General features: G+C 53.3%; 50 protein-coding genes. 16 read left to right on the top strand and 34 right to left on the bottom strand.

The features are described from left to right. From J7M22_15285 to J7M22_15275, 3 genes are all read left to right on the top strand, one after another. The coding region (locus tag J7M22_15285) for a CehA/McbA family metallohydrolase (protein ID MCD6507970.1) at positions 1 to 1172 on the top strand (1172 nt) is incomplete at its 5' end. Next, positions 1150 to 1572, top strand: a complete 423-nt coding sequence (locus J7M22_15280; protein MCD6507969.1) for a type II secretion system protein GspG — start codon at positions 1150 to 1152, stop codon at positions 1570 to 1572. The genes J7M22_15285 and J7M22_15280, both read left to right, overlap by 23 nt. Further along, positions 1563 to 2345 carry a prepilin peptidase gene (locus J7M22_15275; GenBank protein MCD6507968.1) on the top strand — a complete coding sequence of 261 codons (783 nt, stop codon included), beginning with the start codon at positions 1563 to 1565 and terminating at the stop codon, positions 2343 to 2345. Before J7M22_15280 ends, J7M22_15275 begins: the two co-directional genes overlap by 10 nt. Before the next feature lie 51 nt (positions 2346 to 2396). Here the strand turns inward: J7M22_15275 and J7M22_15270 are convergent, their stop codons facing one another. Then, positions 2397 to 3296, bottom strand: coding sequence for a hypothetical protein (locus J7M22_15270; GenBank protein ID MCD6507967.1), 900 nt, complete (start codon positions 3294 to 3296; stop codon positions 2397 to 2399). A 459-nt stretch (positions 3297 to 3755) separates the two neighbouring features. Here J7M22_15270 and J7M22_15265 point away from each other — a divergent pair, with 459 nt between their 5' ends. Genes J7M22_15265 through J7M22_15220 form a run of 10 tightly spaced genes read left to right on the top strand, consistent with a single transcriptional unit; the run spans position 3756 to position 14639 of the window. Continuing rightward, on the top strand, positions 3756 to 4685 hold the full coding sequence (locus J7M22_15265) for a fumarylacetoacetate hydrolase family protein (protein MCD6507966.1): 930 nt from the start codon (positions 3756 to 3758) through the stop codon (positions 4683 to 4685). 17 nt (positions 4686 to 4702) lie between these two features. Continuing rightward, positions 4703 to 5704, top strand: a complete 1002-nt coding sequence (locus J7M22_15260; protein ID MCD6507965.1) for a C-terminal binding protein — start codon at positions 4703 to 4705, stop codon at positions 5702 to 5704. Next, a complete protein-coding gene (locus J7M22_15255; protein ID MCD6507964.1) occupies positions 5686 to 7125 on the top strand; it encodes an adenylosuccinate lyase in 1440 nt (479 codons plus the stop codon). Before J7M22_15260 ends, J7M22_15255 begins: the two co-directional genes overlap by 19 nt. A gap of 9 nt (positions 7126 to 7134) precedes the next feature. Beyond that, positions 7135 to 8229: a diguanylate cyclase gene (locus tag J7M22_15250; protein MCD6507963.1), complete on the top strand. Its 1095-nt coding sequence runs from the start codon at positions 7135 to 7137 to the stop codon at positions 8227 to 8229. Continuing rightward, positions 8226 to 9014: a slipin family protein gene (locus J7M22_15245; protein ID MCD6507962.1), complete on the top strand. Its 789-nt coding sequence runs from the start codon at positions 8226 to 8228 to the stop codon at positions 9012 to 9014. Before J7M22_15250 ends, J7M22_15245 begins: the two co-directional genes overlap by 4 nt. Further along, a complete protein-coding gene (locus tag J7M22_15240) occupies positions 8995 to 9798 on the top strand; it encodes a cold-shock protein (GenBank protein MCD6507961.1) in 804 nt (267 codons plus the stop codon). Before J7M22_15245 ends, J7M22_15240 begins: the two co-directional genes overlap by 20 nt. Positions 9799 to 9806: 8 nt before the next feature. Then, positions 9807 to 10832, top strand: a complete 1026-nt coding sequence (locus J7M22_15235) for an NAD(P)-dependent glycerol-3-phosphate dehydrogenase (protein MCD6507960.1) — start codon at positions 9807 to 9809, stop codon at positions 10830 to 10832. Between the two features lie 13 nt (positions 10833 to 10845). Beyond that, positions 10846 to 11739, top strand: a complete 894-nt coding sequence (locus J7M22_15230) for a hypothetical protein (GenBank protein ID MCD6507959.1) — start codon at positions 10846 to 10848, stop codon at positions 11737 to 11739. A 6-nt stretch (positions 11740 to 11745) separates the two neighbouring features. Next, positions 11746 to 13593, top strand: coding sequence for a gamma-glutamylcyclotransferase (locus J7M22_15225; protein MCD6507958.1), 1848 nt, complete (start codon positions 11746 to 11748; stop codon positions 13591 to 13593). Continuing rightward, positions 13593 to 14639 carry an N-acetyl-gamma-glutamyl-phosphate reductase gene (locus tag J7M22_15220; GenBank protein MCD6507957.1) on the top strand — a complete coding sequence of 349 codons (1047 nt, stop codon included), beginning with the start codon at positions 13593 to 13595 and terminating at the stop codon, positions 14637 to 14639. The genes J7M22_15225 and J7M22_15220 overlap by 1 nt, the downstream gene beginning before the upstream one ends. Here the strand turns inward: J7M22_15220 and J7M22_15215 are convergent. The 4 genes from J7M22_15215 to J7M22_15200 all read right to left on the bottom strand — a co-directional run bounded on the left by J7M22_15215 (position 14614) and on the right by J7M22_15200 (position 17522). After that, positions 14614 to 15216, bottom strand: coding sequence for a 5-formyltetrahydrofolate cyclo-ligase (locus J7M22_15215; protein MCD6507956.1), 603 nt, complete (start codon positions 15214 to 15216; stop codon positions 14614 to 14616). The genes J7M22_15220 and J7M22_15215 overlap by 26 nt on opposite strands. Beyond that, on the bottom strand, positions 15191 to 15757 hold the full coding sequence (locus J7M22_15210; GenBank protein ID MCD6507955.1) for a flavin reductase family protein: 567 nt from the start codon (positions 15755 to 15757) through the stop codon (positions 15191 to 15193). Before J7M22_15210 ends, J7M22_15215 begins: the two co-directional genes overlap by 26 nt. 10 nt (positions 15758 to 15767) lie before the next feature. Then, complete coding sequence (locus J7M22_15205; protein ID MCD6507954.1) at positions 15768 to 17006, bottom strand: DegT/DnrJ/EryC1/StrS family aminotransferase; 1239 nt, start codon at positions 17004 to 17006, stop codon at positions 15768 to 15770. Positions 17007 to 17093: 87 nt separating this feature from the next. Next, the gene (locus J7M22_15200; protein MCD6507953.1) at positions 17094 to 17522 is read right to left on the bottom strand and encodes a hypothetical protein; all 429 of its coding nucleotides are present in this window, start codon (positions 17520 to 17522) and stop codon (positions 17094 to 17096) included. Positions 17523 to 17781: 259 nt separating this feature from the next. Here J7M22_15200 and J7M22_15195 point away from each other — a divergent pair, with 259 nt between their 5' ends. Next, a complete protein-coding gene (locus J7M22_15195) occupies positions 17782 to 18081 on the top strand; it encodes a EutN/CcmL family microcompartment protein (GenBank protein MCD6507952.1) in 300 nt (99 codons plus the stop codon). A 3-nt stretch (positions 18082 to 18084) separates the two neighbouring features. Here the strand turns inward: J7M22_15195 and J7M22_15190 are convergent, their stop codons facing one another. From J7M22_15190 to J7M22_15125, 14 genes are all read right to left on the bottom strand, one after another. Beyond that, entirely contained in the window at positions 18085 to 21987 is a 3903-nt protein-coding gene (locus J7M22_15190) for a S8 family serine peptidase (GenBank protein MCD6507951.1), read from the bottom strand. Beyond that, the gene (locus J7M22_15185; GenBank protein MCD6507950.1) at positions 21978 to 26621 is read right to left on the bottom strand and encodes a hypothetical protein; all 4644 of its coding nucleotides are present in this window, start codon (positions 26619 to 26621) and stop codon (positions 21978 to 21980) included. The genes J7M22_15190 and J7M22_15185 overlap by 10 nt, the downstream gene beginning before the upstream one ends. Before the next feature lie 61 nt (positions 26622 to 26682). Beyond that, positions 26683 to 27345: a zf-HC2 domain-containing protein gene (locus J7M22_15180; protein MCD6507949.1), complete on the bottom strand. Its 663-nt coding sequence runs from the start codon at positions 27343 to 27345 to the stop codon at positions 26683 to 26685. A gap of 75 nt (positions 27346 to 27420) precedes the next feature. Then, positions 27421 to 28014, bottom strand: coding sequence for a sigma-70 family RNA polymerase sigma factor (locus J7M22_15175; protein MCD6507948.1), 594 nt, complete (start codon positions 28012 to 28014; stop codon positions 27421 to 27423). 47 nt (positions 28015 to 28061) lie between these two features. Then, the gene (locus J7M22_15170) at positions 28062 to 28835 is read right to left on the bottom strand and encodes an undecaprenyl-diphosphate phosphatase (GenBank protein ID MCD6507947.1); all 774 of its coding nucleotides are present in this window, start codon (positions 28833 to 28835) and stop codon (positions 28062 to 28064) included. A gap of 1 nt (position 28836) precedes the next feature. Next, positions 28837 to 30489, bottom strand: a complete 1653-nt coding sequence (locus J7M22_15165) for a ribonuclease J (protein MCD6507946.1) — start codon at positions 30487 to 30489, stop codon at positions 28837 to 28839. Beyond that, positions 30479 to 30889: a HEPN domain-containing protein gene (locus J7M22_15160; protein ID MCD6507945.1), complete on the bottom strand. Its 411-nt coding sequence runs from the start codon at positions 30887 to 30889 to the stop codon at positions 30479 to 30481. The genes J7M22_15165 and J7M22_15160 overlap by 11 nt, the downstream gene beginning before the upstream one ends. Next, on the bottom strand, positions 30886 to 31206 hold the full coding sequence (locus tag J7M22_15155; GenBank protein MCD6507944.1) for a nucleotidyltransferase domain-containing protein: 321 nt from the start codon (positions 31204 to 31206) through the stop codon (positions 30886 to 30888). Before J7M22_15155 ends, J7M22_15160 begins: the two co-directional genes overlap by 4 nt. Before the next feature lie 10 nt (positions 31207 to 31216). Further along, positions 31217 to 33697: a leucine--tRNA ligase gene (locus J7M22_15150; protein MCD6507943.1), complete on the bottom strand. Its 2481-nt coding sequence runs from the start codon at positions 33695 to 33697 to the stop codon at positions 31217 to 31219. Between the two features lie 87 nt (positions 33698 to 33784). Continuing rightward, positions 33785 to 34768: a DUF362 domain-containing protein gene (locus J7M22_15145; GenBank protein MCD6507942.1), complete on the bottom strand. Its 984-nt coding sequence runs from the start codon at positions 34766 to 34768 to the stop codon at positions 33785 to 33787. 51 nt (positions 34769 to 34819) lie between these two features. Beyond that, positions 34820 to 35689 (bottom strand): bifunctional 5,10-methylenetetrahydrofolate dehydrogenase/5,10-methenyltetrahydrofolate cyclohydrolase, encoded by an 870-nt coding sequence (locus tag J7M22_15140; GenBank protein MCD6507941.1) that lies wholly within the window; start codon positions 35687 to 35689, stop codon positions 34820 to 34822. After that, positions 35679 to 36410: a hypothetical protein gene (locus J7M22_15135; GenBank protein ID MCD6507940.1), complete on the bottom strand. Its 732-nt coding sequence runs from the start codon at positions 36408 to 36410 to the stop codon at positions 35679 to 35681. Before J7M22_15135 ends, J7M22_15140 begins: the two co-directional genes overlap by 11 nt. Continuing rightward, complete coding sequence (locus J7M22_15130) at positions 36410 to 37369, bottom strand: hypothetical protein (protein ID MCD6507939.1); 960 nt, start codon at positions 37367 to 37369, stop codon at positions 36410 to 36412. The genes J7M22_15135 and J7M22_15130 overlap by 1 nt, the downstream gene beginning before the upstream one ends. A gap of 11 nt (positions 37370 to 37380) precedes the next feature. After that, a complete protein-coding gene (locus J7M22_15125) occupies positions 37381 to 37686 on the bottom strand; it encodes a Rubrerythrin (GenBank protein MCD6507938.1) in 306 nt (101 codons plus the stop codon). 144 nt (positions 37687 to 37830) lie between these two features. Here J7M22_15125 and J7M22_15120 point away from each other — a divergent pair, with 144 nt between their 5' ends. Then, complete coding sequence (locus J7M22_15120) at positions 37831 to 37971, top strand: hypothetical protein (protein ID MCD6507937.1); 141 nt, start codon at positions 37831 to 37833, stop codon at positions 37969 to 37971. Positions 37972 to 38224: 253 nt separating this feature from the next. Here J7M22_15120 and J7M22_15115 read toward each other — a convergent pair whose 3' ends face one another. The 12 genes from J7M22_15115 to J7M22_15060 form a co-directional block, all read right to left on the bottom strand. Continuing rightward, positions 38225 to 39646, bottom strand: a complete 1422-nt coding sequence (locus J7M22_15115) for a hypothetical protein (GenBank protein MCD6507936.1) — start codon at positions 39644 to 39646, stop codon at positions 38225 to 38227. Positions 39647 to 39649: 3 nt separating this feature from the next. After that, entirely contained in the window at positions 39650 to 40405 is a 756-nt protein-coding gene (locus J7M22_15110) for an outer membrane lipoprotein-sorting protein (GenBank protein ID MCD6507935.1), read from the bottom strand. Positions 40406 to 40426: 21 nt separating this feature from the next. Beyond that, positions 40427 to 43273, bottom strand: coding sequence for an MMPL family transporter (locus tag J7M22_15105; protein MCD6507934.1), 2847 nt, complete (start codon positions 43271 to 43273; stop codon positions 40427 to 40429). Positions 43274 to 43303: 30 nt separating this feature from the next. Further along, positions 43304 to 44323 carry a radical SAM protein gene (locus tag J7M22_15100; protein ID MCD6507933.1) on the bottom strand — a complete coding sequence of 340 codons (1020 nt, stop codon included), beginning with the start codon at positions 44321 to 44323 and terminating at the stop codon, positions 43304 to 43306. Beyond that, positions 44320 to 45315 carry a flippase-like domain-containing protein gene (locus J7M22_15095; GenBank protein MCD6507932.1) on the bottom strand — a complete coding sequence of 332 codons (996 nt, stop codon included), beginning with the start codon at positions 45313 to 45315 and terminating at the stop codon, positions 44320 to 44322. Before J7M22_15095 ends, J7M22_15100 begins: the two co-directional genes overlap by 4 nt. Next, a complete protein-coding gene (locus J7M22_15090; protein MCD6507931.1) occupies positions 45315 to 46943 on the bottom strand; it encodes an AarF/ABC1/UbiB kinase family protein in 1629 nt (542 codons plus the stop codon). Before J7M22_15090 ends, J7M22_15095 begins: the two co-directional genes overlap by 1 nt. After that, entirely contained in the window at positions 46927 to 47094 is a 168-nt protein-coding gene (locus tag J7M22_15085; GenBank protein MCD6507930.1) for a hypothetical protein, read from the bottom strand. The genes J7M22_15090 and J7M22_15085 overlap by 17 nt, the downstream gene beginning before the upstream one ends. Next, entirely contained in the window at positions 47073 to 48521 is a 1449-nt protein-coding gene (locus J7M22_15080; GenBank protein ID MCD6507929.1) for a radical SAM protein, read from the bottom strand. The genes J7M22_15085 and J7M22_15080 overlap by 22 nt, the downstream gene beginning before the upstream one ends. Before the next feature lie 12 nt (positions 48522 to 48533). Next, positions 48534 to 49169 carry a hypothetical protein gene (locus J7M22_15075; GenBank protein ID MCD6507928.1) on the bottom strand — a complete coding sequence of 212 codons (636 nt, stop codon included), beginning with the start codon at positions 49167 to 49169 and terminating at the stop codon, positions 48534 to 48536. Beyond that, positions 49136 to 50545, bottom strand: a complete 1410-nt coding sequence (locus J7M22_15070; protein MCD6507927.1) for a radical SAM protein — start codon at positions 50543 to 50545, stop codon at positions 49136 to 49138. Before J7M22_15070 ends, J7M22_15075 begins: the two co-directional genes overlap by 34 nt. A 134-nt stretch (positions 50546 to 50679) precedes the next feature. After that, positions 50680 to 51258 carry a TetR/AcrR family transcriptional regulator gene (locus J7M22_15065; protein MCD6507926.1) on the bottom strand — a complete coding sequence of 193 codons (579 nt, stop codon included), beginning with the start codon at positions 51256 to 51258 and terminating at the stop codon, positions 50680 to 50682. 315 nt (positions 51259 to 51573) lie between these two features. After that, entirely contained in the window at positions 51574 to 52674 is a 1101-nt protein-coding gene (locus J7M22_15060; GenBank protein MCD6507925.1) for a glycosyltransferase family 9 protein, read from the bottom strand. 192 nt (positions 52675 to 52866) lie between these two features. Between J7M22_15060 and J7M22_15055 the strand changes: the two genes are divergently transcribed. After that, on the top strand, positions 52867 to 53892 hold the full coding sequence (locus J7M22_15055; protein MCD6507924.1) for an NAD(P)-dependent oxidoreductase: 1026 nt from the start codon (positions 52867 to 52869) through the stop codon (positions 53890 to 53892). A 276-nt stretch (positions 53893 to 54168) separates the two neighbouring features. Here the strand turns inward: J7M22_15055 and J7M22_15050 are convergent, their stop codons facing one another. From J7M22_15050 to J7M22_15040, 3 genes are all read right to left on the bottom strand, one after another. Continuing rightward, positions 54169 to 54414, bottom strand: coding sequence for a hypothetical protein (locus J7M22_15050; protein MCD6507923.1), 246 nt, complete (start codon positions 54412 to 54414; stop codon positions 54169 to 54171). A gap of 123 nt (positions 54415 to 54537) precedes the next feature. Then, positions 54538 to 55245 carry a PIG-L family deacetylase gene (locus tag J7M22_15045; GenBank protein ID MCD6507922.1) on the bottom strand — a complete coding sequence of 236 codons (708 nt, stop codon included), beginning with the start codon at positions 55243 to 55245 and terminating at the stop codon, positions 54538 to 54540. Between the two features lie 277 nt (positions 55246 to 55522). Then, positions 55523 to 56367, bottom strand: an 845-nt coding sequence (locus J7M22_15040) for a hypothetical protein (protein MCD6507921.1), incomplete at its 5' end; no start/stop codon positions are given.

The following is a 56367-nucleotide window of genomic DNA, read 5'->3' as shown; positions in this document are numbered from 1 at the left end:
GGTTTGATCCTGAAAAGACCTATACGATAAGGCTTTTCTCAAAAGTCGACAAATCGGAGGAAGCAGAGTTTCAGGTTAAACCGAACGATGAAGGGATCTTAACCTTTTCGCCCGAATTTAAAACAGCGGGCGAGTATCAATTTGACCTTTTCTCGCCCGATTCATCCCGATCGATTCTCTCCGAACACATCTTCGCCCTTAGAAAGGACCTATGGGGGTTAAAACCGTTCAAGGGTGACATGCATATCCATACCTTCTACTCTGACGGCAGACAATCCCCCATCTATATGGCTGTCAGGGGGAAGAGATTGGGATTGGATTTCATAGCGATAACCGATCACGATAAATACGAACCCTCCTTGGAGGCGATCAGGGAGGCGGAAAGGATAGGACTGGACATGCTGCTCATCCCAGGTGAGGAGGTATCAGCAAGGGAATCATGTGGCCATTACCTCTCCATCAACGCCTCCGGATGGGTGGCGAAATGCAGAGATGATCTCGAATCCTACGATCGCGAGGTCAATGCCATAATCGGAAAGCTGAAGGAGCGAGAGCTGGTGGAGGGACTTTCGCCCCAACGATACGCCCACGCGATATGGGTTGTAAATAAGATCAGGGAGCTGGGTGGATTCGCCGTCATTGCTCATCCATATTGGGTCGCATCGAGGAGATTCCACCTGGATAGACTCGTGTATGAGCAATTGCTAAGAGATAGGTTATATGACGCTATCGAGCTACTTGGTGATGTCAACTTCGAGGATAACCTCCTTTCGGTGGCCAGATACCAGGATGAGCTCTCACGCGGGGTATCACCTCCCATTATAGGGAACTCCGACACCCATAGGGCTGAAAACCACACATATGGGCGATACTGGAGTGTGGTTTTCGCCGAGGAACTCTCGATAGAATCGGTGCTCGAAGCCATCTCCGAGCGCAGATCCGTTGCTTGTCAACGATATTCCAACGGCCAGGTGGAAGTGATCGGGCCGTTTCACCTGGTGGAGTATACCTATTTTCTCGAAAGGGAACTCTTCCCGATACACGACCGTATATGCGAGCTGGAGGGGATGTTGTTCATGCGCATGCTGGAAGGCAAAGAGGTGTCACAGGACGAGCTCAACGGATTGAAGGCTGAGCTGAGGGGGATGTATGATAGATTCTGGGTTTCATGACATAAAGGGGATGACACTGCTGGAGCTTATAGCTCTGGTGGTGATCGCCGCCGTGATCGCTGCTTTGACCGCTCCTAAGCTCATCGAGGAGAGAAAGGTCAAGCATGCCATTCACGATGTTCAGGTGATAGCCGGAGCATGTGAGAGATTTCACAGAAAATTCGGTAGGTTTCCCAAATCGCTGAATGAGTTGATTAAGACCAAACAGAGCGAAGAATGGAACCTGCCATTTCTGAAGGCCGTATCGCACAACCCATGGGGCGGCCGATACGTGTTAGATCTGAAGAGATCTAAGGTGGGAATACCGGAGGATGATGAAACTGTTCCCCGAAAATATAGGTTCGGTGGGATAGCCGAGATAAGTGAACTCATAAGGGAGGATGCTAACCCGTGGCAATAGAGGTGATCATCTTCATCTTCGGCCTTATTGTGGGCAGCTTTCTCAACGTCTGCATCTATCGAATTCCAAACGGGCTATCCGTGCTCAAGCCGCTTCGCTCCTTCTGTCCTAGCTGTAACCAAACGATTCGCTGGTATGATAACATCCCTCTTCTCAGCTTCCTGATCCTGCGCGGTCGATGCAGATATTGCAAAGGGCCCATATCGATCAGATACCCTCTGGTGGAGCTTCTAACAGGTGTTATCTTTTCGCTTTTGCTGAGGAGATATGGACTCACGGTGGAGTTCATCGGGTATTGTTTGCTTTCTGCCATGCTGATCGCCATCTCCTTCATAGATCTATCGCATTACATCATCCCGAACAGGATAACCCTGCCGGGGATGGGATTAGGCCTCGCTTTCGCCGCCGCTTTAATGTTGCTTCATCATCGTCCATCGATATTGGTTAATCGTGCTGTTGGCCTTATCGTCGGAGGAGGCGTCATACTGTTCATGAGCTTGATTGGATCGTTGATATTCAGGCGCGAGGCCATGGGGATGGGAGATGTAAAGCTCACGGCGATGATAGGGGCTTACATGGGGTTTTACCCGCATGTGATTCTCGTGATCCTCCTCTCGGCCGTGATGGGATCGGTAGTGGGTGGGGGGTACATGTTGATCCGGAGGGTCGGGTTAAAGAGTGCCATACCATACGGTCCTTTTCTATCGGCGGCCGCTATCATCTCCATGCTTTATGGAGAGGAGTTATGGAGGTGGTATGTTAATCTGCTTTGATCACCTGGATGGAGTGCAATGACGAAGTCATCGCACTCCAAAGGGCAGGTTTCAGAAACTCGGCACGATGATCGGCCGCATGTGGGGATTTATCCCCCTCGTGGCGAATGAATCAGCCCAGACCTCGAAGACGATCTTGTCGCCCATAACGTCGTTTTCCAGATCGGGTCCTCTGGCTATTCTGAGATGGTAGTTCCTGAGGACTCTTCTGACGGCTCTCAGCTCCGCTATATCGCTTTGCCGCTCCTCCTGTTCGGTTGCCTTAACCTCCGCCGTGGCGGTGGGATTGGGCTGCTCGGCAGGCGCTGGTGGGGCCTGAGGGGTTTGAGCTGACTGCTGAGGCGCCTGAGATGGAGGCTGAGAGGGTTGTGTCCCGGGTCCCGTCAGCGTTCTCTCCTCTACCGATGCGATCTGATCCGTTGCTGTTTCCTGGATCTTCTCTTCGACCTTCTGAGCGGCTTCTGCGGCCATCTCCGCCTGTTGCTGTAGCTGTTGCGCTTCGGCCAGATCACGTCGTTTCTGTCCTTCCAGCAGATTCTTTTGCATCTGAGTCATGCCCTGTTGTGGGTTAACCGTCTCCATCTGAGCTTCCTGGGCGGTTGCCTCTGCAAGGCGGGCCATCGCTTCTGCCTCCTGTTTTAACGCTTCCTTCGCCTCGATGGCCTGAACGTATGAGCTCGCCCCCATGTATCCTCCGTATGAAGGCCCTGATATGAACGTTTGGGTTATCAGATCCGTCACGGATGTTCCCAGCTGCAGCGTGACGAGATAGGTCCGATACTCCCTCCTGTAGTGCGTCTTCAGGGCGGGGTTTACCTCGATGGTGAGCGACTTAGGAGGGGGATTGATCTCACGTCGGATATCCTGCCAGAACCTCTGAGCAAATTCACGCAGCCTCATTCGCCTCTGGGTGTAAAACGATGATGATAGATGCAGGATGGAGATCAACATTACCTAACACCTCCGTTAAGTGTTTTTTCGACGCACGCGCGCCGATCCGCTGAGGATGATTAAAATCATTCGAAAAATCAGCGATGGCGATCTATATCACTTACGTTTAGCGCTCTAAAAAGCTTAGGCTAAACGTCCTAAATCTCACCCAGAGTTCATACATCGTCTCCCAGATATGATCCGTCTTGAAGACCCTCATGGAAGGGAACATTATTAGTATACATTTCCGTCCGACCGAACGCAAGTACTTTACGAAGGGGTTTTCAACGCTTTTCGACAGCGCTGTAGTGATAAGCCCCCGTGCCTGCCGGACTCGAGGATACGCGCAGGAACGTGCCCTCTATCATGCCTGATTATACCAAATCATTGAAAAGCCCTGTACTTTACGCATCACGCTTGACAGGCAGGCTAAAATCAGTTAGAATTATCCAGTCTAAATTCCCAGGGAAGGGACGGGAGATGCGCATTATCCAGTTTTTCTTACCTGGAGAGGGGAAAAGGGTAGGTGTTCTGGCCACGGACGGTAGGGTTATCGATATCACCACCGATGAGATCTCCAGCACCCTACAGCTTCTACAGATAGCGGAATCGGAAGGCGTAAGCCTAAACGTGATAGCGGCGGAGATGGAGGAGGAGATCTCGCTCAAACATCCGGATAAGGAGGAACTCGCCCGGGTTATGTTTCCCGAGCTCGACGTTCAACCTCGTGACGATACACCTCATCTTCTCATTCCGATAGATCCGCCTGAGGTTTGGGGATGTGGCGTTACATACTTCAGAAGCGCTGAGATGAGGGACGTTGAAACCGAGGGGGATATCTACTCCAGAGCCTACAGGGCTGAAAGGCCTGAGATATTCTTCAAGGCCACCTCGTCCAGATGCGTCGGGCCAAATGAGCCGGTGTGCATACGCAGCGATTCGATCCACACCGTCCCTGAGCCTGAACTCGCCTATATTCTCGACGGCAAAGGGAGAGTTATCGGATACACGATAGCTAATGACATGTCGGCCTGGGATATAGAGAGGGAAAACCCGCTTTATCTGCCCCAATCGAAGATTTACAGAGGATGCTGTGCCCTTGGACCGATGATCGTTACCACCTCTGAGATACCAGATCCGATGGATCTGAGCATAACATGTAGGATTATAAGGGAGGGCGAGATAATCTTCGAGGGTGAGGCCAACACATCCCAGATGAAACGATCGATAGATGAGATCAACGAATATCTGCTTCGGGATAACCCGATCCCAACAGGAACGGTCGTGATGACGGGGACAGGAATCGTCGCCCCCGAGGATCTCCCTTTGAGAGATAGAGATGTGGTGGAGATCGAAATCGAAGAGATAGGGATTTTAAGCAATCCAGTTCATAAGCTTGAACCCATTTGAAATCGAGAGGTTTTGAGGTGGAGGGGGAATTTAAGGTCGTAGCAACGGACGCGGGGAGGTTTGCTCCGAAAGTTGAGAGTGAGATACTCGCGAGGTTCGGCGCGGAGGTGATCCCGGCGAGGTTTAAGGATGAGAATGAGCTTATCCAAAGCGTTCAGGATGCTGATGCTATCATCAACGCCGTGACCAAAATTACAAGACGCGTGATAGAATCGCTTCAGAAATGCAGGGTTATAGTTCGATACGGTATAGGAGTCGACACGATAGACATACCGGCGGCAACTGAGCATGGGATATGTGTGGCGAACGTACCTGATTTCTGTTGGGAAGAGGTATCAGATACGGCGATGAGCCTGATCCTGGCCGTATCCCGCAAGGTGGTTTACATGAACAATCTCGTCAAGGAGGGCATATGGAGCAGGTCTAAAGCCGCCCCCATTCACAAATATCAGCTTCAGACCCTTGGGCTGCTCGCCTTCGGAAACATACCAAGAACCCTGGTAAAAAAGGCCAGACCTTTCGGGTTCAAAAGAATTATATCTCACGATCCGTATGTGCCCGAGGAGATCTTCGAGCGATACGGCGTGGAGCCGGTGGATTTCGAGACGCTTCTGAAAGAATCGGACATACTCTCGATCCATACCCCGCTGACGGAGGAGACATATCACATGATCGGCGAGAGCGAGTTGAGAATGATGAAGCCCACAGCCTATCTGATAAACACCAGCCGCGGTCCGGTCATAGATGAGAAAGCCCTTTGCAGGGCCCTCTCCGAGGGATGGATCGCCGGAGCGGGATTGGATGTGATGGAGAAGGAACCTCCCGACAGGGATAATCCGCTTCTGAAACTTGATAACGTCGTCATAACGCCTCATTATGGCTCATACACCGAGGAGGCATATCATGAGCTGAAGGTCAAGGTGGCGGAGAACGCTGCCGCCTGCCTGAGGGGAGAGCTTCCGAAATATCTGGTCAATCCTGAGGTGGTGCCTAAGCTGAAATGGCTCAAGAAGGGATAAACGTCTATCAGAATCCTCTCGTTCAGAGATACTCCAGCGAGGAGATGCTCCGCAACTTCTCGCCACAGAGAAGGGGGGAGATTTATAGGGAACTCTGGATAGCGTTAGCTGAGGCTGAGAGGGAGCTGGGGCTTCCTATAAGCGAGGAGCAGATAGAGGAGATGCGGAGACACAAGAGCGATATAGACTTCGATGAGGTGGCTCGGGAGGAACGCAGGATAAGACACGACGTGATGGCGCATATACGAATTTTCGGCTCACAATGTCCGAGGGCCAAACCGATAATACATTTAGGAGCTACCAGCGCTTTCGTCACCGATAATGCCGATCTCATTCAGATACGGGATGGGTTGAAGATATTGAAGGCGAGATTGGTGAGCTTGATAGCTGCTCTGCGCGATTTCGCTCTGAGATATCGCGATCTACCGACTTTAGGTTTCACACATTTTCAACCCGCTCAGCCGACGACCGTCGGCAAAAGGGCGACGTTATGGCTTCAGGATTTCGTGATGGATTATCACGAGATCGTGGGCAGAATCGAATCACTCAAGTTCCGCGGCGTCAAGGGCACAACGGGAACGCAGGCCAGTTTCATGAGGTTGTTTGAGGGGGATGAGGAGAAGGTCAAGAGGCTCGACCGGATGATCACTCGTAAGATGGGTTTCAGTGAAAGCTTTATCGTAACCGGACAGACGTATACTCGGAAGGTGGATGCCCAGATCGCCTCTACCCTTTCCGGCATAGCGCAATCGGCACATAAGTTCAGCAACGATATCAGGCTGCTGCAGCATCTGGGAGAGATCGAGGAGCCTTTCGGGGAAAGTCAGGTCGGCTCATCCGCGATGGCTTACAAACGGAATCCGATGCGATGCGAGAGGATAGGGGCGCTCTCCAGATATGTGATCACGTTAGCTCAAAGCCCATACTTCACCGCAGCGAGCCAGTGGTTGGAGAGGACATTGGATGACTCGGCTAATAAACGGCTTTCGATACCGGAGCTCTTTCTGGCGACCGACGCCGTGCTGTTGATTTGCATAAACGTCGCCCAGGGGTTGAAGGTATATCCTGAGGTGATAAGACGACATCTCGAGGAGAGGCTGCCCTTTATAGCGACGGAGGATATCCTTATGGAGTCGGTCAGAAGGGGTGGGGATAGGCAGGAGCTGCATGAAAGGATAAGAAAATACGCCATGGAGGTCACCCTGCAGATGAGATCGGGAGGGGAGAACGACCTCCTGGAGAGGATCGCCGCTGATAGCTCCTTCGGGCTCTCCGTCGTGGAGCTCAGGAAAATGATGATCCCCGGCAGATTCGTCGGTCGGGCGCCGTCACAGGTCGTCGAATTTATAGAAAGGGAGGTCGACCCTATAATTCAGCGAGACAGAGAACTGATAGGCGCCGGGGTAGAACTAAAGGTGTGAGGTAACGCCATGTTTTTCAGAAAAAAAGATGAGATGGAGATAAAACTGGTGTCGGGTAAGAACGACATATCGCCTGAAGCCTGCCTCAAGAGCATCATCGCCTCCCTGCTGCAGATAATAGGGATCTACGCCAAGGAGGGGGAAGGGCTCGAGACCTCCAAATACAAGCAGCAGCTCAGGGACATATCCATGAAACTGAAGGAGATCGAGGATATATTCGAGTTGAACCAGCTTAAGAACGATCTCACACGGCTTATCCTGAGACAGAAGGAGGCCGAGAGGATCTACGATGAAAAGAGGATATCGGAGCTGAAGGAGATAATAAGGCTTTTGATGAAAGCCCTCAACAAGTTCCTCTCCGATGACAAGGAGTTCAGCCAGGGGGTGGAGAAGGACATATTAAGATTGGAAGGAGCTTCGAGGCTGGAGGATATAAGGCTTATCAAGCAGGAACTCTTCCAGGTTGTGGGACAACTGCAGGAAAGGCTTAGGGAAAGACAAAGTAAACTGGAGAAGACGGCGGATGAGCTGGCCGTTAGAGTGGTGGAATTGCAGGAGAAGCTCTCTCAGATGACGGAGGAGGCCTTGATAGATGAGACGACGAGGCTCTTCAACAGAAGGGCGCTCATGCGAAGGCTGGATGAGGAGATAGCAAGGTTCAATGTGACTAATATCCCCTTCTCCTTGGTCATATTCGATGTCGATCATTTTAAACGCGTCAACGATGAACATAACCATTTGATAGGCGATAAGGTGCTCTATATGGTGGGCCGGATAGCCAAGGAGACCTTCAGAGCGGACGACTTCGTAGCCAGAATGGCCGGAGATGAGTTCGCAGCGATGCTCTTCGGCAGCATCGGCACCGATAGCTGGCACGCCGTTGAGAGGCTGAGGAGCAATATAGCTAAGAAGGTCTTTAAATATGAACGAGACGGCAAACCGGTGGGCATAAAGATAAGCATAAGCGCGGGGGTGGCGTGGGTGAGAAGCGATGATACGCCGGAGACCATCTTGGAACGGGCGGATAAGGCGATGTATCTGGCCAAACAGAGGGGGAGAGATCAGGTCGTCCCGGAATCCGAACTCAAGGAGGAGGGGGAATGATAGTATATGAGATCGGTGTGGCTCTCATCGCCGTTATCGTCCTGGCATACATGTCCATGAAGATACTTCGCGAGTATGAGCGTGGAGTGGTTTTCAGGCTTGGTAAGCTCCATAAGGTGAAAGGGCCGGGGTTGGTCTTCATCATCCCTTTCATAGACAAAATGGTGAAGGTATCATTGAGGGTCACTGCCGTGGATGTAGAGGAGCAAGACGTCATAACTTCGGATAACGTCTCCGTTAAGGTAAACGCCGTCCTTTACTATAAGGTCGATGATCCGGCCAACTCCGTCGTTGAGGTGGAGGATTACCGGTTCGCCACCACTCAAGTTGCCCTCACAGCCCTCAGGAGCGTCATAGGGAAGTTCGAGCTGGATGATCTCCTTTCTAAAAGGGAGATGATAAATGAGGAGCTGAGCAGGACCGTTGAGGAGCATGTCGATCCCTGGGGGATAAAAATTTTGGCCGTGGAGGTCAAAGACGTGGATCTACCGGATGAGATGAAAAGGGCGATGGCGAAACAGGCTGAGGCGGAGAGGGAGAGAAGAGCTAAGGTTTTAAACGCCCAAGGCGAATACGAAGCTGCGGAAACATTGCTCAAAGCCGCCCAGACCATACAACGGAGCCCCACGGCCGTGCAACTGAGATTCCTTCAAACACTGATCGAGGTGGCGTCGGAGAACAACTCCACCATAGTATTCCCTTTACCCATAGACCTATTGAAGCCATATCTCGCAAAAGAGGGGATAAAGGAGGTCGGTGCCGAAAATGCCAACGGGCAGAATTAAATACTATAACAGTCAAAAAGGTTTCGGTTTTATCGCCCAGGATAGTGGGGAGCAAGATTTGTTCATGCACATCTCCTCCGTCAAAAAACACGAAGGCGAGATACAACCGGGACACTTCGTCTATTATGAGATAGGACAGGGCCGCAAAGGCTTGGAGGCCAAAAACATCATCGTCTCCTCGCGGAGGATAGATGAGAGTAAACTTCAGGAGATCCTGAAACCCAAACGTCGAGTCCCTCGTCCTAAAGGCAAGGGAGGACCGAAGCAGCCTCAAAGACAGGCCCAGCCGACTCAACCTCAGGTGAAGAAGAAAAAATTGATCCCGGATGACGCCTATATGATCAAGCAGGCCAAAAACCAGACGCCGATGGTCTTCGAGACCTACGACCATCCTCACCTCAAATGCCTGGTCAAAAAGAAATACAAATACGATATCGATCTCCTCATAGACGGAGAGGTCAAGCGATTCTTCATGCATGACATCAAATTCTGCTATAAGGTGCGGGATGAGGAGAAGGTCAAACGGGCGATCAGTTACGACGAAGAGGTGAGATCACAGAATCTCAAGGCGATCATACCCCGCAAGGAGAGATACAAGATCCCGGATGAAGAGCTGAAGAAAGCGTACAAGGAGGAGAAACCGATAATGCTGGTCATGCGAGGCGGTGAAGTGATAATCGGTACGATCGAATGGTATTCGAAATACGCCATCAAGGTCAACCTCCCGATAGGAGGCTCCGTGTTGGCATTCAGGCATGCCGTCTATAAATTTCAGAGCCTATGAGATTTGAGATGAAGGTTGTCGTCTACGGGTCAGGGGCCTTCGGCTTCGCATTGGCGAAATACCTCGGTGATAAGTTCCGAATGGATAAGGCGGTGGAGATCTGCCTCTATGATAGGAATGAGGATCTGATCTCTCACATCAAAACCACCCGAACCCACCCTATCTATTATCCGGATATACCTCTTCCTATAAAGGTGGAATCTACTTCCGATATCAGATGTGTCCGAAGAGCAGACCTGATACTGCTGGTCGTTCCAAGCCAGGCGCTTAGAGATGCTTCGAGAGAGCTGGCCGGATACATCTCACCTGAAGCTACGGTTCTCAACGCCGCTAAAGGACTGGAGCTGGGAAGCTGTAAAAGGCCATCACAGGTCATAGGCGAGGAATTAAGCAAGGTCGGCTTTAAGGGTGAGATAGCGACCTTCTCCGGAGGAACGATAGCATCGGAAATGATCATGGGAGCGGCACTGGGGGCGGAGATCGCATGTCCGAACAGGGAGGTGGCGAGATGGCTTCAGGAGTTTATGGCCAGCGACAGGCTCAGGATATACGCCAATACGGATATCATAGGCGTGGAGTATGCGGGGGCATTTAAAAACGTCATCTCCATCGGAGCGGGGATCTCCGACGGGCTCAACAACCCTTGGGGCACCAAGACGCTTCTCATATCACGGGCGTCAGCCGAGGTCAAGAGACTGGCGTTAAAGTTAGGCGCTCAGCCGCATACCTTCTCCGCCGAAAGCCAGGCTTGGTGCAACGACTTATGGATGAGCTGCATGGGCAATACCAGAAACAGATATTTCGGGGAGCTTATCGGCAGAGGATTATCGGTCGAGGAGGCCTTCAAGGTGATGAGCCATGAGAGGAAGTTGGTCGAGGGGTATTACACCACGAAATCGGCCTATCACCTCGCACGGGAACACAAGGTGGACGCGCCGATCATCAAGGCCGTCCACGATGTCCTCTATCTCGGAAGAGACCCGCGGGAGATGATGAGTGAGCTCATGTCACGCTCGCTCAAATTCCTCGATTGAGGGGGAGATCGAGGTGAACGACCTGAACGAGATCAGAGAGATTATAGATAAGCTCAAATCCCTTCTTCAAGAGGGTAAGATCGATTCGGAAACCCTTCTGGCTGAGATAAGCGAAGCGGAAAGCGAAGTGAGGGAGATAAATCTGGAGGAGATAGCAGCCGAGGAGAGCGAGTTACAATCTTACTTCTTCGGAGAGGAGATCCGGTTCGCTGCCGAAGACTTCGAGCCTTATTCGGAGGAAATCCGCCGTTGTATGCCCTTCGGGCTCGAACCACACATACTGCTGCCCAGAAGCTTCACACCCCAATCGCAATACCCCGGCTGGCGCGTCAGGATGGAGAAATGGGTCTACACGCGGATCGAGAACGAGGAAATGCCGCCGGAGACGATAAACCTCTCCCCATACTTCGATACGGCGGCTCTCGTGCTGGTGGACACCCGGATGAAGCCGGACTATCAAAACGGTAGACAGATGTACCGGAACGATTCCGACTTTTTGGGAAAGATCATAGGCCAGATGAGGGAAAACGGCGTCATACCGAGGCGGGGATATATAGAGAAAGGGTCCAGATACGCCATTTCGTGGACCGAGATACATAGGTTCATTCTGCCTGAATTGGCGAGGCTGCTAGGGCTGAAGAGGGATCAGATTCGGCTGCCGAGGCTCGTGGAGTTCTGCTTCTTAAGCGACTGTTTCTATCCGCAATGGTATCAAGGTAACACATGGGAGTGGTTCGAGGACAATGTGAGGTTCGGCAGTAGGGAGGAGAAGCTCTTCGGAGGCAAGTTCAGCTTCGCCACCATGTCGACATCCGTCTACACCAACTGGCCGGAGGCGAGAAGTGATAGGATCGGCTTTCGCCCTCTTATCCTCCTCGGCAAACTCGATCGATGGAAGCTGAGGTGATGGCCGATGCCCAGCCTCTTCGCATACGGGATGCTCATGAACGACTCCATAACCAGACGCGTCACGGGAAAGGTTTTCCCGAAAAGGAAGGCCATACTTGAGAATTACGAGAAGATAATGCCCGGAACGGGATATTCCTATATCCTTCCGAAAGCAGGCTCCACCGTGGAGGGATGCATACTGTATGGGATCGACGAGGAGACCATGGCGAAGATAGATCGATACGAAGCGGAAGGGGATCTCTATGACCGTAAGGAGGTGGAGGTAATCGTCCAGGGGCGGCGTGAGAGGGCCTATGCCTATGTGGGAAACCTGCACGGACTGAAGAAGTTCTTCGGGCCTGAGGTATACACGGATGTGAGGATCAAGGAGTATCTTGAGAGAAAACTGAAGGATCTGACCGACTTGGAGGATCAGGAGAGCACGGATCTCGTCCACAGGGCTAAAGCGGAGCTATTGAGCGATAAGATAGAGGCTCTTATCTCAGCCCATTTCCGCAGATCCGCCGATCTGAGATATCTGATAGATAAGATCCTCTATAAGCCCTCTCTCCCGACCTTGGAAGGCGTCAAATCCGATCCGGAGGCATTGAGATACGCCAACGCCTATATCAAATTGATGGTCAAGCACGTGATCTTCAACCAGATCGAACGTATGATCGGCAACGCCTTCGCCGGCGAGATCACCGTAAATCCTAAATTCCACGAGAGAACCCTCTCTAACCTCGTCGCTCTCATATTCGTGAATAGAAAGAGCACCGCCATCGAGAAGATCATGGACGCGATCGGGGCTAACAGGCTGAGCATGGATAAGGATTATCTGGAATACACGGTGATGGGGATCAGGATAGCCGATATGATCTTCGACCCGATGGAGATCAAGGAGATCATCGAATGGGTGAGAGGACATAGGCATCCGGGCAGGGTCCCGCTTGGCGCCGAGATCGAGATGAGCGATATCGGCGCGAGGGCCGTCGACGCATTGCCGGGAGAGGATAGCAGATACGATAGCTTCTACTACTTCAATGATTTCGATCTGCTACACAGATGCTGGAAGCTCGGAGGTCATGTGGACGATCACTCAGGTATGGAGGAACCCGAAGGGCGAACGAGGGGATTTTTCGAATACTCGCTGGGAAAGATCAGCACGATGGGCGATTTCTCCAAACCGGTCACGGATGACCCGTGGGTGTTGAATCAGTTGATAAACCAGGCCGTTCTCTTCGCCGATATCCTGCCACATAGTTTCCATATCACCCTCGACGCTCAAGGCGAACCGGATATGTCACGTTCCAGCGACCCGGAACTCCTGATATGTCTGCTGCTTCTGTGTGGCGATATAGAGCCGGATAAAGGCGGATGTCTCCACGAAAATAGGATCTGTAACTGCGAGATAGTCGATAAATACGGCAGATTACACTTCAGCGATGAAAACATCCATTTCGCCTCGGAGGAAGACAAAGAGGAGGGGCTCATAGGGCGGTCAAGGGGAGCGAACCTGATCGAATACAAGTTCATGAGGCTCAAAAGCAATCATAATTACGAGCCCTTCATCCTAGCCTTAAAGGGGTTCCAACTCGGATACAACCCCAGACCTCTGGGCTCCACCTTCAGATCGCTGGATGAGTTTAAATTTCCTGAAATTGAGGCCCTGAGGAGATGGGCGGAAAGACCTCAACCGCTGTCTAGATCCATATTGATGGAATTCCTCCATCTCGTGAGGGAGGGGCTGATGAGGGAAAACGAGGGGAAACCCGCTCACCCGATCGATTATATAGAGTATAACCTCAAAAAGATCGAGAGGAAGCTAGATGAGGTGAATGAGTTAATAAGATCCAGAGGAAGGAGGGGATAATGGTCAAGGTAGGAATCGTCGGGGCGTCGGGATATACCAGCAGTGAACTATTGAGGTTTCTCCTGTCACATCCCGAAGAGATCAAAATCGAGATGCTCACCTCTCGTACCTACGCGGGAGAGCGGATCGATAAGGTCATACCCAATCTTCGTGGATTCATGGATCTCCGCTTCGAGAGATTTGATCCCGATGAGGTCGCATCCAGATGCGATATAGTTTTCCTAGCCCTCCCCCACAAGGTCGCTATGCAGTTTGCCCCCTCACTTCTGGAGAGAGGGGTGAGGGTGATAGACTTCAGCGCGGACTACAGACTGAAGGACGTAAAAACATACGAGAGATGGTATGGCGTCGAACACACATCCCCTCATCTGATTAAGAGGGCGGTCTACGGATTGTCCGAGTTACACAGGGAAGAGATAAGGGATGCGCGTCTCGTCGCCAACCCCGGATGTTATCCCACAGGCGCTATATTGGCCGCTGCCCCCCTGATGAGGCGCGAGGGGATCGTGGATAGATCTCTCGTGATAGTCGACGCCAAGACCGGAATTTCAGGGGCAGGCAGAAAGCCATCTGATAAAACCCATTATCCCTCCCGAACGGAGAACTTCGAGCCCTATAACGTCATGGCGCACAGACACTCGCCGGAGATGGAACAGGAACTGAGCCTCATCGCCTCAGAACAAGTCCTCGTGGCCTTTACACCACATCTGGTGCCGATGAGCAGGGGTATACTGAGCACCCTTTATTTCAGAATGATCGAGCCCGTCTCCACAGGGGATCTGTTGGAGATCTATAGGGAGTTTTACAGATCAGAGCCGTTCATCAGGGTGCTGGATAAGGGCGAGTTTCCATCGACGAAGGCGGTGTATGGAAGCAACTTCTGCGATATAGCCGTCCTGGCGGATGAACGAACAAACGTCGTGGTCGTCATGTCGGCCATAGATAACCTCGTGAAGGGCGCGTCAGGTCAGGCGTTGCAGAATATGAACCTGATGTGTGGGTTCGACGAAAAGGCGGGGCTTAACCTCGCCCCTCTGATGCCGTAGACGTCCTTATCACGCGTTCCTCCGTTATGATCATATCCATTCGTATATCCCAATCCTCGTTCGGTACCTTATCGACGATCTGGAACTCATATGCCAGCCCCACAAAAAGCGCATTCGAACACAGCGGTAGGAATCTATCGTAATATCCTCCCCCGTATCCGATCCTATATCCTCTCAGGTCAAATCCCACGCCAGGGACCACGACGACATCTATCGAGTTGGGATCAACCGGTTGTCCCTTCTCCCTCGACGGCTCGGGTATATTGTATTCCCCATCCACCAGGTCATCGGGGATTCTGCTCACCGTGTAGGGCAGGATTCTCCTCTGAGTCCTATCGACCACCGGGGCGCAGACCATTTTACCCATCCTCAGGAGCTCTTTTCCCAGCTCATAGGTATCCACCTCGTTCCTCACGCTGATGTAGATCATCACCACGTTGAATCCCTGCTCCTCCGTTAGCTCGATGAACCTGTATCGTATCTTGGAGCTCCTCCCGATCACCTCATCAGGGCTAAGCGCCCTGCATTTCCTCAGTATTCGCCTGCGCAGTTTATCTTTTGCTTCGGCTGAACCCATGATGTCCGAGCCTCCTACCGACGTTCCAGTACTCTCCTAGAACGAAGACCAGCGGGTTAAGCTTCCCGGGAATGATTCCCCCTCTCTCGTCGAGCACCTCCTCATCGACATGTATGGCGACCACCTCACCCATGAAGAAGTCGTGATATCCTATCGGCTGGACGGATCTCAGCACACATTCGACGTTAACGGGACACTCCTTTATCAGGGGCGGTTTGACTACGGAGGCGGGCAGAGGAGTCAGGCCGAACCTATCGAATTTATCCACATCTCTGCCTGAAACGCACCCGCATCCATCCACCTTCTCCGCCAGATCGGCCGTCGGGAAGTTCACGACGAATTCCTTCGTCTTTCTTATCAGGCTGTTTGAGTATCTCTCAGGCGCTATGGCGAGCATCATCATCGTCGGGTTGGCGATACACGGATGCGCCACCTCGGCCAGGGTGATTATGTTCGGCCTGCCCTCCTCGTCAACGCACGTGATGAGGGCGGCAGGGGTCGGATAAACTATTCGTCTCGGTGACATTTTGACCTTGCCCAAATCGCACCTCCTACGCCCTGCCTTTTGTTGATAGCCCCTCGCTCACCTTTCTGATAGCCCTTGCTATATCGGCTATATCCTCCTCGTTCATGAACTCGTTTACGGATATGGTGATAAGCCTGTCGAGGACCGACTCGGCGACGGGGCATAATCCCTCGGTGTATTCGACCTTAGCTGAGGTATACCTGCAGTTGAAAGGGCAGTCTGAATCGCCGTAGATCTTCTTATTCCTCACCGCCTCGTGACACAGAAAGATGGGTTTGCCGATATAATGCGCCCCGGCCGGTATGCCCTCGGCGGAGAGGGCTTTCGCGAACTGACCGGCGGTGAAGGGGGCGTCTTCCTCAACGACCATCCCATAATACCAATATACACATCGGCATCCTTCCAAAACCCTCTGTGGCTTGACACCCCCGACATCCGATATCATCTCGCTGAGCATGTCTCCGAGCCTGTTCCTGGTCTCAGTCACCTGCTTGACCTTCCTCAGTTGCGCGATTCCGACGGCGGCCTGTAGCTCCGTCATCCTGTAATTCATCCCGAACATGGCGTAATGCCTGGGCCCTGAGACCCATCTCTCCCATCCCTTATCGACGAAGATCGCCCCGCGGTCACCGTATTCGTCGTTATCGGTTATCGTCATTCCCCCGTCGCCGGTTATCATATGCTTGCTCTGTTGGAAGCTGAAACAGCCTATATCCCCTATGGTGCCGGTCAGCTTGCCCTTATATGAGGCCAGATGAGCCTGGGCGCTGTCTTCCACGAGAGCGATCCCATGTCTACGCGCAACCCGGAGAAGCCCATCCATATCGGATGGGTTTCCGAAGAGATGAACCGTTACGATCGCTCTCGTCTTCGGGGTGATCTTGCGTTCGACGTCATCGGGATCCAGATTGAAGGTATCCGGCTGGATATCGGCGAAGACCGGTATGGCGTTTTGGGCGAGGATGGGTATAACCGTCCCTATATCCGTTATCGGCCCGGTTATAACCTCATCGCCGGGGTTGAGGTTCAACATCGCCATCGCCACGTGTATCGCAGCCGTGCCGGACGTGCTGGATACGGCCCTTTTGACGCCGTAAAGCCGGGCGAATTTCTCCTCGAACTCCCTGACCCTTGCTCCTCGAAAGAGGTTGCCGGATTCTATCACCTTTCTCAGCTCTTCCAGCTCTTCATCTCCAACCTTCCTAACGGGTGGAAACGGTTTATCCCTTATAGGTTTACCACCATCTATGGCCAGTTTTTCCATCTCTTTCCCCCTTCGATAGAAGATTGACAGCCTTAGATTATAGACGATTCATCTTACTTAGTCAACGTCTGGGTTTACGAGCTGTCTCTAGATCTCCCTCAGCAGTCGATCCAACTCCTCGATCATCCGCTCTGACTCAGCCTTAAGCAGTTCCTTTTCCTTCGGGGATAGATCTCCGAATTTCCTTTCGAAGTTCCTCGGATGAATCGATTCCAATGTCTCCCTGATGTTCCTTAAAACGATGGAAGCCCACATCTTGGTAACCGAGGCGTTTTGACGCCTTCCCGATTCCTCCAGCTCCTCCGGAGCGAACTTCGCAACAAGCTTCTCAAACCGATCCGATATGAGCTTAAGGACACGGAGGATCTTATCCTGTTTCTCCTGAGGCAACGGTTCCATCGGCATGCCCGTTCCGCTTATCGGTTCACCTTCGCAGATGATGCTTCTCACCTCACGAATCTGCTTGGCGAGGGTAAGATACCCGGAAAGAAGATGATTTTTATGTTTGAACTTCATCCCTTCACCCCACCTTCAAGGGAACGGCGGGCAAAAAAATTCCCCTACCGCTCCCGCCGTTTGGTAGGGGTCATCAGCCGATCTGAACGACCGGCGGTTAACGGCGAACCCCATCGCCGTATCACATGGAAAATTTTACATTATCCCCCTTCACCTGACAAGTAGGGATGATTCATATCCTGAAGTCCTGTTGCAATGATAAGCATGAAATGCTATAATCCTAAGGCTTTAAGGTGTCGAAGAATATCAGGAGAGCCAGATGGTTCTATGCAAGGTAGTCGGAACGGTTGTGGCGACACGCAAGGACGAAAAACTCGTGGGCGGGAAACTTATGGTCGTCCAGGAGATAGATGTCGAATGTAATCCCAAGGATAGGTATCTGGTGGCTATGGATTCGGTGGGAGCTGGCGTGGGAGAAGTAGTACTGGTCGTCACCGGAAGCTCTTCCAGATATACTCCTCTCACCAGGGAGAAGCCGGTAGATGCTGCAATCACTGCCATAGTCGATATAATCGAGGTCCACGGCGAGGTGAAATATAAGAAAGGGAGCTCAGGATAGGGATTATCTGATGAGCATCATCCTACGCCGCCAGAGTCGCCTTTCTCCATTTGAATCCGCCTGAAGGGTATAGATGTAAAGTCCGCTTGAAACTTCCTCTCCGTTTAGGTTCCTCCCATCCCATTTGACCGCCCTATCTTTGAGGAGATAAACTCCCGCCTCACGTTGCCCCAACACCTTCCGCCATACCAGTCTTCCCGAAAGATCGTATATCCCAATCGTCACCCTGGCAGGCTCGCCGAGGATGAAGGGTATCCAGGTCTCAGGGTTGAATGGATTCGGATAGTTTTGAAGCAGATTGGATTTGATCTCACCCCACCTCACCGGTTTCAGCGAGGAGGCTGTGATATATCCTGGAGGGGTTTGAGCCGGATAAAATCCTGATCTTTCACCATCCTTTCTCGGCATCCCCCATTCGACCGATTCCATCGCATAAGATATCTTGAGATCCCATACGTTCACCTGTGCTTTATCCACATAACCGCCCATCGTAGAGATAGCGATTTCCATGTCACCATCCCCGTCCAGGTCTCCCACAGCCGGAGTGTTAGCGAACTTGTAATTGACCAGTGGGAAACCGGAGATGAGCTCACCGTTTGATTTCAGCCCGTAGATCAACCCCGTGTCTCCCCTTATGGCCCCAACGAGCAGATCCGGCTTTCGATCCCCGTCGAGGTCGAGGATGAGAGGAACGGTATGGGATCTCTCCTCCAGTTGGACCGGGAAACCATCCACCAGTTTTCCGTCGGCCTTCCAGGCACATATCTCACCGACTTCGTTTGAGGCGACGATCTCCGGCAATCCGTCACCGTCGAGATCTCCGGCGGACAATCCACAGACCGTTACGCTCGTTCGGTTCACCCAGATGATCTCCCCAGGGCTGTCCATCATATAGACATCTCCTCCCTTAGATGGGAAAACCACATCGATGGAACCGTCTCCGTTGAAATCCGAGGCGATCGGGGATGCATCCCCATATCCATCGGGAGGGGCGTATTCCCACAGCTTTTCCCCGTTGTGTGAGATGGCGTATACCTCCTTTTCCGACGGGATGATCACGTCTGGGAACCCGTCGCCGTCGATGTCAGCTATCGCAGGTGAGGCGCAGAATCTCTCCTCGGAAACCCTCCAGATCGCCTTGCTTTCACCGTCCGGGCCGACGAGATCGATCGTTCCGTCGGAAAGCGGCAGGATGATCTCCATCTTACCGTCCCCATCTATGTCGGCGGCCGCCGGAGAGAGATAGATCTCGGAGTCGAATTTCGTTCTCCAAAACAGATCCCCATTTGAACTCAAGGCGTAAAGCGAATTCCCGACGGCAGCTACGATCTCCGGAAGACCATCACCGTCGAGGTCGACCGTGATCGGTTCGGATCTTATCCGACCGTTCAGGTTTCGATCACACATCATCCTCACACCGCCGAGGTAGGATCTAACCTGGATTTCACCTTCAGAGCTCGTCACGATGAGCTCAGGGGGGCCGTCACCGGTTAGGTCCACCATCAGGGGGGAACCGACGGAATCGCCCTCGAGTTCAAAAGGCGATCCGGGCATCTGTCGCGGCAGATCACCCTCGTATCGCCTAGGTGCGGTGGAGATTTCCCTTGAAAGCTCGCTCTCGTTGCCTGAAGTGTCGAAGGCGGAGACGGCTACGTAGATCTCAACCCCGTTTTCAAGCCCATCTATCAGATACTTGGTCGATCCCTTAACCACCGCTGAGCTCATATACCTCCCTGGTCCGTCTCCCCAATATACCTTGTATCCCGCCACATCCGGTTCGGGACATGGTTCCCACTCCGCCATTACCCGACCGTCATCCGGCAGAAGCCACAACGATCTTGGAGGCAGGGGAGGAGCGAGATCCAATCCTTTGGCATCGGGCACGCCTATCATCTCCTCAGAGGGGGAGCTTTTAAATCCGATTCCGTTATAGGCGATGACTCGGATCCTGACCGGCTTGTCGTTCTCCAATCCATCGATAACATGCTCCGTCTCGTCGCCGACATCCATTCCTTTCCCATCTATCTCCAGGATATATCCGGCCGCCCCTTTTACACCTGTCCATTTGACTTTAAGCTTCCCGTCGCCCGGCTCGATCGAAATCAGAGAGGGTGAACGAGGCAAGTTCAGAAGCTCCGGAACCCTTAGCTTCCCATATCCCCACAGCTCATCCCAGCCCGGCTTGCCCATATCGAGGGAGGATGCGATGATCCGCAACTTGACCTGAGATGGCGTCAGATCGGGATGTTTTTCCAATAGAAGCGATATAGCCCCTGAGACATGCGGGGCAGCCATACTTGTTCCTTGAAATACCACGTGTCTCCCATCAGGAAGGATATCGTTAGGCCTCTGCCAGCTCACCTCCGATAACGCCGCTCCGATCATCTGTCCCGGCGCGGCTACATCCGGTTTTCTCCCTCCATTTCTCAGCGGCCCCCTGCTTGAAAAGACCGATATCCGGCCGATACGCGCATAATCAACGACGGTATAATCGCCCCTTATGTTGGGCCACGAGTTCGTCACGGCATATGAGGCGACGGCGATCACGTCGGGGGCTGAGGCTGGTGAAGCTATTGTCTTCTCCCCATCCGGTTGAATGCACATCCGGTCTGCCTCCGAGGTGAATACGGTGGGACCGACGGTATAGGCGTCGAACCTCACGCCGGCTCCATCCAGCTCCAGCATGAACTTCGCTCTGTCGAGCGGCAGGCTCATATCCCCTCCATCCCATATCCAGACCTGGATGCGATTCAGATCGGGATAGAGCGGATGTGGCGAGTCCGACCCGAGGTAAACTTGAGCTCCCTTCAGCATCCCCTCGTCAACTGAGGCGGATATGGAGTCGCCGGGTTTTACCCATCCATAATCCGTGAACCCTCCCCTGCCATCAGGCACCAGCAGTTTTGCCTTTATCGAATCGGATGAGCTATACCAGATCTCAACGTTGAGATGTTCCTCGTCGGGATCGGCCGTGAAGGAGAGGTAGGGATATCTGCCGTTTTCAGGAGGTGGAAGCTTTCCCCCCGCGTGGATCGGGTCGTCACCATCGTTTCCAGCCGAAGCCACCGCCGCCCTGCCGCTTTTGCCTTTAATGATCTCCTGAATGCCTTGATCTAGGAGTGATCTCCCATCGTGCGGTCCTTCCTGCCCTCCAAACGACATGTTAACGACCGCCGGCATCCCCAACTCTCTCGCCCTTTTAAACACGTAGTTCACGCCGTCGATCACCTGATCGTCGAAGAGATAGGATTTAACGGCTATGATCTGAGCATCAGGAGCGACGGAGGAGGCTACGCCGGAGACATGTGTGCCATGCCCATAGGTATCCATCTCGCGGCAGACTCCGGATTGGATCTCGGCCCTTGACCATTCCGAGCCATAGCCGTAATCAGCGGGTTCCTTGCCGGGTATGGTAACCGTCTGATCCCAGATGTAGAGGATCTTAGACGATCCATCGGGATTGGCGAAGTCGGGATGTGACCAATCTATGCCGGTATCTATCACTCCGATGATCGTTCCTCTACCGGTGAAAGCAGGATCGGACCGATGAGCCAGATCCGCGCCTATATCCTTTATGTTCCCTCTGATCCACTCCTGACAGGGCTTCAATCTGATAGCGGGCTGGACGAACAGAACATGAGGCGACGTGGCGAGATCAGATATTCGAGATAGAGCGATCTCAGCCGAGGCAATGGTGCCGGTGATCGTTCGTATCTTCGCTCCCGGAAGATGGTCGATCGGGCCGGAGAGCTTTATCAGCACCCTTGCCACGCCGTCATGGACGAAATCCAACCTCTCCACCTGCTCGAGGGGAAGCTGAGAGATGGCCAGCAGAAATCCGTCGATCCGCTCTGAAGGCGAGTTGACCGATGATATCGCTATCAACAGGGAAAGGATCAAAACCATCTTTCCGTCAGCCTTTCGGCGATCTCCCCGATCCTCCTGTTAGTAACTTTAACGTTATCTCTGAATATCCTCCTGAGTTCACTCAGCCGGTTTGAGGGGGCGATTCTGGCGAAGCTGTAAATCGCCTCGAGCCTAACGGTAGGTTCGGGATCGCTTTCGGCGATATCAAGCAATATATCGCACGCCCTTTCGTTAGCACCTTCGTCCTCTTCCCTCATTCCAAGCCGCCAAAAGGAGGAAAGCGAGTAGGCTATCCTTCTACGAAGCTCGATGCTTCGGGTTCGACGGTAAAGCTCATAGATCGGCTCGATCAGGGATGGGCCACACGCGATGGGGGCTTCGGGCAGGATGGCGAGCTGTCTGTATACGTTATCTCCATCGATCGTCCTTTCGATCATCCTTTCGGCAAGCGCATATCCGGTGATCTCCGGGATGATCGACATCAATTTTAAAGCGCGCATTCTGAGGATCGGCTCCCTCTGAAGGGCCACCACATTTGCCAGAAATCGGAGAACTGGACGGGCCCATTCAAAGAGCGTTCTGCCGATATCGGCGACCGCCGACATATTGATAAGCCTTTCGTTCATCCCCGCCTTGTCGTCACAGATCACGCAGCCGAGTAGGTCGAGCACCCTCTGCTGCAGAACGGGTTCTCCCCTTCTGAGTGAGAGGATCATCTTGAACCCATCGATCCACCACCGTTTGCCCTCTTCGGATCTGTGATATCCGGTGAAATCGGCGTGAAATCTCTCCGGATCTATCGTCTCGATCCCCCAATCGGGAGGCAGTTCCACGGCGAGTCTCATAGCATCGGTCCATCTTTCAAACGGCGTCTCCGCCTCCGGATATCTCTCCACCAACTCCGATATCCCCCTGATCATATCCTTTGAGAGGGTTCGTATACGCCAGATATATCCCAGGTCATGAACCAAAATCGGTGTGGCTTCAATCGGAAACCTTCCTTCTTCTATCCACCCCTCAATTCTCTTCATTCCCCATCCGGATCTTACAAACGCCCTGACGAGCTCGCATTTCTCCTCAGGCGAAAGGGCCTCTACGTATCCATCGATGAATCGGATCACCTCTTCTCTGTATCCGAAGAAGAAAACCAGGTCGTGGAGGGCCCAGCGTCGGATGAGTCTCATCGTCTCCTCCGGATTTCCGTAACGGCCCGAAAATCTGAACCTATCAATTGACATTTCAGCCAGGGAATTGAGGAGGGCTTGGACGTGGGGTATGATCCCCTCATCTCGAAATATACCGCACAGCTTCGCCAATGCGCTCCATCTCAGTTCTAAGGGCGGATCGCCCCTCAGCCCAACCTCTCTGATCTGGGGAAATCCTCTATCGGGCAAAATCCACCCCATCATACAGAGCGCCCTTGCCCGGAGTGATGCGTCTCCGGCCTCGATAAGCGGTTTCAGATGCGAGATCACCCTCTCCTGGATATCGGGGTTGCTCCGCATGCTTGAACCTAAGATCATGAAGGCGTGATTGAGGACGGATGATTTGATCTCATTCATCGGCTCTCTATTGGATAGATACTTCATCTCGGACATGAATCTGATGATGAAGGAGAGAACCTGGTCGAGGCATAGCTTTTTATCTCTATCGGGTAGATGTGCGAATTTCTCGAAGGTTGCCCTTATCAATGCCAGCTCCAGAAACGATGGCAGATCATCCTTATTCTCCAGATGACTTAAAACCGCCGGGACGACATCCCCGCTCATGATCAAATCCAGAACCTTCAGCCCCTCTATAAGAATCTCGAACCTCTCCACGGCGAGATGATCGATGAGAGCGGTTATAATCCTGGCTCTGAGATCGGCAGGGAGTTCGCATTCTAAGATCGATTCCGCTGCGAGGGCGGTCCTATAAAGATCAGATGGATTGAAGACAGCCTGGACGTATTTCTCGGGATCGAGAGCAAACCCGGATGAGATCACAACGGCATTCCTCGCATCCGTCCGATCGAAGAGATCCATCTGAATTGTCCTATCCTCATTCCATTTACGGGCGATCCACTCCGCTGCCCAGTAATCCCGAATCTCATCGTGTATAAACTCGAATCCTTCGTCTTTCACTCGTAGAAAAGGCAAGGATGAGATCGCTTCCAGGTATATGAGGATCGAATCTCTATCCGGGCGGCCCCCTTCAAGTTTACCTATGGGGATCATCTCCGGTGTTCCGCAAAGGTTGTAGACCCTCTCACAGGCCCACCAAGGTGGGAAATAACCTCTGGGTTTTATCTCCCTCTCTATCCAGTTCTCGACAACCTTTGCCGCCTCGTTGAACGGCAGCTCCGATTTCCCATCCTTAAGGCAATGTATCGCCAGCTCCTCGAGGGTTCGACGAAGCATTAAATCGAGGTTATTCGATGTGATCCCGACCTTATCCAATCTCCTCTCCATGTCCGGCAATTCATATCTCATCCAGTTCTGAAAGGCGGATCTGTAAAGTGATGAACGCCTCGAACACGGTATAGTTTCCTCATTGGACCTGAGGTAAGATCTCATCAAATGCAGCAGGATTGGCAGATTAACCCTGCCCGGATTAAACCCCAGGAATCTCCTGATCTCCTTCTCCTCCGGTGGCATGATTCGGTATATGACCCAACTGGGCGGCAGGTTGGTCACGATGGAAAGCCATGTGTAGGATCTCATCGCACCGAGACAGAGCCACTGATCGAAGGGCGGCTTTTCAAGTGAGGAGATTATATCGCCGATCCCATCGGCGGCGACGTCAAGGTCATCAAGGAGCAGTAGTATGCCGGGCGTATAGACGAGATCGTGTATCTCCTCGCCTGTGATCTCCGCGATCGCCTCTCCGATATCCCTTCCATGTCTCAGGATCTCCTCAGCTCTCAAGTAGACGGGAACGAGCTGAATCTCCTCCCCGTTCAGATCCACTTTGATCTTCCCCTTTGAGGCGAGGACGAATATCCTCAGAAGCTCGACGCTCTTCCCCGATCCGCCGTCTCCGACGATCAACACGCGTCTGTTGTTGATGATCGCCTCCTCGGCGGTAATAGGTGAACCGTTGGGATCATCGGCGAGAACGAGGTTCAACCGCATGTATTCCCGATCGAGGAAATCCTCAAAGGATATCCCCTCACAGCGGCAGGTCAATATGGCGTTCGGTATCACAACGCGCCGGACATGGCGTATATGCTCGTCAAAGCAGGTGGAACGGATTTTAAGGTCTGAGATCACAACCGATCCATCGGGTATCCTACCCCTTTCCCTCCGCCATTCAGACTCGGTTAAAACCCAGATGTTAAACTCGGGGTGAAAATATGGGGAGATAAACAGGAGTTTCCCGCGCTTCAAATCGGAGAGAATCAAGGACTTGGGAATTGAAACGCCGAATCGGGATAAAGACTCCTCCACGATCTGCAGTTTATCCCTCCATCTCTTGCACAAAACGGGAATGGGTATGGGGGGTAAAGATGGATCTGATCGGCGGAAGCTAAGTCTCTCCCCGGCGAGAAGGGAGGCGATCTGAAGGACGGTTGCCCTTTTATCGCCTCCCGCCTTTTCCAGATAGACCGCATTTCTGCTCCTGGAGATCGCCCCCTTAAGAGCTGGGAAACTCGGCGATTCGGAAGAGGAGGAAGCGCTTAAAGCGTTCAGATAATCGACCCATGGCTCCAGGAGGAGCGAGGATAGATCCGGCAATGAATCAACGCCTATAACCTGAAGCCTACCCCAGCAGCTCTCCTCAGCTTCTTCGAGATTTCTCTTGGGGACCACGATGGCATTTATCCTGTTCCCCTTCTCCATTCCGCGGAGAACAGCTTGAACCTTAGCCCGTATATCCGACACGGGCAGGACACGCCCCATTCCATCTAAAGCGCCTGTGACGGCGAGATCACCCGGTTCCTTGAAACCTATCTTCCGACCCATAGCAGCGGCTTCGATGGCGATGGCAACGGCCAGACCCATTGAACCCCCATGAAGCTGGGCATTCTGAGGGATGCCGTCTATGGATAGATAAGCGTCGTAGCTCTCACCTATGTCATAGCAGGCGAGCTTATGGGCCATATCGAGTGAGCTGCGAAATCCCTCATCCTTAATCCTCTTGGATAGCTCTAGTTTCCCCTCACCTTCTGACGGCCTAACCAGCACATCCAGACGGAAAAGCTCCCCTTCGCCACTCAGGTTCACAAGCGGCACCCAGAGGGAGAAGTTCAGGGAGGATGAGATCAGATGGGCGGCTATCGTCGCCGCCGTTCTGGCTGTCTCCTCCGAAGCTCCTCTTTCGATCAGCTCCCGATGTAGATCCGACCCCATCTTAATCTTAAAGCTCTCGAAGGGGGGAAGATCCAGAGACAGGAGAGGGGCGAAGTCCTCCAGGAGATCGAGCAGATGGGATCTATTCAGGAGATCCGCCATCGCCGACACCCTGATTTCGTTCTGAACAAACTGCCTTCGCAGATTCGGATCGTCAAGGGCTACCCTCTGGAGATAATCGATCGTGCCTTCTAAAAACTCATTATGTGGGAGAAGGGAAGCGAGATCATAGGCGAGATCCGGCCCATGTCTTTCCATGCAAAGTTTCAGCGTTCGATGAAGGAGAAGAAAGGGGGATGAACGATCTTGAAACAGAAAACGGCACAACTCACGTCCGTTCACCCCCCTCCTCAACCTCACAGGGTATGAGGGTCTTCCTATCTCCGAGGGCTCGAGAATCCAATCATACGATCGGTTCTCTCGGCGGTTCGATGAAGATATCCAGTTCCATTTCCTCGATCTCATCGGGGAAAGACTCCGGCAGTAAAACATCCTCCACGACGATCTCACACCCCTCCACCCTAACGGGCATCTCCCAGGGCAGATCATCGAACTTCACCACGACATGGGCCACGTATCCGTCATACCTTTCGGATTCCCCTCTTTCCCTAAGAGCCATTGAGATCCTGTGCTCGCTTATAACGGGATATAGGAGGAACCTGAAGATGGTGAATCCCTTTACCTTTCCGTCGCTATCGAGCACCCCTACGATTATGTCTGATCTACCGTTATCGGAAGCCATCCAGATATTTTCTCCCTCCTGGCTTACCCTGCAAGCTAAATCATGCTTGAGCGATGAGAGCCTACTTCCTATTAGGAAACCCCTACCGAAGATTACCTCCCAACATCTGCGGGTGATATCATAGGGCAGATCCCCCAAGGAGGTGAACCTCTCGAAATCCTCTCTCACCTCCTGGGTTCTGGATCTGCATGAGGGGCATCTCTCGAGATGCCGGTTCACAGCCTGACCGACCTGAGCGGGGAGTTTACCCGAAACATAATCCCAGAGAAGCTCTTCGGATAAACATTCCCCATCCGTGTAATAGGTCTTCCCCATGATCCTCACCGCTTAGACCTTCGGATTTCGATCCTCGATGTATCTCATAATGAGTTAACGACCTCGAAGGGATAATTTCACACTTCAGATCAAATCGTAATACCCTATCCCGGATTCTCTCAGCATATCCCTAAGCCGTTTTTTGGCTCGGTGGAACCGGGTGGTCACCATACTGTATGAGGCGCCGAGGGCTTTTGCGATTTCATCGAACGATCTGCCTGCCCTCCTCATCTGTATTATCGTTCTATCCACCTCGGAGAGCGATCTCAGGCATCTTTCAAAATACTCCCGGGCTTCCTTCCTTTCAACTTGAAATTCGCCCATCTGAACGTCTGATCTGAGCTCGGCATAGGATCTCAACATCCTCCGCTCCTTTCTCGCCTTCTTGGTCAGATCGAGACAGAGATTCCGTGTTATCTTATATATGGCGGCATCCACGCTCTCTCTGTAATCCCATCTCCTGAATATGCCATAGTCGCTGTTTACCAACCTGAAGAGCACCTCCTGTGCCACGTCTCCCGGCTCTAAACCGAGGGACTTAAGCTCCACGCGGAATCTCCTGTAACATGCCACGGCCATCCTGACGGTTCTGGCGATCACCTCATTGAAAGCCGCCATGTTATTGTTGAGCAAGCCCTCGATAAGACGCCTATCCTCTTCCTTTCCCGTCCTGTCCATCTCACACCGAAAGAACGAAGATTCAACCGATTAGACGAAGGACACGGTTAGAGGTTGAAGAGGAGGTTGAGCAGCAGGGAAAGGAAGGCGATGGCGACGCAGTAGTATCCGAAAACGGTATATCTCCCTCTCCTGAGCATGGATATCAACAGTTTTATAGCTATGAATCCCGAGATGAAAGCGGCTATCATACCTGAGAGAGTCGGGGCGATCTGTATCTCGTTTGCGCCGATATCCTTCACCTCCAGCAATGCCGCTCCGAGGATGGCGGGGATCGACAGGAGGAAGGAGAACCTCGCCGCCTCCTCCCCTTTTACCCCTAAAGCTAAGGCCGATGAGATGGTCATGCCCGAGCGAGATATCCCCGGAATGACAGCCACCCCCTGAGCCACGCCGACGGCCAGCGATCGAAGAGGGGTAACGCGATCCAGCTTTTTAATCGCCTTCCGGGCGATCAGGGAGGAGGAGATAAGAACGATGCCTGTCACGAGGAGCATGGCTGAGACGATCCAAACCCTTATCATCGCCTCCTCGACAAACCTCCTCAGGGTAAACCCTATCACCGCCGTCGGCACGGTGCCGAGACATATCATCCCGAACAGATACCAATCCTTCCCCCTGAGTATCCTCAGCACATCTTCTCTGAAAGCCAACAATATAGCCATCAGTGTTCCGACGTGAACCATCACGTCGAAAAAAAGCTGGGGCTCTCGCAATCCCAGATAATGCTGAGCGAGAGCGAGATGACCTGAGCTGCTGACGGGCAGGAACTCCGTCAATCCCTGAACCACTCCGAGCGATATCGCCTCGATGAAGCTCATATCATATCCTCATCACCACCGGTATCACGATCGGCCTGCGCGACATCCGCTTGGAAAAGAATCTACGCAGGGCAATCCTTATCTCCTCCTGAACTGATGGCACATCGCCTTTTTCCTCGGTTCCCATCTCTGTCAAAAGCGATACGATCAGCTCCTTCGCCTCCTTCATCAGCCCGTTCGGCTCATCTGGACAGATAAATCCCTTGGAGACCATATCCGGACCGGCCACCAGCTCGCCCGTATCGCTGTTGAGCACGACTATCGGTATGAGCATCCCGTCGCGGGCGAGCTGCCTGCGGTCGCGCAACAGCACATCCGCCAATCCGTCGGAACTTCTTCCGTCGATGAGCACCTTGCCGGTCGGGATCTTATCCGCAAGCTCGCACCTTCCGCCGCTCATCCTTATCACATCGCCGTCCTCAGCCACGATTATATTCGAGCGGGGTATTCCCACGCTTTCAGCGAGCTTGGCATGATGGATAAGCTGTCTGTATTCGCCATGGATGGGAATGAAATAGCGGGGCTTGACGAGGTTGAGCATAAGCTTCAGCTCCTCCTGACAGGCATGTCCGGAGACGTGGACGTCAGCTATTCTTTCATAATACACATCGGCGCCGCGTCTATAGAGATGGTTGATCACCCTGCCTATGGCCTTTTCGTGCCCCGGGATTATCCTTGCCGAGATTATAACCGTATCCCCCTCCTCGATGTGTATCCTGTGGTTATCCATAGCCATCAGCGAAAGGGCGGAAAGCGGTTCCCCTTGACTGCCCGTGGTCATCACCATAACGCTTTCAGGCGGCAGATCCCTTACTCCTTTGAGATCGATGAGGAGGTTCTCCGGCAGCCAGAGGTATCCCAGATCATTGGCTATCCGGATGTTCTGAGTCATGGATCTGCCGGCGATGGCGATATATCGGTTATGCTTGGCCGCCAGCTCGATAAACTGTTGGATCCTGTATATGCTTGAGGCGAAGGTGGAGGCAAAGATCCGCCCCCGGGCGGATTGAAATATGGCATCTAAAGCCGGGAAGATCGACCTCTCCGGCGGGGAGTATCCGGGGCGCTCGCTGTTTGTGCTGTCTGAAAGCAGCAACAAAACCCCTCTCTCGCCCAGCTCGGCGAATCTATGTAGATCCGTCATATCCCCGTTGACAGGGGTCTGATCCAACTTGAAATCCCCGCTGTGGACGATCGTGCCGCCCGGCGTATGGATGGCGAGGGCGAGCGTGTCGGGGATGCTGTGGTAGACTTTGATGAACTCGATCTCAAACCCGCCCAGGGATATGCCTTCGCCGGGTTTCACCTCGTTTAGCCGGTATTCTGCGATGTTGAACTCCCTGAGCTTCTCCTCGACCAAAGCGAGCGTGAGTTTTGCCCCGTAAATCGGGGCTTCCACCCGTTCCAACATGTAGGGAAGAGCACCGATATGATCCTCATGACCGTGTGTCAGGATGATCCCCCTGACCTTATCTTTCCGCTCGATGAGATAGGAGATATCGGGGATTATGAGATCAACCCCCGGCATATCCAAATCGGGCAGCATCAGCCCGGCATCTATCACCAGGATATCGTCCTCGCTCTCGACGAGGATCGTGTTCATTCCGAACTCGCCCACCCCACCGAGAGGTATGATTCTGACTTCAGCCATCATCTTCTCCTGTAGGTCCAGATTCCAACCACCCATCGAGATAATTTTTCAGCGTTTGAACGAAATTTCGCGCCATCTCCAGTAAATCCATCGCTTCTTCCTTGGCGATGGTAAAACCTACACCGTAATCCCCAACCAATCTCTTGTCATAAGCGTCATTGAGCGCTTTTCCTAGATCTCTATCAAAAATCCCCGCTTTTACAAAATGTTCCCCGAACAGACCTATCACGCCCTTGTGGGAAGAGGCGGTTAAACCCTTGGTGAGAAGCGATGCTTCAGCGACGAAGAACATAGCATAGTAACACCTTGAAACACAGGAGTCATAATCTCCGATGTTTAAAGCATATTCCGCTGTGATCAAGAACCTCTCAGCCTTCTCTATGAAATCCCTTATTTCCTTCACATCTTTAACCCTTCTCTTCTCACGCTCAACGTAAACGGGCTTTTATAATTTTCGAAGAAAGGTTCGGGAAGCGCTATAACTGAAACAAGCTCTCCCTCTTCGATAAGCATATCAAATAGAAGGTCGCTCAAGCTTCTCCTAACCTCCGAGGGGTTAAGGGATTCATCCACCAATACAAGGATATCGATGTCTGAATCCCCTGTGGCTTCACCTCTCACATGTGAGCCATAGAGGATAACGCCTTTAATCCCTTCGCCATATACCTCCATCAAATAATCCTTCACTCGATTTACCAATCGACTCACCTTTTTATCCATTTTCATCTCATTAAACGACTATGTTCACAAGCCTCCCCGGGACGAAGATTATCCTTTTCGGCGTTTTGCCCCCGACGAATCGCCGGACGTTATGATGTTCCATGGCAACCCTTTTGATCTCATCCTCGGAGGCGTCAGCGGGGACGGTTATCCTGCCCCGAACCTTGCCGTTGACCTGCACCACGATCAGGATCTCCTCCCTGACCAACGCCCTCTCATCCCATTTCGGCCAGGGATGTCTCACCAGACCGGGCCGGTTTCCTATCCTCTCCCAGAGCTCCTCAGCGATGTGAGGCGCAAAGGGCGAAAGCAGAAGGATCAGCGATTCGATCCCCTCCCTCAGCACCGACTTAAATGAGTCGTCATCCGATCGCTCCATCTGATACATATAGTTTACAAGCTCCATTATCGCGCTTATGGCGGTGTTGAAATGCATTCTATCGCCTATATCGGTCGTAACCCGCTTTATAGCCGTATGCACGGCGGATCGGAGCTTTTTCGCCGGTCCGGAGAGGGAGTCCGGATCATACTCCGCCCTGACGTCTTTAATGATATCCAGGTTATCATGGACCAGATTCCACACGCGGTTGAGGAACCTGTATGCGCCTTCGATCCCCTGATCGCTCCACTCAAGATCCCTTTCAGGCGGAGCGGCAAACAGCATGAACACCCTGACCGTATCACATCCGTATTTACGAACCATATCGTCCGGATCGACCACATTCCCCTTGGATTTGGACATCTTCGCCCCGTCCTTGACCACCATGCCCTGGGTGAGGAGGTTGGTGAACGGCTCGTCCACATCCAGCAATCCTATATCACGCATCACCTTGGTGAAAAACCGGGCGTATAGCAGATGCAGAACGGCATGCTCTATGCCGCCGATGTATTGGTCAACCGGCATCCAATATCCGACCTTATCCTTCGAGAAGGGAAGCTCCTCGTTTCGCGGATCGGTGTATCTGGCGAAATACCAGGACGAATCGACGAAGGTCGCCATCGTATCCGTCTCCCTGTGAGCCTTCCCTCCGCACTTAGGACATTTGACCTCATAAAACTCCTTACACGATTTCAGCGTCGCCGTGCCGCTTCCCTTATACTCGACATCCTCCGGTAGGAGAACCGGCAGGTCCTCATACGGGACAGGCACAACGCCGCATCTATCGCAATGGATGATCGGTATCGGGTTGCCCCAGTACCGCTGTCTTGAGATACACCAGTCCCGAAGTCGATATTGAACGGTTGCTCTGCCGATCCCCTTTGACTCCATATATTCTATGATCCTGCGTTTCCCCTCCTCGTTGTCCAGGCCGTTGAACTGCCCGGAGTTGACCATCACCCCCGGATCCTCATACGCCTGAGACATGGTCTCCAGATCAAGCGAGAAATCGGGTTTTTGGATGACGATCCTTATCGGCAGATCGTATCGTTTAGCGAACTCAAAGTCCCTCTGATCGTGGGCGGGAACGGCCATTATGGCTCCCGTTCCGTATTCCATGAGGACGTAGTCGGCTATCCAGATGGGGATACGCTCGCCGGTCATCGGATTGACGCAGTAGGCTCCCGTGAAGATTCCCCGTTTCTCCCCTATCTCGGCCGTTCGAGTTTCCTTGGATTCACGGGATACCTCCTCGATGAACCGCGTGACCTCGCCCTCACGATCCGTTCCGGAGACCAGCCTTTTGACCAGAGGGTGTTCGGGAGCTAGAACCATGTAGGTCGCTCCGAAGACGGTATCGGGCCGGGTGGTGAAGACGGTGATGACCTCGTCGGTGCCGGCTATGGGGAAATCTATCTCAGCGCCTTCGCTCCTGCCGATCCAGTTGCGCTGCATGATCAGCACCCTCTCCGGCCATCCGGTGAGTTTCTCCAGATCTCTCAGCAGTTCCTCCGCATAGGCGGTTATCCTGAAAAACCACTGCATCAGAGGTTTCTGGACGACGGGTGAATCGCACCTCCAGCATCTGCCGCCTATGACCTCCTCGTTGGCGAGGACCGTCTGACACGATTCACACCAATTCGCTATGGCCTCCTTCCTGTATGCCAACCCCATCTCGTACATCTTCAGGAAGAGCCACTGCCCCCACTTGTAGTACTCCGGCGAGCAGGTGGAGATCTCCCTATCCCAATCGTAACTGAATCCCATCCTTTTGAGCTGTTTACGCATGTATTCGATGTTATCCTTGGTCCAGATCGCCGGGTGCACCCCGCGCTGGATGGCGGCGTTTTCCGCCGGGAGACCGAAGGCATCCCACCCCATGGGATGGAGCACGTTGTAGCCGCGCATCGTCAGATACCTGGCGAGCACATCCCCGATCGAGTAATTGCGTACGTGCCCCATATGTATCCTTCCCGACGGATACGGAAACATCTCCAGCAGATAATATTTCGGCCTGCTTTGATCCTCAGTTGTCCGGAAGAAACCCTCTCTCTCCCAGAACTCCTGCCATTTGCGTTCTATCTCCTCGAAAGGATATCCCTCGTCCCTCATCTTCACGCTACCTCGCTGATAGGTCAAAAGAGCATCGAATGTTGGCACGTTGAACGTTTAACGTTCTAACGTTCAACGCGCCGGCGTTTACACCTTTACGATCTTGATCCTCGATTCGTCATCGGTCCCCAATCCGATCGCGGCCGCCGTGTGCACGTGTTTCGCCTTCCCCGTTACCTCGTCCAGCCCTCTTTTTCCCCTCTCCCGATTGATGAGGCTCATGCCGAATTTGTCCATGGCGACCGGATCGAATCCGGCGGCCAGCATATTGGGCGAAAACTGAGGGGCGCCTCCGGGCCCACCTCTGCAGATACCTAGAATGGCGTCGAGGATTATCAGTCTTGTCTTGTCCTTAATGTGTGGAGCGGCGTTCAGCTTGGCGATGAAGGGATCGCAGTTGTTCCCATGAAGCGATCCGGGGTTGTTGACCGTGCCGTAGTGGTTCTTCATGCTTAACGTTACGCCGGCGAGACTGTGATCCTTCAACACGGGCACGTTTATCAGGTGATCGCAGAGACGTGTGAGTATCTTAGTCAGATGCTTCTTCTGACCCTCTATCTCGATCGGGTTGTCGGTGTCATATCCCCAGCCGCTGGAATCGGTGCCGAAACACCTGACGCCGCTCTGACCCTCGTTGAGCTTATAGCCGGCTCTCTTTAGCTCCCTGTTGGTTCTATCCCATATGACGATATCGTTTTCGGGGACGCCGAACTCCACCAGGGATTGAACGATGGCATCGACGAGCTGCGGATGTGATGGGAGCCTTCTGTTTATGCAGTTGACCTTGATCCCTATAACCTGCCCTTTCCGATAGCCCTTCAATATCTCCTTCCACGCCTCTGAGACGGCATCCTTTCCGGTCAGCTTCCTCAACAGCGAATCCACAGCCTCATGAAGCGGTTCCGGGTTGACCTTCATGTTCGAGGAGAAACCGGGGTCCTCGATCAAAGCGATTCGGCTTATCGCAGACGTTTCGGGATATCCCCTGCCGATCAGGTTTGGCAGAGCGGTCACACCCACCCCGCCTATAACCGCCGTCTTGAGGAAATCCCTGCGCGAGATCCTCCTCATCTCCCCTATTCCTCCGTTTTGGGGAATTATAACATATAAGCCGCGGCTAAGTCACGCCAGCTCCATCTGCCACTTAGCGGCCTCGAGGACGTTCCTCATGAGGATCGACGCTGTAACCGGCCCCACACCTCCGGGAACGGGGGTGATATATGCGGCGCGCTCCTTGGCGGTCTCGAACTCGACGTCGCCGACGAATTTCTTACCTACATGGTTCATCCCGACATCTATGACTATCGCGCCGGGCTTGATCCATTCTCCCTTGATCAGTTTGGCTCGACCGGCCGCGGCTATCAATATCTCAGCTCGACCGACATGTTCCTCGATCTTTCCTCTCTTAAAAGTTCCGGTATGACAGACGGTGACGGTCGCCGAAAGTTTCCTTTGGAGCAACAGCAGCGCTGCGGGTTTGCCGACGATGGTGCTTCTGCCGATGACGACGGCTTCTTTGCCCGATATCTCCTCCCCGGTCGACTTAAGCAGGGTGATGGCTGCCATGGCCGTGGGCGGAACGAGCCTCGGCATGTCAAAGGCTATCCTTCCGATGCTGGCCGGCGAGACCCCCTCGATATCCTTGAGCTCGTCTATCCAGCAGAAGGCCTCGTTCGGACTGATCTGCTTCGGAAGCGGCATCTGGAGAATTATCCCCGTGACGGTCTCGTCACGGTTGAGTTTCTCGATGAACTCCCTCAACTCCTCAGGGGTGGTCGTTTCAGGAAGTTGATGCAGTTTGTAGTTGATACCTACCTCCTCACACCTGCGTCTCTGGCTTCTGATATATGCCTTGGAGGCGGGATCTTCGCCGACCTGAACCGCTGCCAGGGTGATGTTCACCCCTTTGGATCTTAGCTCCTCCACGCCCGCTTTAACCTCTTCCTTGATCTTATCGGCTATGGGTTTACCTTCAAGAATTTTAGCGCTCATCATCCCTCCCTTGTAATTCAGAGTATTTCAGGGCTGCCCTGAAGATATTGAGTTTGGCGTTTTTAAATCCGGCCATCTCGACGCTCCTGATCATATCTCCTATCAGTTTTCTCGTCGAGTGGCCGGCCATCGGACAGGGCGGAGGAGGATCGGGAAAGCCTCTGCCTTGGGCGAATCCCCTGATTTCCCCCTTTGTGACGTATATCAAGGGCCTTATGATACGGAGCACACCTCCGAACAGAGGTGAGGATATCTTCATCATCTCCAGCCGACCCTTGAAGAAGAGGTTCAAAAGCGCCGTTTCAACGTTATCGTCCATATGATGGCCGAAGGCCACCTTGTTACAGCCGTGTTCATGTGCTGCTAGAAAAATCGACTTGCGTCTGTTCCAGGAACACCTGAAACAGTTCATCGGCAACGGCTCGCCTTTCGGCAGGAAAAAAGGAGCTAAGACATAATCCACGCCTGTCTCTACCTTGAAGCCCTCGAGCCACCTCACCAGCGGCTCATGTGGTTTCCCCCACGGCCCGGCGCCATTACCGAGGATATGGATCGCCAAAAGCTCATACTCACATCCGATCGCCCTTCTCTCCTCCCACAGCAATGTCAGGAGCGTCAGGCTGTCCCATCCTCCTGAGACGGCCACGGCGATCCTATCGCCGTTCTGGATCATGTCGAAATCCTTTATGGCTTTGATGAGCTTGCTTCGGATGGCTCCCATCAGCTATAGTAGAACATATATTTCTCCAGCGCCTGACAGATCGCCTCGATGTTTTCAAGGGGCACATCCGGCTCGCACTCCGCCACCAGCATCAGCCCTCCCTGTTTCGATCCCAGCTTGACGACGGCCTCCCTGATATGCTCATCTATATCCTTAGGGGTGCAGAATGGGAAGAGCTGCCTGTCCAGGTCGAGGTTGACGCACACCTTACCCTTGCACACCTTTACCAAACCGTCCAGCGTATTGGCTCTGATCTGAGGGTTGACCACCGTCACCCCGCATTCTATCAGATCGTCTATCACCTCCAATATATGTCCGTCGGAATGGAAGTAGACGTGTATCCCCGCATCCCTGCACATGCCGAAGATCTGGGCGTAACACGGTTTGAGGTATTTCCTGAAATGCTCGGGGCTCATGGGAAGTCTATCCTGCATCCCCAGATCGTCGCCGAAATGGACCATCTTGGGTTTTCTCGCCACCCATTTTCTGACGACCGCGAGATTATAGGAGAGCACCATATCTATGAGCCTGTGGAGTTGCGGAGGCTCGTCGACGAAGTCCATCATCAGGTTTTCGAAACCCCTTAGATAATAAAGCCTCTGGAACATAAACCCATGCGGCAAACCTTCGCCCGGTTCGGGAGGGGTATAGCTTTCAAACGCATCCCAGCTTGAAAGCGGATGGTGGACTACAATGGCATCCAAGCCGCCCCGGATGTTCTTCCATACACATCCCCATTCATCCGTGTGAGTTCCTTCCCTGTATAGACCTCTGAACTCGTCGAAGTTCCTGCTCCCCTTCTTGTACTCTCCGAATATAAGGGGATGTCTTATGACGATCTCCTCCAGATCCTCCCTGTACTTCTTCCAGGTAGCGGGCATCAGGCTGACGGAGACCGGTATCCAGGCGGGATTTCGGAACTCCACCGTCCGAAAGTAATTCTCCTCCCGTGTCATCATCCTCCTCGTCCTCATTTTTCGATTTTTTCGGCCATCTCGTCCACTTCGGCTGCGCCTTCGGCCAGCAGCCTTTCCTCATCGTCGAGCAGGATGTTGAGGAGCCTTTGGAACTCCCCTGCATGCACCCGCTCCTCATTCGCTATATCCTGAAGCACCGCCTTTGCCAGCGGATGATCGGTGGCATCGGCCAGGGCCTCATAGAGGTGCACCGCCTCCTCTTCGGCGGAGAGAGCCAATCGGATCGCCCTGGTCAGCTCCCTCTCACTCATCTTTCGATCCGGCGTTAAACCGGAGAAAGGGTTCAGAAACTCAGGCATATCTCCCTCCAGTTTCAGATGTTCTGCGTATCTCATTATACCGTTCACCGAGCGGGTTGTCAACAATCCTTGACATCCCCGATCGGTTGTCGTATCTTATCCGCGTCCCTATCCCTTCCATCTCCAAACGTTAAGGGGGTGAACATGAAGATAGCCTATGGCACCTATGCCATGCCGATGGTTCCGCTCGAGGATGCCCTTGTGATGCCGGCGCGCGGGATGCGTCTGTCACGGCATAGAGATCATCGCCGCGGCGGAGGGGCGCCCCGGAAGCTACTCCTTTGAAAGCGCCGTGACTGATAGGAAGCTCATAGCCGCTGAAGTTTGGGATTTCATCGAGGCATTGCGATGCCGACGCGAACCGGAGGTAACAGGGGGGGTGGGATTGAGATCGGTGGCGATCATATCCGCCCTGATCCGCTCCGCCTGTTCGGGAGAATCGGTCAGGGTGATAGGCTCTGAACTGAAGTAGATCATAGTCGCCGATCCGGACATGCCAGGATCGGCGACCATTTCACCTCAACCTGATAGCCGAAAGCTAAAAGCTCATCTTGGCCTTGAGGTAGATCTCGTCCTTATCCTTTATGCTACTGAAAAAGCCCTTGCCCTCGCCGTGAAGCAGATAGGCGCCCAGCTTCAACTCGATGTTGTCCTGCGGGGAATAGCTTATCTCGGGGTTGAATACCATCCCGTAGTTCTCACCCACATCGCTCCAGTCATCTATCCCGATCGAAAAACCTATCGGAGTTACCTTCAGCTCATCGTTGAGGAACTTCCTCTCCAGCCTGAATGCGAAATAATCGTTCAGGTTATCCTTTCCACGTTCGAAAGGGAATCCGTGTAGATACTGAAAGTTGACATATGTCCCGTCCTTGAAGGTATAATCCCATCCCACGACGAACTTGAGATACGGTTTATCCTCAAGCACGGTCGTCGTCTGGTTCATCTGTCCCAGCGGAGTCGAGATGTTTGTGATCATATCCACCTTCTCGGGTATGAACAGGGCACACTCGGCCCATATCCCGACCTTTACTTTTGGCAGCTCACCGGCCATATCGGCCCCTATCACCTGTATCTTCGGATAGATCATCTCCAGCTTCCCGTCCATCACCATCGGCCCCTGAGGAGGCATTGATGAAGCGGGCGGCTGGACGAGTTCAGCCGATTGGGAGTGCGGCCAAAGGGTCAGGGAGGACTGGATCGGAAGCTTATCCCTCCCGCGGTAGTAGCTCACCGAGATGTCGTATCCTTTCAGATTGTTCGCTAAAAACCTCAAACCGAAGGATGACGTTTCACCTAGCTTGTTTTCGGGCAGCTTGATCTCCTGTTTCATCTCGCCGAGGGTCATTCCCTGAGGAGGATTTATCCCCTGATTTTCCATCAGCCCGGCGGTCCACTCCGGAGGCGGAAGGATGGATGGGGTGAAGACGGGGACGAAGACGCCGGTCAGGGTCAGATCCGTCTCCCCGACGCTCCAGTAAAGGGACGCCTTGATAGAATTAGCCCCGAGCTTTTCGCCGAAATCGAACACGTCCTCCAGATCATCCGGGCAGATGTTGCTCGTGGGATTTATCCTGTCGGCCGTGCCCCAGACCACGATCTGCTTTCCCAGCCGCAGGTCCAGGTTATCGATCAGGAAGCTGTAGACGTCCAGATACGCTTCCTTCAGATCGATGCTCCACGGGGTAGCTCTGTCCCTCTCGAATCTCTGCAGATCGGCGAGCGTCTTGACGCTTGGGAACCCCAACCCGCGGATGGACGTTTCCCCAAAGAGATGAAGCTTTTCCGATGGACTGCCTTCAAGCTTCAGATCGATCTCGCTTCGGTTCCACGTGAACTCCCTCTCACCTTGAACCCTAAACCTTGCATCGGTTTGAAGGTAACCGTTTAGCGACACATCCGCTGATGCCAAGGCGGTGAAGAGGAGGAACGCTGCGGTTAAAAGAGATATCCCTTTCATCTCTCACCTCGTCCTTCTAAGGTATCTGGGCGTGAAGATCCTATCGCTCAAACCCGTATCGAACTCTATTTTATCCTGGATCATCTTGGTGGAGTGGTTCTCCTTGAGATCCCTCATCTCCATCTCCTTTGCGGTCCAGTACTTTCCGATCTTAGTGATCTTTCTCCTCTCCAGCACCTTCTTCAGCTCGCCCTTCTTGTCGTAGTATTCGATCTTGACGGAGACGAAGTTATCCTTCCTGGCCCACATCTTAAGCCTGCTGTAATCCTTCTTGACGCCCGGTTTAGGGATAAGCTCGAGTATGTAGAACTCCTCGGTCGTCTCCAGCAGTTTGGGGTTGTAATCCTTGGAGAACCTGAAGGTGCTGAGGTCATCGTAGGTGAAATCCGTGCCGGCGAATTTGGTGTTTTTGACGTGCGATGCGATCCTTCTGATCTTGTGGAAGGCGGGCATGTAGATGTACTGGACGTCGTTAGGCAGGGCGAGAAAACCGATCCCCTTTTGGTCGGCAGGCTCGAGGAACCGGATAAGCCGTTTCTCGGTACCTTTCTGGAAGCTCTCCGCCTTCCGAACCTTCTCGTTGCCTTTGGAATCAATCAAGATCGTCTTCATTATCATGTGGATATCCTTGGGGGCATTTGCCACCTCATCTACCTTCTTAAGCACCTCCTCGCCCGTGAGGGCGTATGAGGAGAGAGCGAAGCTGAGGGTCAGGCCGAAGGTTAACGTGATCGCAAGGATCATTCTTAAGGCTCTCATCTTCATCTTCCTCCTTCTTTTTTATCGTTTTCGCTTATGTTCTACCTTGCTTACTAGGAGCATCGCTGGCAGATAGGTTATCGCCGAAAGCGCGCTCACTATCATGGTCATGGCGACCATCCAACCAAACTGCCTGATAGGGGTGAGTTGCCCCATAAGCAATACGGAGAATCCCAAGGCTACGGTGAGGGCGTTTATCAGGATCGCCCTGCCGGTGGTCTCAAGCGTTCTCGCCAGAGCTGGCCCTGGGTTTAAAAGCCGCTTAAGCTCGATCTTGTATCTGCTGGAGAAATGTATGGAGTAGTCTATCCCGATACCTATCGCCACGCTGGCTATCATCATCGTGGCAAAATCCAAAGCTACGCCAGCATACGCCATCACGGCGAAATTTATCAGAACGGTCAGCAAGATAGGCGACGAGGTGATCAGACCCACTTTAGCGGATCGGTGTTGGATCGAAAGGAGTATGAATACCAGCACGAAGGCTATAACGAAACTTTGAATCTGACTTTTAAGCAGGTTTCTGTCCAGCCGTTTGTAAACTGCCGGCATACCGGATTGTTTGGCCGAGATCTCAACCTCTCTCTGAACGGCTTTCACGTCTATCCCTGGAGGCATTCCCCATACCCCCTCGTTGATCACCCACAGGTCTTCATACAGGTCATCCCTGAAATCCGGGTCGTCGCGTAGCTTCTGGGGGAAGAGGGGCAATAGCTGGGCTATAGCTGCCTGGACTTTGGATTTACCCCATACCTCCCGGATCTTAGCGGCCAACGTCTCTGCGGTGAGATCTGCGGCCTCAGGGTCCTCATCTAGGATATCCTTGGGTATCGTTCGCCTCAGGAGATCGAGATACTCGGACTTTGAGGTTCGACCGGAGGATGCCATCTTCAAGATCCCCTCCACGAGCGGATCAATTAAATTCTCAGGCACCATAACCTCCGATTCCATCTCGAAGTAGTAGCGCAGTTCCCTCCTCAGCTCCTCAAGCATTCCCTCGGTGAGGACGACATCCGCCTCCAATGCCTTCCTCACAACGGCTTTGAGCGAGGAGCTTTCGATCTTGAAATCGGGATCTCGAGCTGTGGCGTCGAAATATATCTCCTCGGCGATCTCACTGTAGAGCCATTCCTTCGCCTTGGTCAATTCATCGGGATTTAACAGGGAAACCTGAACTACCTCGATTTTGGGACTCATCCTCGAGATGTAACGGTCAATCGAGTTGACTATTTCCAGGCCTATCGCCGTGTCGGACGTGCCCAGTTGGGCCTGGATGAGCCCTTCTGTCTGATCCCCGTTGACAAGCTGCTTGAGTATGTCCTTCCCCTCGATAAAGAACCACAGGTTAGCCACACCCTCGGGCGTTTCAGGTATGGTGGGATGATCGTTCATGACCTTGTTCATCTCGCAGATCAGATCGGCTATTGATTGGGCGTTGCTGGCATATGGGAGGGAGTTGAGGAATTTCTCCATCCGTCGCATCTCTTTGAGAACGAACGGGTCCTTCATATTGCCTTTGACGACTATCTGGATGGGGATCGAGCCGCCGAAATTGGCCCTCATCATCTCCTCGGTTATACGGATATCGCTGTCCTTCGGAAGATACTCCAGCATGTTCACCTCACGTTTGATCCTGGGCAATCCTATGATGGCTACAAGAGCTATGATGAGCGACACGGCTATTATGATCTTTTCGCGTCTCAGGATGAAATCGGCGAGCCTGCTCATGATTCGGACGAAGAGATGATCGTTCACCCCAGAGTTACTTTGTTCTTCCCCTGTCTTCAGAAGTGAAAGTATTGCTGGGATGAAGGAGAGAGAAATGACCATCGTAAACCCAACACCTATCGCGGTGAAAACGCCGAAGTGGGTAATCGAGGTGATATACGCCCCGATGAAGGAGAGGAAGCCTATCAGGGTCGTGAGCCCTGAAAGCAGGATCGGCATCCCCACCTCACTTAAAGCCTTCTCCGTTTTAGCCCTTCTATCCTCCTCACCTTCCTCGTAATACTTGGAGATCATGTGAATTCCGTAAGCGCTGCCTATAGCTATAAGCAGAACCGGCGTGACGTTTGAGATGATCGAAAGCGGCACCTTCAGCCAGCCCATCAGCCCTATGGCCCACACCGTGCCTATCAGAACTGCCGTCAGGGGAAGAACAACCCCTCGGATCGAACGGAAGCTGAAGAACAACACCAGAATAACCACGAGAACTACCGTGGGAACCAGCTTTTTCAGGTCTTTGAGTATGATCCCCTGAGCCTCGAGGATCTGCAGGGGCAGACCGCTGTAGTAGACTTTTACCCCGTTTCGCTTAGATTCCGTAATCTCCTTTATCCTCCGGGCAACTCCGGGTCTATCGGCGTCTTGGCGAAGGCGGCAGATGATAAGCGTGATCCGCCCATCAGCCGAGACGATCTTCCCGCGATACATCTTCTTAGAGAGGACATACTCCCTGAGCCTTTTCAGCTCCTCTGAGGTTGAAGGAAGGTTATCTTTATCGATCAGCTTCCTGACCTCAAGACCACCCTCTACCTTGCGTATGTCGAGGATATCGGTCAGGCTCATTACCGAGGCGACCCCATCAAGGCTCTTGAACGCCTCTGTCAGATCCCTGATAAGCCTCAGCGTCGAAAGTGAAAAGACATCGTCTGTCTCGATCCCCACCATCGCCAGCAAATTCCCGCTGTATTCCTCCCCTATCCGGTTGAAAAGCTTGACGACAGGGTCATCAGGTTTCAGATAGCTGATGATGTCACTGTTAACCCATAGACGCGTAAGCCCAAGAGCGAAGAAGCCCGTCAGAACGATTGTCCCGACAATCACCAATAGCCTGTGTCTTAGAACAAGCTCCGCAAACCTTTCCATCGTTCCTCCCCTTCATGAAAGTTAAGGTTATCAAGTGAGAAACGTAAACGCTGCGCCTAAAAGCGCTTTGGAGTTAAACCTCCAGATATGTGAATACTCGACCGTCCCGTAGTCGTTACAGATGTGGCATCGATGACTGAGTCTCTGATACTCCTTGTATTCCCTCATCTTCAGCACCTCGCCGATGGGGGTTTTAACGAGGTTGGCCAAGGGTTTACGGCTGAGGCAGATCCGAACGTCACCGTTAGGCTGAACGGTGAGGCATACCTCAAGCGAATGGCATTTATATCTCCTCTTACCGCCGATGAAGGTATCGAGATACGCCAGAGAGTTGTTTATCCTGTGGCCGCGCAGCTTATAACTTCTGATCAGCTTGAATATCTCGCTTTCCTCCTCCGGCGGAAGCTTGAAGGATGAGACGTTACGGGTTGAAAAGGGCATGTATGTGTTCATCGACTCGAAGGTTATCGAGACACCCAGTTGATCGGCGAGGGATATCATCCCTTTCACATACCTACCGTTCAATCTCGTTATAACGCAGTTTATGGATATCTTCATCTTGGGCTTAACCTGCTTAGCTCGGTAAATCCCTCGAACTGCCTTTCGGAATAGCCCCGGATATCCCCTGAACAGATCGTGTTCCTCGGAGGGGAAATCTATCGAGACGATGAGGGCATCCAGGTTCGGACAAAGCTCAGGGGCTATCTCCTCGAGCCGGTATCCGTTTGTGATGAGCAGAGTCACGAACCCCATCTCGCGTGCTCCTCGGACGATCTGAACTATATCGTCTCTGATGAGCGGCTCCCCTCCCCACAACACGACCGCAGCAAATCCGTTACGCCTGGCATCCTCGTAGATCGAAAGCACCTGATCGGTCGAGAGCTCCTCCTCACCGTAACCGCGCCAAAGGCATATCGGGCAGCGGCAGTTACACCTTGAGGTCACCAGATGGGAGAGGAGAAAAGGACGATGGGTGACGAACCTCGTCCTGATTACGGCGATGAAAGCTTTCAGAAGGAAAAGAACACGTCCGCCCTTCTTAACCATCACCTAAATGCTTCTTCCTCCGGCGAAGCCATAGCCGTAAGCTTCTCTGGACGTGATTTACTTCCGGCGAGAATTATCAGTCCGACCATAACCCACGCGATCTTCCTCAGCCTTTTGACTATCCCCATCGAAAGCCCCACTGTGGGGTCAAGTCCCATCGCTTTGAAAATATACACCTGTCCCCCCTCTGATGCCCCGAGGCCGGAGGGAAGAAAAGCGAAAAGCGTGACGATCAGCACCGTAAGGGAAGCTATGAGCCAGGCGGAGATAAAGCTGACGCTGATGTCCCAAAACCTCAATATGATCCACGTCTCCAGGATTCCCCCTATCATCCTCGCGGATAAATGCATGATCAAAGCCAGGAAGAACTTATCCTTATGATCCCGGTAAAATGAGGAGAGATATTCATCGAAGGTAAGGGTTTTCACATCTTTCCTGACCAGCTTAACCTTTCTGAGCGCCCTCACCACCGAGGAACCGGGGGCGTGGAGCTGGGCGAATATCAGGAGGAGCATGAAAATCGCCCCGGTAACCGTTATTGTCAGTATGGCCACCTTAAACCTCAACGGGAGGGTGAGATACCTGAACCCCAAGACCACGCCGCTCATGGCGAAGAGGATTCCGGCGAGGCTGGAGATCGTCCTGTCTATCACCACCGATGCCATCCCGCGGCTGAAAGGGAGCTCATCCCTTATCAGGGCCGCCTTTAACGGCTCTCCGCCGAGGCTCATAAACGGTATCGTGGCGTTGATCGCCTCGCCGGCAAGCCAGGCTTTAAATAGCTTGAGGAATTTTACCCTGCGTTCAACCCTGATGACCGTTAACCATGCCCCCGTGTTAAGCGACTCATATGAAAGGCACAACACGAGGATCGGCACGAACTTCCATTTGAGCGATTTTAAATTCATCCAGATCGGGTGAGGGCCAATTTTGAATGTGAAAAGGGCGAGCACAAGCATGCCGAGAGCTGATCCTGCCAGTCTGAGCCATTTCATCACAGACCACCTGATCTGATGATCGTTATCAATAGCCAAAGCCCCAGGATGGATGAGATGGCCAGTCCGATCCCACCCAGGGTTGATGCCCCTCCCCTGGAATGCATGACGATAGCCGAGGCGACAACCAGAGCGGCGGTTATGAGGCCGAACGTGAGCCGGTTGACGGATCTGCTGAGCTCCGTTAAGAAGATATTCAGCCGTTCCCACTCCGCCGTTATCTTCAAGTTGCCTTTTTTGAGCTTAGCAGATATCACCCTTGCATCGATCGGGAGCGATCTGACCAAGTCGAGGGAATCCTGGGCGAATTCCATCGCCTCTTTGGCAAGCCGGGATGGGTTCAGCTTACGGGCGGTCATCCTGAGAACATAGGGTTTGGCGAGGGCGAACATATCGAACTGGGGGTCAAGCAGCCTACCCACACCTTCCATCGTCACCAACGCCCTGAGCATCAGCGTGTAGCTTGATGGCACCTTCACCCTGTGTGATCGGACGATCCACATCAACTCGTCCATGATAGCCCTCATGTCGAGCTGATAAAGCGGGCGTTTGTAGTATCTATCCAGAAAATCGGAGATATCCCTCTTCAGCTCGTCGGTATCCCGCGTTTCCTCCAGCATTCCGAGCTGATAGAGCGTTCTGACTATCAATCCGGCGTCCTTATACACCATCCCCGCTAGCAGCCGACCCAGCGACTCCATCTCTTCGGGGGTTAATCTACCCACCATGCCGAAATCCACCGGGACGATGACGTTACCCTCGATCACAAATATGTTGCCGGGATGGGGATCGGCGTGGAAGAAGCCATGTTCGAAGACCTCCTTCAGGACGGCTTTGGCGCCGTTTAGGGCCACAGTTCTTCTGTCCAGCCCCAGCGACTCGAATCTCTCCACATCTGAGATCTTGATCCCGTCCACGAACTCCATCGTCAGAACCCTTCCCGTGGTCAGCTCCCGGTACACCTTAGGAACGTAGACGGTGGGATCGTTCTGGAAGTTCTGGGCGAACCGGAGCATGTTATTCCCCTCTCTGGTGAAATCCAGCTCTCGATAGATGCTCTTGGCGAACTCGTTTACGATCCCAACGGGGTCGAAGGGCGCTTCGTCGCCGAGCCGTCTCTTTGCTATCCCGGCTATCTGAAGGAGGATATCTATGTCCGTCTCGATCACCCTTCTGATGCCGGGACGCTGGACTTTAACCGCCACAGGCTCACCGTTAAGCTCGGCCTTATGAACCTGGGCGAGCGAGGCGGCGGCTATGGGGAGAGGGTCGAAGCGGGAGAACCTGGACTCCAAGGGAGCTTTGAACTCCTCTTCCAGCACTCCTTTGACCTCCTCGAAATCGCACGGCGGAACCATGTCCTGGAGCTTTTTGAACTCCTCGGCGAATTCAGGGGTGATCAGGTCGGGGCGCATGCTGAGCATCTGGCCGAGTTTTATGAAGGTCGGGCCCAGCTCTTGAAGCGCCAGTCTCGCCCGCTCAGCCCTCTCGAGCTCCTTTATCTCCTTAGGGGCCCTCCACCGCCGTTTGACGGAGCTTATGAGATCGCCGAACCCGTATTTGACCAGAACCTTCAGTATCTGCCGATACCGCCCTATGTCCCTGTATATCCTACTGAACCCCTTCACTTTTCCTCTCTTCTCCAAGTGCTGCATCGATCGTCGTATTCACGGCGGATTTAATCGCCAGGAGCACCTCGCGCCTGGCGTTTTCCAGATGTCGGGCCGCCTCCGAGGATCTGACCTCTTTGATTAAGCTTAAGAGCCGACGGATAACCATCCCTTTTCACCTCCTTTACCGATTTGGACCTTATCAACTGCCTCGCCTATGACTTCATTCCACGCCTCCCTGTTGTTTATACATCCCGGATCGGGAGCGGTGGGGTCGCCGAAATAGGCGTATGCCCTCGCTCGGCATCCACCGCATATATCCCTGAACTCGCACACCTTACAGTGCCCCTTCAGGTTTTCCCTGTCCCTCAATATCCTGAAAACATCGGCCTCCTCCCATATCTCCTTCAGACTCTGCTCCCTCAGATCTCCCACTACCAGATCCTCCATGAAAACACACGGGGTCACTTTCCCGTCGGGCTGAATGCAACAGTATGCCCTCCCAGCTCCGCATCCTCCCAGATATTCGGCCACATGTTTGGCCGATCTGCTCCTTGTCTTCATCGCATAGTGCATGACGACGGGGATATCGGGCGACGCATAGCAGACCCTGGCAAGCTGAGGTGCTGTGGCGCATACCGCTATCCTCTTCTCGTTTATATACCCGTAGATCCTCCTCAGCATCTCCTCCCTCTCCTGAGGTGAAAGGTCTATCGAGGCGGACTCCCCTCCCCTGCCCGTCGGGACGAAGTTGAAGGCGAAGAATTTCCTGACGCCCAGGAGGAGGGCCAGATGATATAGATCGTCAAGCTCATCCAGGTTCAGCTTGGTTATCGTGGATGCTATCCCCACCTCCATCCCGGCTTTTACAGCCCTCTTGATCCCGTCAACTGTTCTCTGCCAGCTCCCCTCCACGCCTCTGAAAGCGTCATGCTTGTGGGAATCGGCGCTGTCTAGGGAGACCTCCAGGTAATCCACCCCTGCCTCTTTCAGCTTCCTAACCATCTCCTCGCTCAAGAGGGTTCCGTTTGTGGCTACGGTGACCCACAATCCCCTCTCCTTGGCGTGCCGGATGACGGGGATGAGATGTGGGCTCACCAGCGGCTCCCCTCCCGATATCCCAAGTATCGGCACTACCATATCGGCTACTTGATCGACGACGTTCAGTTTCTCGTCGAGAGAGAGCTCGTTCGGATATAACGACCTTCCCCTCCACTGGTAGCAATGTTTGCACCTCAGGTTACAGGCGTTCGTGAAGTTCCAGACGATCATGATCGGCGCCACAAGCGTCTGAGGACGGTTGAGGCCGTAAGACCCGAGGGTCTTAACCCCCAAAAACAACATCCTCCTATACAGCTGAGAGCTCAATACGGAGCTGACGAATCGATCGGTGTGGAGTCCCCTCTGGAAGAGGTGCAGGGCAGAGAGGAGCAGCCGAAGCTCCACCCTCTCCTTGATGCTGAGCTTCCCATCTCCCTCCTCGGAGAGAAGCATCCTCGCAAGGGGAGGGTTCTCGCCCTCTGTGAGGTTTCTGAGAAGCGATCTCACAGGGGAGGAAGAGAGGGTTTCCTCAAACATCTTCAATTTCAGATTCATCGCTTTCCTCCTTCAAATCAGCGTCATCGCCGCCCCGGATAGGAGCGGGATGGTGAGGTTGTCGTCCGGGGGTATGGGCGCCAGTTCGGCGAGCGTGGCAACTGCTGCCCCGAGGACAACCTTTCTGAAATCCATGCCGTAAAGAGAGATCGGAACGAGCCCGATCATCAGACAGAAGACAAAGCAGGCGATTGCCCCTTCAACCGTCTTCCCCCTCCACAGTCTGAGCTCCCCCAATATAGATCCCGCCGCCACACCTGCTGCATCCCCGACGGCGAGGAAGAGGATCGCTGTGGCGGCTATCTCCCTCCTGAAGATAAGCGCTGTCGCCAGCGTGCCTATGAGGAAATAGATGTGTCCGGCAACCTTCCCCTCCTCCTCTTCCCTGACCAGCGTGTGAAACCGGAGCATGAACCATCTATTTGCTCTCTCATTCCTCAGACGAATCGCCTCGAACGAAAGCGCCAAGATCAACGCCGATCCCAAGGCGGCTATCACCCCATTTTTCGGGAGAAAAAGGATCAGGACCGAAGCCACGCCCACTATCAGATGGAGCAAGCTTCTCCACGGCTTAAATCTCTCACCGATCGTTAAGAGCTGTTCTCCTCCGCTTTTTATCTGCCGCAGATAGAGGAACAGCCTTTCCATAGCGATTTCCCGCCTTTACGGAGCTGAGAGAGGAAATACCCGAGGATCAGCCAGACGGTCTTCACGCTCGGCCCGATCCTAGAGAAGTTAAAGATTCTCCGGGGCCTCAAATAGAACCTCTTGTAGGCCTTTCTGAGCAGCTTCTCCTTCTGCCTGGCGGTGAGCCGATCTGAATCGAAGACCGCATGAACGCAGTCATATTTCGTCCAATCCCTCACCTTTATCCTGTCCCTGACCATATCGAAGATCTCCGTTCCGGGGTATGGGGTGAGGATCGAGAACTGACATTGCTCAGGATCGAGCCTCAACGCGTATTCGATCGTCCTCTCACACTCCTCCTTCCCCTCGTTTAGGGCGCCGAGTATGAAGGAGCCGAGGGTTTGAATGCCATGTTTTCTCAGCAGATCGATCGCCTTTTCGTTCACGTCGGGTGAGGTTTTCTTGTGGTAAAACTTGAGCGTTTCGGGGTTCGGGCTTTCAAGGCCGATGAAGATCGTGCAGCAGCCTGCCTCGGCCATCCTCTCGACCATATCCTCATTCCTGAGGATGGTGTCCGCCCTGGACATACACCACCAGGCTATATCGATTTTCCTCTCGATGATCAGATCGCATGTCCGTTTGACCCTCTCCGGTCTGACGGTGAAGTTGTCGTCCGTGAAGATTATCCCCTCAAACCCATATTCCTCCACGACATGTTCTATCTCGTCCACCACCGCCTCGGGCGACCTGGGTCTCCAGATCCTCCCGTTCATCCTGGGTATCACGCAGAAGGAGCATCTGAAAGGACAGCCCCTGCTCGTTATGATGGGAGTTGAGAGTTTCGTCCTTTTGAGGCAGGTTTTGTAGTTCTCCCTGACCCCAGCCAGATCTCTGGCTGGATAGGGAAGGGAGTCGAGATCCATCACGGGAGGTCTGTCGGGGTTATGGACGACACGCCCTGTTTCCCCCTCAAGCCATGAGATGCCGGGGATCTTTGACGGATCGAACCTCTCCCCCTGGAGGGCGTCTACAAGCTCCAGCATCGTCATCTCGCCCTCGCCCCTCACCACGAAGTCCACCAGTCCGGTCTTAAGCGTCTCCTCAGCGGTGAAAGTAACATGTGGTCCTCCCATGACGACGACCTTCCCCTCTTCTTTCGCCCTCCTGGCCAGCTCCAGCCCGAATGGATATTGAGGGGTGCAGCATGATATGCCGATGATATCCGGCTCCGATAGGTCGGCTTTCTGACCTTTAACCGTGAGGTCCGCGAGCTTGACGTCGTGGCCCCCCTCCCTGAGAACCGAGGCGACATACATGAGCCCCATCGGGGGCAATGACATGTTCAAGGCGTCATAAACCCCGCTCGGAAAGGGCGGATTCAGCAGAAGAACCCTCATCCCCGAACCTCCCTCTCAGAGGGAACTTCCTCGCTCCGATATCCCCCTCCACCATCCCCGCAATTTTCCTCTTCAAACCTTCCTCCTCCAAACCCCTGAAGATCAACACCTTCGCTCCCGGTCCCGCTTTAGGATCATCGCTTCTCAATCCCCCTGAACAGCACCGGCAACAGCAGATCTATCGCACGCTCGATCTCGATTATGTTCTGTTCGACCGTCCAGGGGAACTCAAGACCTTTCAGCGCGAAGACCAGCACCACGGCTGTAAGCCTCGTATCGGAGACATCGAACAGACCCTGCCGAACCCCCTCCTCGAGTATGGCTTGCATCGTGTCTATCTCCCAGTTGGTCAACCTCTGCCTCTCCCGCTCCACGAATGCGTAATGATCCAGATATTCAGCCGTGAGTGTTTCATAGTAATTTGCCAGCTCCTTGAGGACTACAGATCTGGTCCGGACAAAAGCTCTGATCTTATCATGAGGCGATTTGGCCTTTGAGAGATTCTCTTCCATTCTTCTCCTGTATATCTCAAACTCCTCCTTGATGACCGCCCGGAAGATATCCTCCTTACCCTTGAAGTAGTAGTAAAGCGTGGCCTTCCCCATACCACATGCGGATGCGATGTCCTCCATAGTGGTCTTCTTCATACCGTATCTGGCGAAAAGTTCTCTGGCTTTTTTAACGATGAGCTCTTTCTTCCCCTCATCATTCATCGTGACCTCCTCTCATCTCCAAAGGAGATGAGCTTCCTCCTTCATCGAGGCGGCTTACATCGGAGGAACGAGGAGAAAGGAAATCCGTTGCACGTTTAACGTTGTAACGTTTTCCGTCCTAGTTCCTCGTTCCTTAACCTTTGCAGAGGCCCTCCTCTCCAGAGGCTTAACTTCGGACCGGTCCGGCCCTAGGGTTTTGTACCAAAGGTATTATATACCACAACCGAAGATAAGAACAAATCGCCTTTCATCCCACCCTTAAAGGAGTGGGCTTTTCCAGTGGGAGATCGTAAACCCTTCGACTAAGTTGGTTTTTCACCGAAGCATCTCCACTACCTTTTCGAACACCTTCTGCACCGGAAGTTCCCTTAAGCAGGCATATTCCGGCTCGGCATTGCACGTCATGTTCGGGAAAAACCCCACCTTGTTGTAACATGGTTGACACTTCAGTCCGAGCGATACGACCGCTCCCTTCCGGCTAAACGGTCCCGTCGCCTGAGGATTGGTCGGGCCGAATATCCCTAAGACGGGCGTTCCCATCGCTGCTGCCATGTGCATCGGGGCGGAGTCGTTGGCGACGAACAGGTCACATCGTCTTATCAGCGCTGCCGTCGCCCTTATCGGCATCGTGTCAACCGGGATGGGATCGCCTCCCGCCATCTCTGCCACCTTCCTTTTCAAACCCTCCTCCTCTAAACCCCCAAAGATCAACACCTTCGCTCCCGGATACTCCTCAACTATTTTGTCTATCAGCTTGGCAAATCTCCTGGCGGGCCACCGCTTCATAACCCATACGTTTCCTCCAGGATGAATCCCTATCACCAAATCAGAGGGCTTTATCCCATGAACCTTCAGAAATCCATCCGCCATCCTTTCATCCTCCTCATTCGGCCAAAGCTCGAGACCCGGTATCTCCCCCTCCGGCTCTATACCTATGAATTTGAGAAGCTCGATGTTCTGAAGCACGTGATGTTTGGCTGGGTCAACCCTGAGCCTCTCATGAAGCAGGAAGGAAAACCCCAGCGCCCTCCAGATCAACGCCCCCGAAGCGGGCAAAAGATATCCGACCCTGCGTTTGGCCCTCATAAATCTGGCTATGATGTTGTCTATGCCCATATAAAACGAGGCATATGAGACGGAGGTGGTGATGCAGATGTCGAACTTGTAATCCCTCATCATCCTCCAAAGCAGCCTGGCATTCTTCATAATCAAATCGGGTATAATCACTCCGTCGGTTTCCACCTTCCGAACCTCATCCACATACGGACATGTCTCGAAGAGCTGTCTTGCGCCTTCGGGCAGGACGCCGAGTACGATGTGGGCGTGAGGTATCCTTCGACGTAACAGCTTGAGCATTGGCACGGTCATGATCATATCGCCTATCCCCGATGTGGTTGAGAAAACAAGGACTTTCACGGAGATATCCCGTCTCTCCGTTATCAAACGTTCGACTAAAAAGGTTTTTTGGTCGAAATAAATTATATCAAATTTCAAGCGGATATGCAAGAAGGACTGAAGCTAACGGCTGATGGCTTGAAATCGTTGAAAAGCCCTGCCGAATGTGATATAATCGCATTCGTCTCGAATCTTCCGAGGAGGTCGATAGATTTGAAGGTGCTTGTAACAGGTGCTTCCGGTCAGGTCGGTTCAAGACTGGTGAGGGCCCTTCTCAAACGAAATCATGAGGTGAGGGGATTGATCCTTCCTGGCGACCCGGCCCGGAGCAGGCTCGATGGACTTGACATCGAGCTGATGGAAGGAAACCTGCTGGACATGTCGGCCGCGGAGAGGGCCGTGGAGGGCGTAGATGGCGTGATCCATACGGCCAATCTCGTCTCACCGCTTCCGGGGATGTCCGAGACGGAGTTCTTCGATAACAACGTCCGAGGCACGTTCAACCTAGCAAAAGCGGCCTCAAGGCGTGCCGACAGATTGGTGAAGTTCGTCCATATAAGCTCCTCATCCGTGTATCCGAACGACGCCCATATCATCGCTACCTGTTATAATCCCGTCGATGAGCTACATCCGCTCCGACCCGTGGGGACATATGGTTTAAGCAAGCTGTTGGGCGAGAAGGTTGTGGAGACGACCGCGCGGGAGACAGGACTGCGCACGGCGATCATCCGTCCGACGGGCATCTGCTCCGGCACCGCCATCCTCAGCCGATGGACGGTAAGCTTCGTGTGCGTCATACTGAAAGCCGGTCAGAGTCATCCGGAAGGTTCCCTGTTCATGCCCGATGGGAGGGAATTGTGGCGCGATCTGGAGACGAAGGCACCGGGAGATGCCCTCTGCGCCGTCTACGATGAGGAAGGACGCCCCTGGATCCAGCAACCCGTGGACGCCCGTGACGTCGCCCTGGGATGTATCTGTGCCCTGGAGAACGACGCCTCCACGGGCGAGGTATTCAACGTCAGCGCGCCTAGGCCGATTACTTTCCGGGAGGCAGCCTATACGATCGCAAAGGCCACCGGCAAACCGGTGATCGAATACAAGGTGCCCGTGAGGTGGGTCTTCGACCTGGATAACACGAAGGCGAGATGTATGATCGGATACCGGCCGAGGTGGGGGATCGGCGAGATGGTCGAATCCGCTCTAAAGGTGCAGCGGGGCGAGGGCGAGGATTTCGAATAGCTCTCCTCGTCCGATGAGATCAGATATCCGTAATCGGAGGCATAGACGCTCGACCCTGTTATCGCGCTTCCGCCGGAGCTTCCGGGGGATCTCCTGCAGAAGAAGCTCACCCTGTAGAGGGTTCGGGGTTTGAGCTTGAATTGGGGGGCGAACCAGTAGTTGGAGTCCTCGCCCGTCCCTGTGATGCTTATGCTTCTCGATCCGGCATGTCCTTTCTCCTCCCATCTCCCCTCGCCCCTGGAAAGCCTCCACCCGTAGGGCAGGTTATCCCCATCCTCAAAGGAGGGGTTTGGAACGTCTTGAGAGGCCTATTATCCATACCAGAGACCTGAAGTCCTTATGGATCTCGGAGTTTAACCTCCTCACCTCAGATCTCAGCTCGCCCATCTCAGTTCTCAACCCATCGATCCTGGTATGCATCTCCGCCCGCATATCGCTTATCTCAGATCTCAAGCCGGTTATCTCTCCCCTCAGGGTATCCGTCTCGGACTTCACGGCGTTGCGCAGGTCGCTTATCTCCACCTCTATGTGATTCAGCCTCTGATATCCCTCTCCTCCGTAGCTTCATCCATCGCCCTATTTCCCTTCCCTTTGGATTGATGTCTAAGACACCTCTCAGGATTTTACCTCATATCAGCTTTACGTTCAAGGCAGCAGCCTCTCCATGGATATGCCCATTCTACCCCATGCCTCATGTCTTCTGAATCCCTCGGCATAAGCCACTCCGGCCTGCAGTCCACGGAACTTATTGACCGTCCGGACGAAATCCAGGATATCGACCCCATCGTGCTCCATCAGCCATTTGACCTGACTCTCGTGACAGCTCAACATCTTCAGCTTCGTCTCGATATCCTCGGTTATGTCCACATAATCGGTAGGCAGAAATCCTATCCCCGCCAAAGTGTCCATGTAATAGACGGGAGGTATCCAATCGAGCGGCGGTGATTCGGTCTCGATGTTGGGCACGCTCGCCAGAAAACCTGCCGTCGTGGCTAGGCGGCTGACGATGCGGTGATCCTCGTGATAGTCGTTGGGATCGTGTGTGATTATCAGGTTCGCCCGAACCTTGCGGATCGCCTCTATAAATCGCAGTCTCGTCTCCTTGTCGTCGAATATGAACTCATCCTGATACCCCAGCCATATCATCTCCGCTCCTATGACGGAGCAGGATCGTTCGGCCTCTCCGCGTCTCACTTCCCTAAGCTCATCCGGCTTTATGATGACGTGGCCGAACTGCCCATCGGTGGCGTAGCAGATGGCGATTTTATGGCCCAGGCGGGCATATTTGGCCAGCGTTCCGGCACAAAGTATCTCGACGTCGTCCGGATGGGCGCCGATCGCTATAACGCTTATCCTCTCCATTCCCTCGCCTCCCAGGGAGAGCGTTGATTCGGTCTGAAAAATGGTGATATAATTCTATTAGGTTTTGAGGGGTGAGTCAACGGGGATAAAGTTGGCTCATCGATGAGGGGAGGCGATGAGCGGTGGAGGAATGATCCGCATCCGAATTGAGGGACACATCACCTGGCGTAGGGCGGCATTTTACATGCCGCCGGGATGCGGCGGGGGATAGATAAAGGAACCGCCCTACGAATCGTAGGCGAGGCATTCAGGAGGAAATGCTTCGCCCTCACCCAAACATCCCCTCGATTTCCCCAAGGGATTCCGCCACCTCCACCGCGTTCTTCAGAGCCCTGAGCCTCTCAACGGGCGTGTCCTCCTTCAGCCTCTCCATCAGCCTTGTCCCCTCAACACCGAACTTCACCTTCAGCAGGCTCTCTATCGCCTCCCTAAGACCTTCCTGCAACCCCTGCTGAAGACCCTGTTGGATTCCCTGCTTGATGCCTTCTCTTATGCCTTCCTCCTTGATTATCTCATAGGCTGCAGACTGTATCATGATATCCCTCCTTCGTCTGACTAATTCCTTCGCCATCTCCCTAGACCTCAACCCCGCAAATATCGCCATCGCAGTCAGCAGATCCGCCTTCTCTGACATGCTCAATCCACTCCTGTATATCTCCTCTTCAGCTTCTCTCACCACCTCCTCCCCTCCTCTCATCACGGGGAGAAACGGATAAAGCCGTATCTCACCCCTCTCGTAGATCTCCCTCCCATCCATCTCCCACATCCTCAAAAGCCTGAACCTAAACCGCACGTGCTCGTCCTCATACTCCTCCCTCGCCACCCTGCTAGGCATGAACAGCATCACCGCTGGCACAATCCGAATCTCATACTCCATCTTCAGCCTCGCCATATACTCCAGCAACCTCAGCGGTATCTCCCTCTCCCATCTTGTCTGGAACTCCAGGAGCAGGATGAACCTCTCATCCTCCGTCTCCACCATCAGGGGGAAGTCGCTTCTTCTGAGGCTCACGCTCTCCTGTGGCAGCCTCTCTATCAGAGAGACGTGATCGGGCTTTATCCCGAATAGCAGTTGCACGATGGAGTATCTTGCAATCTCCACTGTGACCTTTG

It is taken from the genome of Candidatus Poribacteria bacterium, from assembly GCA_021162805.1.
In the GTDB taxonomy this organism is placed as follows: domain Bacteria; phylum Poribacteria; class WGA-4E; order B28-G17; family B28-G17; genus JAGGXZ01.
Note: the sequence above shows the minus strand (reverse complement) of the source record. Positions and strands in the feature narration are given on the sequence as shown.

What these genes read in the sequence shown, in the direction of transcription:
- J7M22_15200 (MCD6507953.1), bottom strand. Translation starts at nt 17,522, where the DNA reads ATGAAGTTCAAACATAAAAATCATCTTCTTTCCGGGTATCTTACCCTC.
- J7M22_15225 (MCD6507958.1), top strand. Translation starts at nt 11,746, where the DNA reads ATGCCCAGCCTCTTCGCATACGGGATGCTCATGAACGACTCCATAACC.
- J7M22_15250 (MCD6507963.1), top strand. Translation starts at nt 7,135, where the DNA reads ATGTTTTTCAGAAAAAAAGATGAGATGGAGATAAAACTGGTGTCGGGT.
- J7M22_15175 (MCD6507948.1), bottom strand. Translation starts at nt 28,014, where the DNA reads ATGGACAGGACGGGAAAGGAAGAGGATAGGCGTCTTATCGAGGGCTTG.
- J7M22_15265 (MCD6507966.1), top strand. Translation starts at nt 3,756, where the DNA reads ATGCGCATTATCCAGTTTTTCTTACCTGGAGAGGGGAAAAGGGTAGGT.
- J7M22_15245 (MCD6507962.1), top strand. Translation starts at nt 8,226, where the DNA reads ATGATAGTATATGAGATCGGTGTGGCTCTCATCGCCGTTATCGTCCTG.
- J7M22_15270 (MCD6507967.1), bottom strand. Translation starts at nt 3,296, where the DNA reads ATGTTGATCTCCATCCTGCATCTATCATCATCGTTTTACACCCAGAGG.
- J7M22_15155 (MCD6507944.1), bottom strand. Translation starts at nt 31,206, where the DNA reads ATGGATAAAAAGGTGAGTCGATTGGTAAATCGAGTGAAGGATTATTTG.
- J7M22_15220 (MCD6507957.1), top strand. Translation starts at nt 13,593, where the DNA reads ATGGTCAAGGTAGGAATCGTCGGGGCGTCGGGATATACCAGCAGTGAA.
- J7M22_15105 (MCD6507934.1), bottom strand. Translation starts at nt 43,273, where the DNA reads ATGGAAAGGTTTGCGGAGCTTGTTCTAAGACACAGGCTATTGGTGATT.
- J7M22_15205 (MCD6507954.1), bottom strand. Translation starts at nt 17,006, where the DNA reads ATGGAAAAACTGGCCATAGATGGTGGTAAACCTATAAGGGATAAACCG.
- J7M22_15085 (MCD6507930.1), bottom strand. Translation starts at nt 47,094, where the DNA reads ATGGTTATCCGTCGGCTCTTAAGCTTAATCAAAGAGGTCAGATCCTCG.
- J7M22_15135 (MCD6507940.1), bottom strand. Translation starts at nt 36,410, where the DNA reads ATGGGAGCCATCCGAAGCAAGCTCATCAAAGCCATAAAGGATTTCGAC.
- J7M22_15095 (MCD6507932.1), bottom strand. Translation starts at nt 45,315, where the DNA reads ATGAAATGGCTCAGACTGGCAGGATCAGCTCTCGGCATGCTTGTGCTC.
- J7M22_15195 (MCD6507952.1), top strand. Translation starts at nt 17,782, where the DNA reads ATGGTTCTATGCAAGGTAGTCGGAACGGTTGTGGCGACACGCAAGGAC.
- J7M22_15255 (MCD6507964.1), top strand. Translation starts at nt 5,686, where the DNA reads ATGGCTCAAGAAGGGATAAACGTCTATCAGAATCCTCTCGTTCAGAGA.
- J7M22_15170 (MCD6507947.1), bottom strand. Translation starts at nt 28,835, where the DNA reads ATGAGCTTCATCGAGGCGATATCGCTCGGAGTGGTTCAGGGATTGACG.
- J7M22_15190 (MCD6507951.1), bottom strand. Translation starts at nt 21,987, where the DNA reads ATGGTTTTGATCCTTTCCCTGTTGATAGCGATATCATCGGTCAACTCG.
- J7M22_15240 (MCD6507961.1), top strand. Translation starts at nt 8,995, where the DNA reads ATGCCAACGGGCAGAATTAAATACTATAACAGTCAAAAAGGTTTCGGT.
- J7M22_15110 (MCD6507935.1), bottom strand. Translation starts at nt 40,405, where the DNA reads ATGAGAGCCTTAAGAATGATCCTTGCGATCACGTTAACCTTCGGCCTG.
- J7M22_15125 (MCD6507938.1), bottom strand. Translation starts at nt 37,686, where the DNA reads ATGCCTGAGTTTCTGAACCCTTTCTCCGGTTTAACGCCGGATCGAAAG.
- J7M22_15130 (MCD6507939.1), bottom strand. Translation starts at nt 37,369, where the DNA reads ATGATGACACGGGAGGAGAATTACTTTCGGACGGTGGAGTTCCGAAAT.
- J7M22_15115 (MCD6507936.1), bottom strand. Translation starts at nt 39,646, where the DNA reads ATGAAAGGGATATCTCTTTTAACCGCAGCGTTCCTCCTCTTCACCGCC.
- J7M22_15080 (MCD6507929.1), bottom strand. Translation starts at nt 48,521, where the DNA reads ATGAATCTGAAATTGAAGATGTTTGAGGAAACCCTCTCTTCCTCCCCT.
- J7M22_15150 (MCD6507943.1), bottom strand. Translation starts at nt 33,697, where the DNA reads ATGAGGGACGAGGGATATCCTTTCGAGGAGATAGAACGCAAATGGCAG.
- J7M22_15145 (MCD6507942.1), bottom strand. Translation starts at nt 34,768, where the DNA reads ATGAGGAGGATCTCGCGCAGGGATTTCCTCAAGACGGCGGTTATAGGC.
- J7M22_15140 (MCD6507941.1), bottom strand. Translation starts at nt 35,689, where the DNA reads ATGAGCGCTAAAATTCTTGAAGGTAAACCCATAGCCGATAAGATCAAG.
- J7M22_15215 (MCD6507956.1), bottom strand. Translation starts at nt 15,216, where the DNA reads ATGGGTTCAGCCGAAGCAAAAGATAAACTGCGCAGGCGAATACTGAGG.
- J7M22_15280 (MCD6507969.1), top strand. Translation starts at nt 1,150, where the DNA reads ATGATAGATTCTGGGTTTCATGACATAAAGGGGATGACACTGCTGGAG.
- J7M22_15065 (MCD6507926.1), bottom strand. Translation starts at nt 51,258, where the DNA reads ATGAATGATGAGGGGAAGAAAGAGCTCATCGTTAAAAAAGCCAGAGAA.
- J7M22_15070 (MCD6507927.1), bottom strand. Translation starts at nt 50,545, where the DNA reads ATGAGGGTTCTTCTGCTGAATCCGCCCTTTCCGAGCGGGGTTTATGAC.
- J7M22_15235 (MCD6507960.1), top strand. Translation starts at nt 9,807, where the DNA reads ATGAAGGTTGTCGTCTACGGGTCAGGGGCCTTCGGCTTCGCATTGGCG.
- J7M22_15165 (MCD6507946.1), bottom strand. Translation starts at nt 30,489, where the DNA reads ATGATGGCTGAAGTCAGAATCATACCTCTCGGTGGGGTGGGCGAGTTC.
- J7M22_15120 (MCD6507937.1), top strand. Translation starts at nt 37,831, where the DNA reads ATGAAGATAGCCTATGGCACCTATGCCATGCCGATGGTTCCGCTCGAG.
- J7M22_15075 (MCD6507928.1), bottom strand. Translation starts at nt 49,169, where the DNA reads ATGGAAAGGCTGTTCCTCTATCTGCGGCAGATAAAAAGCGGAGGAGAA.